A 44,943-nucleotide genomic window follows, 5' to 3' on the forward strand; every position below is an offset into this window, starting at 1 on the left:
TCGTGGTGTCCCACAGGGCCCGTTTTGACGGCGCCGACGACCCGTGCGCCCAGTAGGTGCGCGGGGCGATCTGCACACCGTGCACGGCCAGTGCCCGGCAGATCGGCACGACCCCGAACTCCTCACAGTGTTCGTCGATGAACGCGCAGATCAACGGTGTTGCGGGTCGCACTCCCGCGCAAAGAAAGTTGTTGCGGCTTTCAGTATTTCGATCGTTTGCTCAAGTTCCTTAGTTTTGCGGCGAAGCTCCCGCAGCTCGCATGCGGTCTCAGTCGGCACACCCGCAGCCTCACCTCGTCCACCTCGGCCTGGCGCACCCACTTGCGCAGCGTCTCCGCGCTCATCGCCAACCGCGTCGAGATCGCGCGCATCGCCGCCCACTCGGTCTCGTAGTCATCGCGATGCTCGCGGACCAGCCGCACCGCCTTGGCCTTGGTGTTCTCGTCGTACTTGCTCGGCATCGTGCCATCCTTCCCTCAAAAGAAGGTGTGCACGAAACCCGGGATGCTTCAACCCGGCAGTGATCCGATTATGGGACAGCGCCTGCAACGAGTTCATCCCCTTCCTGGATTATGACGTGGAGATCCGGCGGGTGATCTGCTCGACGAATTCGATCGAGTCCCTCAACGCCCGTTACCGCCGCGTGATCAAGGCCCGCGGGCACTCCCCTCCGAGCAAGCTGCGCTGAAGTGCCTGTACTTGTGGCCCCGATCGCTGGACCCGACCGGTGTCGGCAGGGCACGATGGACGATGCGGTGGAAACCTGCTCTGAACGCGTTCGCAATCACCTTCGGCGACCAATTCCCCGAAACCTACTGATGAAAACCGCCGGAAACACCCTTCACGAGATAGTCCCTCACACCGACGTCCTGGAATCTTGGCCTGTTGAGCGCCAGCATGGTTAGCTGTGTCATCGTTAATTATGTGTTGGCTTCACCCTGGGCGGCCGTGACCCGGACCCGTCGTGCCGGCGAGACGACGGGGCGACGTGTCGTGGCGCTGCTGCGCCTGCTCGACCGCGCCGACGACCTGGTCGACGACGTGCACAAACTGCGGCGGTCCATCCAGTTCATCGCCGAGAACATCGGCGAACTCACCGAGAGTGCGGCCGGTCTTAACCGCAACGCCGGGGAAATCGCTGCCGAGATCGCCACGCTGACCGAGGCGGCGCAGGGCATCGACAACAGCGCGGGCAGCCTGGCGCAGGCGCTGCCCGCCGTTCAGCGACTCACCGAGATCGTCGACCCGCTAGACAACACCGTGGCGCGGCTAGGCCGGTTCGTCGATAGGATCCCTGGCGGGAAACGCACCCCAACGCGCACCGACCGGTGGCCTGCAGCATCAGATGAGACAGGAAATTGAACCCGGCTCACCGATGAAGCTGTTGGTGAGGCTGCTGGCCACGGCTGGTAGGCGCTTGCTGTTGGTGGGTAGGGGGTAGCTGCTGGTCTGCCCAGCTTTTCCTGTCGTGCTCCGTCGGGCCGTTCGGCGGTGGTCAGGTGGGGGTGGCCGCTGGGGGTGGACGTCGGCGTCGGCGCAAGGTTGTGACTGATGGTGTTGTGCCACAGGGTTTTCCATGCTTATGCCCAGGGCCAGTGTGATGGCAGGTGCAAGACGGGTCGGCGTTGGGGTCGGGCCAGCCGGGCGGGAATGTTGACGATCCGCCGACGCAGGGTGGCCCCACGGGCCACGGCGTGGGCGCCTCCAGTGAGCACGCCGATGGCGCGCAGCAGGTTGTGCGCGATTGAAGGGCACAAGATCCAGTCGCCGGTGTCGGGATCACGCACCGCGCCCGGATACGACACCGCAGTCCAGGAGCCTTGCTCGATTGCGGCGATAGCGGCGGCGACGGAGCGGTTCTTGGCCACCGCCAGGGAGAACCTCCCACCGGCGCGGCGGCAGGCTGAGACCACCACACCGGTGCCATACGCGCTGTCACCACCTGCCACGATCTGGCCGGTGACCCCAGCGTCTCGGGCAGTGCCCACAGCTTAAGCGATCATCCGGGCAGCGCCTTTGCTTGAGTTGACCCGCCCGGCGCGTAGCCGGGCCCCGGCGATCACGGGCGCTCCCGCCTCGGTGCTGATCGTGGTCACAGCGGAGACAGGCCCTTGCGCAGGATCTGCTTGCCGGCAATCTTCGAACGCCCGTAGGAGGCGCCCTGCTTGGCATGGCCGTAGACCGGGCGCAGCAGCGAGTCGATGTCGACGAAGGCCCGGGCGTCGGCGCCGGGCAGCAGTTCGACCCGCGCGCAGAGTCCGGACAGGTGGTGGCGCAGCACGGATTCAAGTTGGTTGGCATGCCCGAAGGTGAACTCCCGCAACAGGATCCGATCGTCGAGGGCGCATACACCCCGCCGGAGAGGGTTTCATCCCGCCGGACACGGACGACGGCGACATCATCGATACTGTCTCCGGCACACATGCCAGCGATCAGCGTCGCCAACTTCGGCGCCGGGTTGGCCGACCCGGACTTGATCCTGGGCTCAGGGATGTTGATCTTATCGGCCAGCAGCCTCGGCAAGCCGCTCTGGGCGGCCAGCGTCATGACCGGGACCAGCCCGGCACACAACACGAGATGATCATCATCGAACGCCGCCGACGTAAGCGTGAACCTGTGCGACACTTGCACCGGAAGTGCCTTTCGTGTCGCTGGCCAGATTGCTGTGTGTCGGAACTCCAATCATCCCAGCTCAAGAGGCAGTTCCTCATATCAACACCCCGAACCCCACGCAATTCGATCGGTGGATCGAGGCTAAGCTAAGCGGTCCGGCGGCGTGTAATCTGCAGCGGCGCAAGGACATGAACACGAGCTGTGGAACATGCTTCTCCTCAGAACCGGACGAGCCCGCGAATGTTTTTTCCTGAACGCATATCCTGGTAGCCCTCATTGATTTGGTCGAGGGAGTATTCGCGGGTGACCAACTCGTCGAGCTTCAACAGCCCCGCGGAGTAAAGCTCGACCAGCCGCGGAATATCGTGTGGCGCATTGGATGAGCCATACAAAGCGCCACGAATCTGCTTCTCGTAAAGCGTCATCTCCAGCAGTGACCCTGAGATCGACGAATCGTCGGGATGCCCGATGGCCGTAACCACGACGCGTCCGCGCTTTCCGACCAAGGCCAGCGCTTCGGCGGTATAAGAGCCCTCAGCCACATCAGTGGTGAGGATGCAGACATCGGCCAGCTTGCCCCGCGTCATATCGCTGACCAGCGACCAAGCTTCATCCATCGAGGCGGCGGTGTGCGTCGCACCGAACCCGCTCGCTTGCTCTCGCTTGAACTTCACCGGATCGACCGCCACAATCGCTAGCGCCCCCGCGATTCGCGCGCCCTGAATCGCATTCATTCCGATCCCGCCTGTTCCCACTACCACGACGGTGTCCCCGGCGCGCACCTCCCCAGTCCGCACCGCAGATCCGTAGCCCGTCGTGACGCCGCAACCGATCAAGGCTGCCCGATCCAGCGGGATTCCGCCGTCAATCTTGACCACGGATGCCTGCGGCACCACGGTGTACTCGGAAAACGTTCCGAGCAAACACATCTGCCCGACGTCCTCGCCTCGTGCGTGAAAGCGATAGGTGCCGTCGATCTGCGGGCCCATCATGAGCGCCGCTCCCAACTCACAGAGATTGCCCATGCCGCGCGCGCAGTACGAGCAGCGCCCACACGAGGGAAGGAAGGTCAAGATGACAGAATCACCTTCGGACAGATCCTCAACCCCTGCGCCGCACTCCACGATTGTGCCGGCACCCTCATGGCCCCCTACTACCGGCAATGGGATCGGGAGGTCGCCGGTCACCAGATGTTCGTCGGAATGGCACAAGCCGGTGGCCGTCAGCCGCACGAGGACCTCCCCGGGACCTGGCGGATCCAACTCGACTTCTTCGACCTCCCACTTCTGCTCCAAGCCCCACAAAACAGCGGCACGTGTCTTCATGCTGAAGTCCCTTCTTTTCTATCTAATGACGCTTCTGAAGTAGTTACCCCGACCGCGCACGGCGATACCGCGAACTGTCGTGAATGATCTCCGGGCACGTCGCCCAGGGGCCGCGGCGGCCGCTCGCCCGCGCCCGGTCTCGTACACCGGACTGACATCACACATCGAGCAGGTCGTGACGCTTGTCGGCTTCGAGGATTGCCCGATATTCTGGAAAAAGGTTTTTGGCCTGCGGTATGAGCTTGATCAGTTTCGTGACAGGACCTTTCGCTCGTACAGTTCCTTTGGCCATCGCCATGGTCAAGTTCACCTTTCCCAACCAGAACTTGTTACCGGTATCCGCGGACATGAACAATTCGACATTCGGTGTAACGCCACTGTCCGCGCCGGTCTCTATCACCTTCTTCGGCATATCCACGGTTACTACCGCGTCCGGATCGGTGTAGTGGATCCGTAACACCACCCCGGACCCGGCAAGTCTGTTCGCAAGGTCTTCGTTCTCCAAACCTCGTCGAAAGATGCCGGCGAGGTAGCGGTAAACCTCTTCCGCATCAGCGAAGACAGCCATCGTGAATCTCCATTCTATTGACGCAATCCAAGCACTCACAAAGAAATCCGTTGGGTCGCACCCAGGTTGATTTCCTCCACAGGCAATCAGGACTCATAGGAGTAAATTCCCTGCCTCCCTCAGCGCCTCCGCAAGTCGACGTTCGGCTCGCGGCAACTGCGCAGCGAGGGACGCGGCGCCACTCGCTCGCCGGCGCGGATCTGCACCGCGTTTGTATGCGGTGTGCGCAACAGCGGTCCACAACTCAGATGCGGTCTTCGCAGCCTCCGCTGCTCGGAACGCAGGTTCGAAACTCAACTCTTCAGCGATGCGTCGACATCCACGTGCCTGCAGATCTCGGAACAGACCGCCTCCGGTTCCAGCCTTTTCGATGAAGGCGCTCAGCGCAAACAAGGCACCGTCGAGGGTGTCGTCGTCAAAGATCTCCGGCCACCGCTTGAGGTCCTCCACAAAGGTCGATACCCCTGATAATCCACGCACCTGAATCTCACAATCGGAGCCCTCGGTGATCGGCGCGCTCACACACGAACCCTGCATCGCGTCCGCGGACCTACGGAAGGCCGACCGGGCAGCATTGCCGAGATCTGGTGCGGCGCCGGGCCACTCGACCACGTAGGTGGTGTGCCGCGTGGGGACGGGAAATCCCGTCGATGCCCGCGCCTTCCGTAGATTCTCGTAAGGCACGGCTTGAGGTGTATCGCGATCGTTATCAACCACGAACGCGAGTTCCTCGTCGTCGTCGTACCCTACGATCACGACATCGTGTCGGCTCATACTCAGACGCGTTCTCAGATAGGGTAATTCGGCGATGTCAGTCCACACCATGACCGGCGTACCGGCATCGATATGTTCGGTCACCCATTTCCAACCGAGATCGGGGTCGTCTGTCGAACGACACTCGAAGCGCGCGCCCAACCGGGTCAAGTATTCGTCTTCGAGGTCCGCGCTGCGTCCAACGAGGTAGATCGGTGGACGTAGGTGCGCCGAGCGAACATACGAGAAGTCGAGGGCCCCGCCGAGAGCAAACACGATGCCTTCGTCCGGGGTGTCATCACTCCAACGGATCCCGGCCCATTCGGTCAAATCCCGAAGAGCCCCCGATCCGCAATGGCCGCCCATGTCGTGGCGATACGGCACCACCATCGATGCCATCAATCCTCCTCCAGGTGACTAACGTGCAGGCGGCAACTCATCTGCGTCATAGGGAACGCGAGATGATTTCCTTCATCACCTCGTTCGTGCCGGCATAGATTTTTTGCACGCGCTGATCCACCCACAACCTCGAGATGGGGTACTCGGTCATGTAGCCATATCCGCCGTGAAGCTGCATACAGTCATCGAGTACCTTCATCGCTCGCTCAGTGGTCCACCACTTCGCCATGGCGACGGTCTGCACGTCCAGTTGACCCGCAAGGTGCAGGTCGATGCAGTAGTCGAGGAACACTCGTGCGATGCGCGTTTCGGTCGCGGCTTCAGCCAGCGTGAACTTGGTGTTCTGAAAGCCAAAGACAGGCCGACCGAACGCCTCCCGCTCACGCGTATACTTGAGCGTCTGCTCCAGGGCAAGTTCCATCGCTGCGACAGCCCCCACCGCTACGATGAGTCGCTCTTGTGGCAGCTGCGTCATCAGCTGAATGAAGCCCTGTCCCTCAGCCTGGCCCAGTAGATGCGAGCGCGGAACTCTCACTTCATCGAAGAACAACTCGGAGGTGTCCTGGCCGCGCTGGCCGATTTTGTCGAGAACCTTGCCCCGCCGGAATCCCACCCGGTCAGCCTCAACAACGATCAAAGAGATGCCCGCAGCGCCCTGGCTCGGATCTGTCTTGGCAACAACGATGATGAGGTCGGCCTGTTGGCCGTTGGTGATGAAAGTCTTGGAGCCGGTGATCACGTACTCGTCACCGTCAAGGAGGGCCTTTGTCTTGACGCTCTGCAGATCGGACCCGGTCCCCGGTTCTGTCATGGCGATCGCCCCGATCATTTCACCGGACGCCATCTTGGGAAGCCACTGCGCGCGCAGCTCTTCAGTCGCGTACTGCAGGATGTAGTGGGCCACGATTCCGCTGTGCAGTCCCGCGCCCCATGAGCTGTCACCGATGCGGGCCTGCTCTTCAAGCACGACCGCTTCGTGCGCGAAAGTGCCACCGCCTCCGCCGTATTCCTCAGGTATAGACATGCAGAGCAGGCCCAGCTCGCCCGCTCGGTTCCACAGTTCTCGGTCGACATGGTGCTGGTCTGCAAAGCGGTTCGCATGCGGCGCCAATTCGGCCGAGAAGAACTTCGCAGCGAGGTCACGAAGCTCGAGTAATTCGGCATTCATCCAGGGAGAGATTGGTGAGGACATGATTACCTTCCGACTGTTGGAATTCCAGGGATTCGACGTTATGACGTTTCGATTTCGATGAGGTATTCGCCGGCAGAGTGGCGCGCACGGATGGCCTTTTTGTCGTACTTTCCGACGCTCGTCCTCGGAATATCGGACACGAAGCTCCATCGCTCAGGAATCCACCATTTGGCGACTTTGCCCGAAAGGAACGATCGGAGTTGGTCAATGTCAACGTCGGTTCCGGGGTGGACAACGACAAGCGCCAACGGCCTTTCCTGCCATTTATCGTCCGCGACGCCGACTACCGCCGCTTCGTACACGGCAGGGTGCCCGATCAGCGTGTTTTCCAGCTCTACCGAGGAGATCCACTCGCCACCTGACTTGATGACGTCTTTCGAGCGGTCGGTCAGTGTCAGATAGCCCTGGGGGTCGATCCTGCCCACATCACCGGTACGCAGCCATCCTTCATCGAACTTCTCCGTATCGTTGTCTCCGAAATAGGAACCGGTGATCCAAGGGCCGCGCGCCTGAATTTCCCCAACTGACCGACCGTCCCACGGCACGTCTTTCCCGTCGTCGTCCCGCAACCGGATTTCGACACCGCAGATCGGTCGACCCTGGCTTGCGCGCATCTCCCATCGTCGCGTCTCGTCGGCTCCGCGAGCCGGGCGTGCAACGGTAGCCAGTGGAGAGGTTTCGGTCATACCCCATGCCTGCACGATGGGCACGTTGTACTTCTCTTCGAACGCCCGCATCAGGGAAAGCGGAACAGCAGATCCCCCGCATGCGACCAGCCGCAGTGAAGAAATGTCTCGGTCAGGGTGCGAATCCAAATATCGGTCGACGTCATTCCAGATCGTCGGCACTGCACCGGCCACGGTCGGCCTGGTGTCTTCGATGATCGACACCAACGGTTCGGCTTGGAGATACCGGTCAGGCAGCACCAGATCCGCACCGGACATCAACGCTGCGTAGATAAGCCCCCACGCATTGGCGTGAAACATCGGGACGATGGCCAGCACACGGTCGGCCTCGCTAACTGACAACGCGTTAGCCGTGCAGGCGGTCAGGGAGTGAAGGTACGTCGAACGGTGACTGTAGACGACCCCTTTGGGATCCCCGGTGGTGCCGCTCGTATAACACATGGCCGCGGCGGACAGCTCGTCGAGCCGAGGCCAGTCAAATGACTCTTCCTGGCCGGCAAGCACTTCCTCGTAACGCAGAACGGTCTTCCCGCATCCCTGTAGCGGGGCAAGGTCGCCCTCCCCGGTCGCGATGACGGTGTGCACCGACGCCATCGCCGGGAGCGCGCAAGCCAACAACGGCGCAACCGAAGCATCTACTAGCACAATCTGATCGCTCGCATGGTTGGCGATGTACGCGAGTTGCTCCGGAGCCAAACGAATGTTCAGAGTGTGCAGCACCGCACCCATGGAGGGAACCGCACAGTAGGCCTCCAAATGTTCCTGGTTGCTCCACTGGAAGGTGGCCACGCGTTGTTCTGCAGTGATGCCAAGGCTGCGCAGCGCATTGGCAAGGCGAGCCACTCGCGCCAGCACAATGCGGTAAAGCGTTCTCCGATATCCATTTCCGGTCGGAGTGACAACCTCGCTGTCACCGTGTATGGCTGCCGCATGCTGAACGATCGCCGAAACCGTGAGCGGAACATCTTGCATCGTGCTTTGCATCGCGTAGTGCCCTTTCAGGCGAAGAGGTCGGGACGACAGTTCGGCTGGTCGATGAATGTGCCGTAATACGTTCTCAGTGCTTGCAGGATGTCTGCCAGGGGTAGATCGTCGTAGGCTCCCCGGTCGCGCAGATACTCCATGTGCTGGGTGCCGTCACCGGTGAAACCATGGAGCAGCGCGTCGCTACGGCCGTCGAATTCGATCGGCGAGACACCGAAACGTGCGCACAGCTCGCGATTGAACGCCGGGGTCGCCTTTACCCACGCACCGTTGAGAAACATGAGACTGTAACCGTGGTAGACGAAAACGTCGGTACCACCCATCCGCTCGCGCAATGTCTTGGTCTGGAGGTGGTTTCGGACGTCGGCGAACCCCAGCCGGGCCGGGATGCCCGCCGCTCGGCACGCTGCAGTCAAGAGCACGGCCTTCGGAACGCAGTAGGCGCGTTCTGCGGTTGCGACGGTGCTGGCGCGATAGGCGTGCGGGTTATCGGTCACCGTGTAGGGGTCGTACCAAATGGAGTCGCGGACCGCGGTGAAGATGCCGATGGCCTTCTCGGTGTCGCCGCAGGCACCACGGATCGCCGATGACACGAAGTCACGTACCGAATCTTGTTGCCAGTCAAGGAACTCCGTGGGTTCGAGGTAGGGCCTGTGGTCAATGGTCATCGGCGCTTCATTTCCAACGGAAGTCCGTCCACCGGAATGGGCAGCGAAGTGTTGTCCCATCGGACGTGATAGTTCTCCGGAACCGTCCAGGTGAACGAACGCAGCATCCTGTGCAGGATCGCCTTGACCTCGAGCGTCCCGAATTGCATGCCGATGCACTTGTGCGCTCCACCTCCGAACGGAACCCAGGCGAATCGGTGGTGTTGATCTTCGCGCCGAGGCTCGTCGAAACGTGAGGGATCGAACCGCTCCGGATCACTCCAGATCGTTCGATCGAAGTGATTCACGGCAGGCGTTATGGCGCACAAAATGTTCGCGGGGATGTGATATCCGTCGATGGCGACATCTCGAACCGTCTTGCGCATCACCAGCGGAACAGGTGCAAGCAGTCTGAGCGCTTCCTTGATCACGAGGTCGATGACCGTCATCTTCTCCAGGGCATCGATGTCCGGCAACCCGTCACCGACGGCATCGGCTTCCGCAGCCGCTGCCTCCTGCCACTGCGGATACTTGGCAAGGAAATAGGTGACCGCTGTGGTGGTGATCGTCGATGTGTCGTGGGCCGCCATCATCAAGAAGATCATGTGATTCACCACATCCTCGTCGGAAAACCGCTCCCCGTCTTCGGTGGTGGCTTGACAGAGAGCAGCGAACAGATCCTCCGTTTCACCGGCTCGCGCGGCCGGCAGATGCCGGAAGAAGTAGTCCTCCAAGACGCGCCGCCCTTGCACACCAGCGCGGAATCTGGTTCCCGGAAGCGGAACACGCACAAGGGAACTCGCCGCCCGGACGGTAGCGACGAACGCCTTGTTGACGGCATCGCTCTCGTCCTTGCCACGGCCGCCCATGAAGACGTCGGTAGCTATGTCGAGGGTGAGTTCCTTCAACAGTGGGTAGATACGAACCGACGGGCCCACCGGCCACGCAGGCACTGCCGAGCGAACGCATGGGGTTACCTGTTCGACGTATCCGGTCAGGCGCGGACGCGTAAACGCCTCCTGCATGATGCGCCGGTGCATCAAGTGCTCGTCGAAGCTCATGAGCATCAAACCGCGATGGAAGAAGGCGTCGATCAGGAAAGACCAGCCATCCTGAGAGAATGCCTTCGCTTCGCTCGTGAACGCCTCTCGAGTGGCGTCAGGGCCGGCGATGACCACCATCTTGGTGCCGAACGCGCCCATCCACGACACCGAACCCAGACGGTCGTAGCGCTCTCGACTGAAATCCGAGCCGAATCGGATGTAGTCGAGCGTGTGACCCACGAAGGGCAGTCCGGCATCCCCCCGGACGGCTTTCAATCCACTGCCCGCGGGTGCCGGTGCCAGTTCACGAACCGGCCAGTCCCGGCTCCATCGACGCCATCTGTCGTCGACGGCGTGAGGCGCAGGCACCATGATCACAGAGGACAACCGCTCCTTCACGTGGTGGGCGGGTGCGAGACGGTGATTCGTCATGGTTCCTCCTGGACGCTGAGCCGCTCTGACCGTGTCATCGCTAGTCTTTACATAAGCGCGCTAGATGTCAATATCTGGACAATATTGGGCTAGGAGTTAAGTGCGCGTCTCGCACCCATGGCCGGCCCAGGACCCGGCAGACTCGGTGCAGCGGGGCCTCCGACCTTTAGACGCCCGACCCTTCTCAAGACGTAATCGCCGCCGCGCAGCTTCCGCGTGAGGAGTCGATAAACCAAGGTAGGCCCCGGCCAGTTCGTCGGGATTTCCCCACTCGAGGTTCGATACCAGCTCGCACACAGCGCCCACACCGACCTCCGTAGTCGCCTTCTCAAGCGCGTGTTGTAACGTTGCGCGATCTCTGACTTGACCTCGACCGCATGACCCGGATGAGCAGCCACGACCTTGATGAGCGTTGCGATGTGACGGACTTGTGACTCGATCATGTAGAGGATCGACCCCGAGCCCACATTCGTGTTGGGACCATAAAGCAGGAACAAGTTCGGGAACATGGGGACAGTGATGCCCAGATATGCGTATGCCTGGGTCTTCCACACCTCGGCCAAGGAGACTCCGCGAGAGCCGCGCACGGACATCGGGGCGAGAAAATCGGTGGCGCGAAACCCGGTTCCGTAGATCACGACATCTGCAGGACGAAACTCTCCATCCACGGTCTTCACACCCTTGTCGCAGAGCTCTGCGATAGCCTTCGGCACCAACGACACGCGATCACTCGCGATTGCTGGATAGTAATCATTCGAGAACAGCACTCGCTTGCACCCTGGCGCGTCGGAAGGCATCAATTGCTCGCGCAGAGATGGGCTGGCAACCTGCCGATGTAGGTGGCGGCGCGCGATCGCACCGAGAACGCGTGAGAGGGGCTTCGCGTCGACTAGCGTCACAGCGAGCAACTCGAAAAGTAGCCATACCGCGAAACGCTCGAGGCGCAGCGCCATCGGCAATAATTCGCTCACCCTGTGGTGAAGGACTCCATACCTGCTGTCCCACTTCGGCAAGATCCACGGAGCCGTGCGCTGATACAGCGTGACATGCTCTGCCTCGCGGGCGATGTGTGGCACGAATTGGACCGCACTTGCCCCTGTGCCGATGACGGCTACTTGCTTGCCGCGAAGCGAAACCGATCGGTCCCAACGCGCCGAATGAAAGCGCGGCCCCTGAAAGGTGTCTGCGTCGGCGATATCCGGTATGTGGGGTAAGGAGAGCTGACCCACGGCCGAGACGACGACATCACAGCATATCGTCTCGTTCGAGCTCGTGGCCAGGGTCCAACGCCCGGACTGATCGTCGAAGGTCAGGTCGACAACTTCGGTCTGTGTGCGCAGATGTGCGGCCAGTCCGCCACTCTCCACGAGTCGTTGGAGGTACTCGAGTATCTCGGGTTGCTCGGCATACCGCCGTGACCAACGAGGATTGGGCTTGTACGAGAGTGAGTACAACGCTGACGGCACGTCGCAGGCCGCTCCCGGATAGGTGTTGTCACGCCAAACACCCCCGATGTCTGCAGCCTTTTCCAGGATCGTGAAGTTCGTGAACCCGTCCTTCTTCAGCCGGTGGGCCATCGCAACCCCGGCGAAGCCGGCCCCGATGATCACGATCGACGGATCGTATGCGCGACAGGCCGTCGCGAAGTTGCTGCTCATGAGGCAGAGACGACTGACTTCACGCTGCGGCGGTGGAGGTGGTGTAAGTGTAGGTGTAGGTGCATTGCCTGTTCGGACACTTTCACCTGACTCCCGAGGCTTCAAGGAAGCGTCCCGCTCGATGAATCGCGTCTCGGGCTTCGGGAAGAATCCGGAACATAGCCTGGAATACATGGATCTGTCCCCGGTATACCTGGATCTCGACGTGGGATCCAGCTGATTGAAGTCGCTCGGCGAGACGGCGCGAGTCATCGATCAACATTTCTCTCCCGCCCACCTGAATGAGGATCGGCGGCATCGAGGTGAGGTCCGCGTCAAGCACGCTGAGGCGCGGATCTCCGCGATCTGCACCACCTACGTAGAGGTCAAGAGCGCGCGCCGCTGATTGAGCGGAGGCAAAAGGATCCCGGCGGCGAAGTTCACGCGCTCTGGCGAGTTCGCACCTGAGATCCAGGACGGGAGACATCAGCAGCATCGCATCAGGGAGCGGCAATCCAGCTGCACGTGCGCCCAAGGCCGTGGCCATCGTGAGCTGACCGCCCGCTGAATCTCCGGCAACCGCGACGGTGCGCTGGCAAGAACCTGGGGACCCTCCGCTGGTAAGCCAGCGATACGCGTTCAGTGCATCGTCCGCGGCTGCGGGATAGGGATATCGTGGCGCAAGTCGATACTTGACGGCGAAGATTGGGCGTCCGCTTGCGGAGGCGAGTTCGCCGAGAAGACCGCGGTGCGTCTCCGGCGAGCACATAGAATAGGCACCGCCGTGGATGTACAGCAATGGGTTCGCATGCGGATGTATCACAGGTGTGGTGATCCAGTCCCCACGAACCGGGCCTCCGGCGAATACAGTGTCAACCTTGCGCACTGTGACGCCGCGCCGAGGCCGTGAGGCGACGAGCGCTGTTCGCAGCACGCGATCCATCACCGCAAGTCCGTAGGCGTTTGATGGCATCAGCTGTGTCAGTGGGCGCAGCGTGGTTCGCGAGGACATCGCGACGAGATGGCTGGCAAGGCTGGGCTGCCAGTCGGGGGCATCCATTCTGGTCACCGGGGACACACCTCCTCGGGCCGATTCTCGAATCGGTAGTCCGAGAGGCGAAAGGTGCGGCTTCGCCAATACGTCTCCAGAGTCGTTGATGGACGGAGTGGAACGTCGCCGTGCTTGTCGAAGTAGTAGCTGTTGGCATTGGAACAGCTCGGCTGCCAGAAAACCTGCCTGTGACGACGACTCAGCACTTCGGCGAAGTAACGGTCATTCGCCTCCTTCTTAACCTCGACGAGGCTCGCACCCAGTGCCCGCGCGCGACGAAGACAGCGGACGATGTGCCGACTCTGCGCCTCGATGAGCGTGAAGTACGAGGCGCCGTTGTAGCCGTAGGGACCGAAGATGTTGAAATGATTCGGAAATCCCGGGACGCTCACCCCTTCGAAGGCCTGCAGTCGATGCTCGTCCCACCATGTAGCCTGCTCCAGCCCGCCGCGTCCCTTCAACACGTACGTTGGCATGTTGCCCGACTCCATCACTTTGAAGCCGGTGGCCAGGATCAAGACGTCAATGGGATGAGCTTTGCCGTCTCGAGTATGGACGGATGCATGGTCGATATGGGTTATGCCGCTCGTCTCGAGCGAAACGTTGGACCGGTTGTACGTTGCGAGATAGGAATTGTGGAAGCTGGGTCGTTTACAGCCCAACGAGTAGCGCGGAATGAGTTGTTCTCTCGTCGTCGGGTCATGGACTTCACGCCGCATGTACCGCTTTGCGGCGCTCTCCATGACATCGGCGAACGGTATCACCGTATGAAAGTGAGCGGCGATTGGGAAAGTGATTTCTACGAACGCCTGGCTCGCGGTCCGGGTCGCCAATTGTGCCCCCGGCAGGAAATGTAGAAGCCTTCCAGCCCACGTCGGTATTGGGAAGTCTGGCTTGGGCAGACAATAAATTGGAGTTCGCTGAAAGACCGTCAGACTCTCTGCTTTTCTTGCGATTTCGGGTATCAGTTGCACGGCTGACGCACCGGTACCGATTACTGCGACCCTCTTCCCGCTGAGATCTTTGGTATCGTCCCATCTAGCCGTGTGGAGCGTAACGCCGGCGAAATCTCGCACCCCCTTGATTTCAGGCCATTTCGGCCGACTGAGAACGCCGGAGCAATTGATCACGAAGCGTGCGGTGATCTCCTCACCTTTTGCGGTCGTCAGACGCCAAAATGTTGCATTTTCGTCAAAGCAAGCTGCGGTGATGGTTGTATTGAAACGAATATGGTCTCCAAGCTCGTACTTTTCAACGCATTGCTCCGCATAGGCTTTGAGCTCGTTGCCGTGGGCGTATGTACGCGACCAAGAGGGCCGCATTTCGTATGAGAATTGATAACTGTACGACGGTATGTCGACCGCGATACCGGGATAGGTGTTCCAGTGCCACGTACCACCTACGCCATCGGCGTCGTCAACCATCAAGAAGTCGGTAAATCCCGCCTTCATCAAGCTAATGCCAGACCCGATGCCGGAAAATCCAGCTCCTATGATGATTATCTCGTAATTACGGTCGGACTTGCGATCCATTGCTGTATTTCACCGTTCTGACGGTCAGCCTTGCAAATTTGTATTCAGAGTGATTGCGTCAGCTCGAGGTGTGTATCGTCGCGCCGGGTTATCACGTAATCATGAGGATCCAAGTGGGATAGTTCTCTCATAAACTGGGTCGCGAAACCTGGGTACATGGTCCCGTTGTAGCCGTCCTCGGTCAAATACCAGCTGCTGCAGCCAGAATTCCATGTTGTACGTCGAAGGCGGCGCTGAATTTCGGAGTGATAGCGGTCCTGGCGATCCTCCCTCACATCCAAAGTACCGATGTCATTTTGCTGAAGGAGCTTGATCGCCTTGACTATATAGTCAATTGCGGCCTCCATATATACGAGCGCCGAATTGTGGCCTGGCCCGGAATTCGGTCCGAAAGTGAAGAACAAATTCGGATACCCGGCCACGCTCACGCTCTTGAAGGCGTATCGCCCCAAGAACCATTCATCGCCGAGCTTCCGACCACCGAGGCCGCTGATCGGGAACGGGGTGCCACGTTTGGCCACATCGAAGCCAGTGGCAAACACCATACAGTCCACCTCGTGCTCCACACCGTCAGCGGTCCGAATACCGTTCGGTGACAACGTGGCGATCGGCCAACTGATCAGCTTACAGTTATCCGACTGTAGCGCAGGATAATAATCGCTGGTCATGAGCATACGTTTGCAACCTGCTCTGAAATGGGGCGTCAATTGACGTCTCAACCAGGGATCTTTCACCTGCCGACGCAGATGAGCCTTCGCCATCAGTTGTATCGCCGATGTCGCGGCGGTGTTCCAGACCATACCCACTGCCATCACTTCGTGTGCCCAGAACCAAGCGTCACGGAGCGCCTGTTCGCTCGCCGGCAATTGCTTAAAGGTCGAGCGCGCCCAAGCCGGATGCTTGAAGTTAAACCTGGGCAATACCCAGCCGGGCGTTCTTTGGAAGACTTTGACCGACGCAGCCGACTTCACGAGCTCAGGAATGATCTGCACCGCGCTCGCGCCCGTCCCGATGACTGCAACCCTCTTGTCGCGGAGGTCGTAGCCCTGGTCCCATCGAGCGCTGTGGATTTTCTTTCCCTCGTACGAGTCGATACCTCGAATATCCGGAAAGCTCGCGTCGGCAAGTGGTCCACTGGCCATCACGACCGAACGAGCTTGATAACGCGTTCCGTCGGCCGTGTCGGCCACCCAGATGCCGGCACCCTCATCGAATTCCAAGGCGGTTACATCGGTATCAAACTGGATGAACCGGGCAAGGTCGTACTTAATGACGATCTCGTCGATATATTCGAGGATCTCAGCGCTCCCCGAGTAGGTACGAGTCCAGCCCGGATTCGGCTCGAACGAGTAGGAGTAGAGAAGCGAGGGAATATCGCAGGCCGCACCGGGATAAGTATTGTCTCGCCAGGTGCCTCCAACGCGATCTGACCGTTCCAGGATGACGAAGTCATCCGTGCCCTCCTGAAGCAGTCTGATCGCCGCACCGATACCTGCGAACCCGGCGCCGACGATCAACGTCGTCGTGGTGCCTGTCATTTGGCAACCGGTTCGTAGGTCAGTTCGTCCGTCCAGGATGGCGGCCGACCGAAAATCTGAACAGGGAAAACATCAATCGCATTGCCAAGGCGCTGAGACACGAAGTGCAGAGGCTGGGACCGCTTGATGGAAGACGACATGTGCGCCTTCAAGATGTGATAACCGGGCACCCTCCGCGTATGCTCACTCCGGTCGCCGACATTGGCATACCGCGTCACTGCATTGTATAACTTCTCCTCGGACAGACCCATAGCGTTGAGATTCATCAACATACGCGTCAGGAGCGGGATATACAGCAACGCGCCGGTGAGAATGCGCGGGTCGACCAGAGCACCCGCAGTTTGAATGGCGTGGATTCGCATCGGGCTGGCGCCCAGGTCATTCAAGACCTGGAAGCCAACCGCGAGATGCCGCGATTCGTCGCTGTTGACCTTGTTGAACACCTCCCCGCACACAGGGTCGTCAACCTCATCGAGGAGAAACTTCAGCAGCGCTCCATCGAGCGCAGTCTCCAGTGCCGGAATCGCGGCCCCGATGACGGTCAGGGGCAGGGCTTCGGCATAACGGTCCAACCATTCGATCACCAGCCGAATATTCTTGTTCGGGACCGGTTTCTCGCCTTCCTCCAGCATGCCCCAGCGACGCATCAGGGCAAGTTCGGCATTGGCGTGACGCTGCTCCTCGGCGTGAAAGTAACGGTAAATGTCTCCGAGCGCTTCGAATGGCGCCTTCGGAGCCATCGCGGCGAAGGCACGTGCTCCAACATGCTCAATCCACACCACGTCGGACATGAATTGCTTGAGTGTGGGACGCTGTTCATCGGTGATCAGTTCCGCGCCAGGGGCGTCCCAATCGATATCGGCGAGAGCCCATTGCTTGTTCTTGATTGTCTCGAGCATGTCGCTGTATGCGAAAGCCATTTTCCTGCTCCTCTACTCGGCTGAATCGTTCCTTGAGGCCATGCGCTCCACGAGGCCCAGCGTGCGTGTAAAAGGACCGGGTAGGGCTCTCTTGAGTTGCCACAAGACTTTGGCATCGAGTTGGGGTACTACATAAATTCGTCCGCGATCGTGCGCGTTCAACGTCGTTCGAGCAACGTGCTGTGGCGAAATGCCGGTCCATTTCATCAGGTTGGTCGCGAGTCGTGCAGCCGCCTCGTCGATGTGAGGATTATTGGCGATGTTCGTCTTCACGAAGGTGGGACAAAGCACTGTGACGTTGACGTCAGTACCGCTCAGTTCGGCCGCCAGTGTCTCCGACAGAGCGAGCACTCCGGCCTTGCTGACGTTGTAAGCCGCCATCCGAGGGGCCGAGCCAAAGCTCGCTGCGGACGCCACATTGATGACTCCGCCATGCCCATTGCTCCGGAGCCGAGGCACAAAAGTCTCGCAGCCGTAGATCACGCCCCAGAGGTTGACAGAAATCGCCGCTTTCCAGTCCTCGATTGACGTCGCGCCGATGCGGTTGCCGCCTGCACCGATTCCGGCGTTGTTGATGACGAGGCTCGCGGCCTTCCCGAACCAGTCTTCGCTCACATCAGCGAGGTTGCGGATCTGCTCAAGATCGGTGACGTCGCATGCGATGTCGAAGCCCTCGCCGCCAGCCTGCCTCACCAACTCTGCCGACTCTTTTGCGGTGACGGGATCTCTGTCAGCGCACACCACGCGTCCGCCTCGGCGTGCAAGCTCAACGGCGAATGCGCGGCCGATACCGCTTCCTGCGCCCGTAACGACTGCATCGGCTCGGTGCGTTCTGCCTGGTGCGCCGCCGAATGGCAGCAATCTCATTCGTCTGCCTTTCGGGTCGCGACATTGACGTCTGCTGTGAGGGAACTCTCATCTGGGGGCACCAGCCACCATTGGTGTCGCATGCCACCAGTTTTGTCGTGGACCGAGCACCTTGTCAAGATGGAGAGGTGCGGTCGAGAAATAAGCGCTGGGGTGGTCGGACCGGGGCCGAGCGTCGTGCAGAACGACGGCAGCAATTGATCGAGGCCGCAACCGAGATTTGGAGTGAGAGCGGTTGGGCCGCGGTCACTATGCGCGGAGTATGCGCCCGCACAGGGCTCAACGATCGATACTTCTACGAGGACTTCAAGACGCGCGATGAGCTGCTCGTTGCCGCGTGGGATGGCGTCCGCAACGACATGCTCGGCGAGGTCGCCGCGCTCTTCAACGAGCGTGCGAATCGGCCGCCGATCGAAACAATCACCGCAGCGATCACCATCGTGGTCGACCGGATCGCACGCGATCCCGGCCGAGCACACATCCTCCTCGCTCAGCACGTAGGTAGCTCACCGCTGCAAGACCGCCGCGCCGTGGCGCTACAGGAAGCAACGCAGTTAGTCGTTGAGGCAAGCCGGCCACACCTCCGACAAGATGCCGACGAGATAGCCCTTCGCATGGACACTCTGATCGCTGTCGGGGGGTTCGTCGAAGTCATCACCGCCTGGCACTCGGGTTTGCTCGCGGTGACCGAGAAGGAAGTGGTCGCGCACACTAGCAGACTTGCTGAAACCCTGGCTCAACGCTATGTCGTCAGCGACTGATCGAGGCTCACAACAGGGCCAGCCAGCCCCGTGGCGATCGCTGCGAACCGCATTTGCGGGTCCGACCGCCGTCTCGCCCGGCTACCAAGCACCGAATCCGTGAGTCGCCGGCGCGTCACACCCTGTTCGGAAGGAGCGACGCAGGAACGGTGCTCCTGCGTCGCCGAACTTCCGTACCTTTGCTATCCCGGCTGAGCGATAACTCTCTGTGAACCGTCTTGGTCGAACAGTTCTTTGCTCCAACGCTCCAGGACCGCGGCGCTGTCCCAATCATCAGGATGGAAACCCGGGCGGTTGTAGGAACGGAATCGCCGCAGCGCATCGGCGGTGAACATCGGGGTGCGACTGAAGCGGTACAGACTGCGCACCAACGTGACCGGGTTATACGAGGCTCTATCAGCGGCCATGGACAGGGCAGTCTGCAGAATGAGTTCGCCGAACAGAATTACTGAAGCGATCCGCATGCCCCGTACACGGGTGCGCTCGGTTCCTCCCACGAGCCGATAGACGTCGAAGGCAACCGCTTTGTGCTCCGACTCCTCGAAGGCATGCCACAGCAGAATCGGTCGAACCTCTGTCTGTCCGATGAGCTTCTGGGCGTCTTCGCTGGTAAGAATGATTTCTGCCAGCGTAGCGGTGTAGTGCTCCAACGCGGACGTCATGGACAGCCGCATTTCCGGCGAAAAGCGCCGTTCCAATCGCTTGATCAGGCGTGCGACATGACGGTCGATTCGCGCGGTCGGATACCCCATGACCTGGAGTCGCTCGTTGAGGAGACGATGCTGGTGTCGATGTGTGGCCTCTTGTCCGATGAAACCCTTGACCGCTGTCTCCAATTGGGGATCCTCGATGGAACTCTGGAAGTTCCTGACCGAGCGGATGAAGAAATCCTCGCCTTCCGGGAACGTCGCAGAAAGCACCGAGATGAAATGGCTCATCACCAGGTCGCCATCGACAAAATGTTGCCGCTTCGTGGAGGTCGGCATCGGAAAACGAACACGCCTGGGTTTTGGCAGCACGCGGGTCCTGGTCGGGGCTTGATCTTCCGACATTTGAGGTCCTTCCTCGAAGTTGTATCTGACTTTATACCTTGTCAGATAAGACTGCCAGACTGTAGGACATGAGTCCAGCACGTGTTTATGGCGGGCTGTCCGCAGCTCAACGCGATGCGCAGCGCCGGATGATGTTGATTGATGCCGCAGTCTCAATCATGGGCACCCACGGAGCTGCCGCGTGCACCGTGACCGCCGTGTGTGCGAAGTCAGGAGTGACGAGCCGGTACTTCTACCAGCAGTTTCGCGACCGAGACGCGCTGTTGCACGCGGTATTTGCCAAGATCTCCGCCACCTTCCAAGCGGTGGTAACCAGCGCCATTCCGGACGACACGGTTGCGCCTCAAGAACTCGCTTACGCTCCGATCAAGGCCCTGGTTCAGGTGATCGAGAACGATCCCAGCATGGCCCGCATACTGTTTGTCGAGTCGGGCGCAGAACCCCTTCTTCGGCAACTGCGAAGCGAACTGATGACCGATTTTGCGGAGCTGGTCCTCAGAGAGGCCCGTTTGCACCTCGATATACCCAGCGATGTGCTTCAAGTCGCAGATCTCGCCGCTACCTACGGTGTCGGGGGCCTGTTCGAGATACTCCGTCGCTGGATAGACGGACAACTGAACCTCTCGACTGAAATGCTTATCGAGCACGGTGCGGGTTTTCTCGGCAGTCTCGGGCTGTATACCCTCGGGCAGGCACCTGATCAGGCCGCTCCGCGGCTGGCCGCAGCTGAGGAATAGATTCTGGCCGACCGGCGTTATGCACTACTCAATTGGCTGAAGGGCATGGCGCGACACTGACAATCGCTGCGGGTGTTCACCCGAGATCGTGAACCGTAGACTCCACGCGCGCCGGACGAGGAACTCGATACGACCTCGCACGGGCCCTGTGTGCCGTCCCTCCCCAGTCAATTCCTTCGATCGCTCGATCTGCAGCGAAACGCACCGCTTCGATCCTCGCCATCCGACGGAACCACGGCGCGGAACAAATCCGACGCCCGCCCCGCACCGTTGTCACCTGATGTTAATTGCGGCTAACATCAGCGCCTAGTAGATCGACGTCGATGGTCGCTTGGAGGGAAAACTTTGGTACAGGTCCTGCCCGATCGGGTCGACGACACCGCGCCCGGCTATCTCAAGAACCGCGAAGGACTGAGCGCGCAACTCGACACCATCGCGGAGCAACTGGCGCTGGTCAACGGCGGCGGCGGCGCGAAATACGTTGCGCGCCACCGTAAGCGGGGCAAGCTGCTTGTCCGCGAGCGCATCGAGCTGATGCTCGACCCCGACACGGCGTTCCTCGAACTATGCCCCTTCGCCGCCTGGGGCAGTAAGTTCCCCGTCGGCGGTAGCGTGGTGGTAGGCATCGGCGTGGTCGAGGGCATCGAGTCGATGATCATCGCCCACGACCCCACCGTCCGCGGCGGCGCATCGAACCCCTATACCTTCCGCAAGGTGTTCCGCGGCATGGCCATCGCGCGGGAGAACCGGCTGCCCATCATCAACATCGTCGAGTCTGGCGGCGCCGACCTGCCCACGCAGGCAGAGATCTTCGTGCCCGGCGGACAGCTGTTCCACGACTTGACACAGCACAGCGCAGCGGGGCTGCCGACACTGGCCTTGGTCTTCGGCAACTCGACCGCGGGAGGTGCGTACGTCCCGGGCATGTGCGACTACGTCGTGATGGTGCGCAACCGTTCCAAGGTGTTCCTCGGCGGTCCGCCGCTGGTCAAGATGGCCACGGGCGAGGTCTCCGATGACGAGTCGCTCGGCGGCGCCGACATGCACGCCCGCACCTCGGGGCTGGCCGATTACATGGCCGAGGACGAGCAGGATGCGATCCGCATCGGCCGTCGCATCATGGCGCGGCTCAACTGGCGGAAGAGCGGCCCCGGACCCACCACGCCGCCGCACCCGCCGGTGCACGACCCCGATCAGCTGCTCGGCATCGCGTCGGTCGATCCGAAGGTGCCCTTCGACCCCCGCGACGTCATCGCCCGAGTGGTCGACGGCTCGGCCTTCGACGAGTTCAAACCTCTCTACGGCACGTCACTCGTCACCGGCTGGGCCTCGATCCACGGCTTCCCGGTCGGCATCCTCGCAAACGCACGGGGCATCCTGTTCAGTGAGGAGGCCGAGAAGGGTTCGCAGTTCATCCAACTGGCGAATCAGATCGACACCCCCCTCATCTTCCTGCAGAACACCACTGGTTTCATGGTCGGTGCCGAGTACGAGCAGGGCGGCATCATCAAGGACGGCGCCAAGATGATCAACGCCGTGTCCAACAGCACAGTTCCGCACGTGACCATCACCATGGGTGCGTCCTACGGTGCCGGGAACTACGGCATGTGCGGGCGGTCGTACTCGCCGCGTTTCCTATTCGCTTGGCCTAACTCGAAGTCGGCCGTGATGGGTCCGGCGCAACTGGCCGGAGTGCTGTCCATCGTGGCGCGCGAGTCCGCCGCCGACCGCGGGCTGCCCTTCGACGAGGAGGCCGACGCCCAGATGCGCGCCGCCGTCGAGGAACAGATCGAGCGCGAATCCGTCGCACTGGCCAACAGCGGCCGCCTTTACGACGACGGGATCATCGATCCCCGCGATACGCGGACCGTTCTCGGGTTCTGCCTGTCGGTGATCCACAACGGCGAGGTCCGTGGCCAGCGTGGCTACGGCGTGTTCCGGATGTGATGGCGATGCCCGAGATCCGCAAGGTCCTGGTCGCCAACCGTGGCGAGATCGCGCGGCGGGTGTTCCGCACTTGCCGCGACCTCGGGATCGCCACCGTGGCGGTCTATTCCGACGCCGACGCGGACGCGTGGCACGTCGCTGACGCCGACGAGGCCGTGCACCTTCCCGGCTCGTCTGCCGCCGAGACCTACCTCGATATCCACCGGATCATCGCCGCTGCCTCGCTCACCGGCGCGGACGCAGTACACCCCGGCTACGGCTTCCTTTCGGAGAACGCCGGGTTCGCGCGTGCCTGTGCCGCCGCCGACCTCGTCTTCATCGGTCCGCCGCCCGGGGCGATCGACGCGATGGGCTCGAAGCTGCAGGCCAAGAAGATGATGTCCGACGCGGGGGTGCCTGTGCTGCCCGGTGGCGACACGACGGGGCTGTCGGCCGAGCAGCTGGCGAAGCTGGCCGCCGACGTCGGCTACCCCGTAATGGTCAAGGCCAGCGCCGGCGGGGGTGGCCGAGGCATGCGCGTTGTCGCGTCGCCGGACGAGCTCGACGAAGCGGTCACCTCCGCTTCGCGTGAGGCCGCCGCCGCGTTCGCCGACGGCACCGTCTTCCTCGAGCGTTACGTCCAGCGCCCACGCCATGTCGAGATCCAGGTCATGGCCGACACGCACGGAAACGTCGTGTCTCTGTTCGAGCGCGAGTGCTCCGTGCAGCGTCGACACCAGAAGGTGATCGAGGAGGCGCCGTCACCGGTCGTCGACGACGCGTTGCGTGCTCGGATGAGCGACGCCGCCATCGCCGCCGCGCGCGCCGTCGGCTACGTAGGCGCCGGGACGGTCGAGTTCGTCTACGACGCCGCTCAGGATGGCAAAGCCGACTCCTTCGCCTTCCTAGAGATGAACACCCGGCTGCAGGTCGAGCACCCGGTTACCGAGCTGATCGCCGGCCTCGACCTGGTGCGTGCCCAGCTGCTCGTAGCCATGGGCCGCCCGCTGCCTGAGGAGATGCACAACCCGCGAATTCGCGGTCACGCGGTCGAGGCCCGTCTGTGCGCCGAGGATCCGGCCGATGACTACCGGCCCTGTACCGGCACCCTGCGCACCTTGGATGTCCCGGCGCTTGCCGGCGTGCGGGTTGACTCGGGTTTTCGTGCCGGTTCGGTCATCAGTCATTACTACGATTCGCTGCTGGCCAAGGTCATCGCGTGGGCACCAACGCGCGACGAGGCACTTGCCAGCCTCTCGGCGGCGCTGGCCGGCGCCCGTATTCACGGCGTGACGACCAATCGCAACCTGCTTGTTCGCGTCCTGCGCCATGACGAGTTCGCCGGGCGGGGCACCGACACTGGTTTCCTTGACCGACACGACGTCGCCCAACTCGGCGCTGCCCTCCCAGACACGCAGTCCGAGCGCCTGCACGCTGTCGCGGCGACCGTGGCCGGGGTGGCCGCGCGGCGTGCCGTCGCAACTCTGCAGGCCACGTTGCCCGCCGGCTGGCGCAACAACCCTTCGCAGCCGCAGACCACAACCTGGCAGACCCAGGGTGGGCGCGAAGTGCGCGTCGGGTACACGTTAGGTTCGACAGGGACCTGCCTGCAGGTCGACGACGAGCCGTTGGCCGACGTCGAGGTTGTCGAGGGCAGTAGCGAGCGGGTGGTGCTGCGCGTCGACGGGGTGCGCCGCACTTATGATGTCGTCCTCGACGGCGATGTTGCCCACCTCGACTCGGTCGCCGGCTACTCCGCCCTGCGGCTGGCGCCACGCTTCGTCGACCCGAGCACTCTGAACCCGCCCGGGTCGCTCACCGCGCCGATGCCGGGTTCGGTGGTCCGACTGCCAGTCGCCGAGGGCGAGACGGTCTCGGCGGGCCAAACCCTTGTCGTCCTGGAGGCGATGAAGATGGAGCACACCGTCGCGAGCCCGATCGACGGGGTGCTGAGCGCCCTGCCGGTCCAGGTCGGCCATCAGGTCTCGAGCGGTGATGTACTCGCCGTGGTCGAGGCGGTGGACGGCGGTGAAGTGGCGTCGGACGCCACCGAGCTCTAATGAACCCGGCGCGCTCTGCCGATCGGTGGCGCGTCGATACCGATGTGAGGAGTGTCATGGAATTGCACGAGACAGAGGAACGTCAGGACCTGCGCAAGGCGGTCGCCGAGATCGCCAAGGACTTCGGACACGAGTACTACCTGGAAAAGTCGCTGGCCGGGGGGAAGAGCACCGAGCTGTGGCAGGCCGTGGGCAAACAGGGCTTCCTCGGGGTGAACCTTTCCGAGCAGTACGGCGGCGGCGGCGGCGGCATCTACGACATGCAGATCGTCGGCGAGGAGCTCGCCGCAGCGGGCTGCCCGCTGCTGATGACAGTCGTCTCGCCGACCATCTGCGGCACGATCATCCAGGCATTCGGCAGTGAGGAACTCAAGCAGCAGTGGCTGCCGGGCATCGCCAGCGGCGAGACGATCATGGCCTTCGCGATCACCGAGCCGGACGCGGGCTCGAACTCGCATAACATCTCCACGACCGCCAAACGCGACGGTGACGACTGGGTCATCAACGGCACCAAGTACTACATTTCTGGTGTCGACGAAGCCGAGGCGGTCCTGGTCGTCACCCGAACGTCTACCAATGACCGTGGCCGCGGACTGCTCAGCCTGCTCGTCGTGCCCACCGATGTCCCCGGGCTCACCAAGTCACTCATCCCGGTCCAGGCTGTCACTCCGGAGAAGCAGTTCACTCTATTCTTCGATGACGTCCGCGTGCCGGCCGCCAACCTGATCGGCACGGAGAACGAGGGCCTGCGCCAGGTCTTCATGGGCCTGAACCCGGAGCGAATCATGGGGGCGGCGCTCGGCAACGGCATCGGTCGCTACGCGCTGGATAAAGCCGCCGATTACGCCCGCAAGCGCCACGTGTGGGGAGCTCCGATCGGCTCGCACCAGGGCGTATCGCACCCGCTCGCCCACGCCAAGATCCAGGTTGAGCTGGCCCGGTTGATGACTCAGCGTGCCGCCTCCCTGCACGACGCCGGCGACCCCGGGTCGGGTGAGGCGTCGAACATGGCGAAATATGCCGCAGCCGAGGCGGGCATCCTGGCGCTCGACCAGGCGATTCAGACCCACGGCGGCAACGGCATGGCCACCGAGTACGGCCTCGCCACGTTGTGGGGTCCGGCCCGGCTCATGCGCACCGCGCCGATCAGCCGCGAGATGATCCTCAACTTTGTGGCGCAGCACAGCCTGAAACTGCCCGCGTCCTACTGAGTCGCCGCGGACTGAAAGGGAATCGCATGCAACTCGGCATCGGTCAGTGGGTCACCCGGCGCGCCTTCCTCAATGGCGGGCGCACCGCGTTGATCAGCAACGGCGCGCACATCACCTACGCCGACCTCGATCGGCGCACCAACCAGGTCGCCGCCGCACTCATCGCCCTCGGCGTGCGCAGGGGCGATCGGGTCGCGGTGCTGCTGGTCAATTCGACCGAGTTCATCGAGGTGCTGCTGGGCTGCGCCAAAATCGGCGCACTTGCAGTGCCGCTCAACGTGCGCCTTGCCGGATCCGAGATCGGCTACATCCTGGCCGACTCAGGCGCCGATGTTCTGGTCTTCCACGAGCCGTTGGCCGCGCAGGCCAGGAGCGCCGTCACCGAGCCCGGAGTCCGCGTGCGCCACGTCATGCGCGCCGGTGGGGTGCCGGCGCCGGGTGAGCTCGGCTACGAAGACATCGTCTCGGCGGGAGCGCCCGAACCGCTCGGCGGTGACGTCGACGGCCGCGACCCCGCGTTCATCATGTACACGTCGGGGACGACGGGCCGACCCAAGGGCGCGATCCTCACCCACGACAACCTGCTATGGAACGCGATCAACGTCCTCGGCACCGACATCGGTCTGCGGGGCGAGGACGTCACCGTCGCGGTGGCGCCGATGTTCCACATCGGCGGGCTGGGAGTACACACACTGCCGCTGCTCTACGTCGGCGGCACCAGCGTGATCATGCCGTCCTTCGAGCCGCGAGCGACGTTACAGGCGATGGCCGACCACCACGTCACGGTCCAGTTCATGGTGCCGGCCATGTGGACCGCACTCACACAGGTGCCCGACTTCGACTCCTTCAACCTGTCTGCGCTGCGTTTCGCCATGGGCGGCGGGTCGCCCGTCCCCCTCACCGTCATCGACTTCATGCGCGAGCGAGGCGTGCCCTTCACCGAGGGCTTCGGCATGACCGAGACCGCTCCCCTGGTGACCGTCCTCGACGCCGAGAACGTCAGCACGCGGGCCGGGTCGATCGGCCGCGTCGCAATGCATGTCGACGCCCGCATCGTCGACGACGACGACCGCGACGTCGCGACCGACACCGTGGGCGAACTGATCGTGCGCGGCCCGAATGTGTTCACCGGCTACTGGATGAAGGCCGAGGCGAGCGCCGAGGCGTTACGCGGGGGCTGGTTCCACACGGGCGACCTCGGGCGCATGGACGCCGAGGGCTTCATCACCCTCGTCGACCGCAAGAAGGACATGATCATCTCCGGCGGCGAGAACGTCTACCCGATCGAGGTCGAGCAGGTTCTCTTCCGCCACCCGGCGGTGCTCGACGCCGCCGTGATCGGCGGCAAGGACGCGAAGTGGGGCGAACGCGTCGTCGCGGTCGTCGTCGCCGACCCGGCAACACAGGCACCTAGCGCCGAGGAGATCGTGGCGTGGTGCCGGGAGCGGCTGGCACACTTCAAGTGTCCGCGTGACGTGCACTTCGTCGCCGAACTGCCGCGCAACGCCACCGGCAAGCTGCTCAAGACCGAGCTGCGTGCGCAGTTCACGGGCATCGAGGGCGGAGTCGTTTTGCGCTGAGTCGTGCCGCTGCACATCGCGGGTTCGAAGCAGGGCCCCTAAATCATGAACTGGGAAGAGGATGCGACAGCATCGGCGGGGGCTAGCGGTTTCGTTCACCTCCCTTGATTTGGTGCGGCGGGTGCCGACGCAGGCAACCCCAGCGCCGGTAGGATCCCAGCCCGGCCCAGCGGATCGGACGGCGAACAACGTAACCACAAATCGACAGGAGGCCTGAAAGTGGCCGGTTTGCGCCGCAAACTGCTCCTCGAGGCCGCCGCCGACCTGTTCGCGCGGCAAGGCTTTCACGCCGTGGGCATCGACGACATCGGTGCCGCAGCAGGGGTGAGCGGGCCAGCCGTCTACCGGCACTTTCAGAACAAGGACGCGATCCTGCGCGAGTTATGCGACGCCGCCATGACTGAGCTGCTGGCCGGCGCCCGGCGCGCCACCAATGCCGGCACACCGACGGAGGTCCTGCACGCCCTTGTCGACCTACACGCGGCCTTCGGCGCGCGACGACGCGGCCTGTTGGCCGTCTACGCCCGCGAGCACCGTTCGCTATCACCGCTGGCGACCCGCGCCCTGCGACGCCGACAGCACAGCTACGAGTCCATCTGGGTCGACGCGCTCGTACGAGCACGCGGCGATCTGGACCGTGAGCGCGCACAGGGCCTGGTCGCCGCCGTGCTGTCATTGCTCAACGCGTCCGCGCACATGCCGGCGTCGCTGGACGACGCGACGATCGAGGCGATGCTGGCCGCCGCGGCCGTTGCGGCGCTGTTCAGCGGCGCGCCGTGACCGGATTTCGGCGTGGCGGTCGGCTGAGTCCCCTCAGGGGTTGAAGCCGCCCCAGCATTGCACGACCTGTCCGCTGACGTAGTCGGACTCGGGGATACACAGCGGCTAGGTGTCGTGACCTGGGAGGTTGTTGACGGCGTGGCTGCTTGAAATTGGGAGGACCTCCTGACGGAGTGGATGTGTCTGGCATTCACCCGTAGGAGGTCCTCGTGTCTCACGCTAACGCCCGTACCAACGTGTTCGCTCGTCGCCTGATCGTTGAGCGTGTCGCTGCTGGTTGGCCGCCTGCGCATGTGGCTGAGCAACTGGGGATTTCGCGCGCGACGGTGTACAAGTGGCTGCGCCGATATGCCGAGGGAGGCGGGGACGCGGCGTTGGCCGACCGGTCGTCGCGGCCGATCCGGATGCCGCAGCGCACCAGTAATCGGGTCGAGCAGAAAGTGCTTGCCGCTCGGCGCCGCCGCAAGCGTGGCGCGGTGGTGCTGGCCGCCGAACTGGATCTGAATCCGTCCACGGTCGGACGGATCCTGGCACGCCATGAGGTGCCGCATCTGTCTGACATCGACCCGATCACCGGTGAGTCGGTGCGCTTCTCGCGGCGCAGCGCCCACCGCTACGAACACCGCACACCCGGATCACTGGTCCATGTCGACGTCAAAAAGCTCGGCCGCATCCCGGCAGGTGGCGGATGGCGCCTGCACGGCCGCCATGCCCCGGTCTCCGTTGCCCACAGGAACAAGACGGTCAGGATCGGCTACGACTACGTGCACACGGCCATCGATGACCACTCCCGGTTGGCTTACAGCGAAGTACTGCCCAACGAGAAGGACCTGACCTGCGCTGGATTCCTGCACCGGGCGCTGACCTGGTTCGCCGGCCACGGCGTGCGCGTACGGCGTCTGCTCACCGACAACGCGTGGGTCTACCGGCGCGGCACGAACTGGGGCTGGGTGTGCTCGGCTTGGCAGCTCAAACGTCGATTCATCCGACCAGGATGTCCCTGGACCAACGGCAAAGCCGAGCGCTTCAACCGGACCCTGCTCACCGAATGGGCCTACGCCCGCCCCTGGACCAGCAACAGCTTCCGTAAAAGCGGTCTTGACCGATTCCTTCGCCGCTACAACACTCAACGAGGCCACTCCGCCCTCGGCGGGAAACCACCCATCAGCCGGCTCGCCGCCTGACAACAACGTGTCGGGTCACGACAGCTAGACGGTGCGGCGCGCGCACCGGATTGTTCAGCGTGTGTCGAGCAGCGATTCGGGAATGTCCACCACACGGGACCGCACGTACTCCCCCAGCCCCTTGGCCTGCGCGTCCGGCCGGGTCGAGGAGGCCACCCCGTCACCGAGCAAACCGTGCACGACCACGTTGAGGGCGCGCAGGTTCGGCAGTTCGAAGCGCTCGATGCGCAGGTCCGCCGTCTCCGGCCCGAGCAGTGTGCGCAGCCGCTCGACGCTGAGGTAGTCGCGCGCCCACGCGTAGCCAGGGTCGTCGCGTGCCCACAGGCCGAGGTTGGCGTTGCCGCCCTTGTCTCCGGACCGCGCGCCGAGTACCGACCCGAGCGGTGCGCGCCGCGTCGGCCCGGACGGCACCGGCAGGTTCGCGGGCGGCGCGATCTCGGCGGGCGGAACGGCACCGGTCGGCGGGTCGGAGATTTCGTGCCGTGTGCCGTTGGCGTCGACGAGTACGTGCGTGAGGGCCGAGCGCGGCACGTGGGCCGGCCGGTAGACGCCGAAGGCGGTCTCCGAGGACGGTGGCGTGGTGGTGTGGAAGCCGGCGAAACCGGCCAGAGCGATCTCCATGACCCCGCCGGAGAAGGCCCGGCCCACCTTGCACGGGTCGGCGTCCTTGACCGTCACACGCAGGTGCGCGCAGGCTTGCTCGTTCGTCGGGGCATCGGAGACGTCGAAGCGCAGCAGTTTCACGTCGACCTCGTCGAAGGCTTCCCGCCCGCCGAGAACGTCGAAAAGCTGCTGCTCGGCGAAGGCGGCCTTCGCCTCGATGTCCAGGCCGGTGAGCACCATGGTCATCGTGTTACGGAAGCCGCCCACCTCATTCAACGCCACCTTCAACGTGTCCGGCGGCGGACTGCCTTTAGTGTTGCTGATCGCGACGCGGTGCTCACCCTGTTGAGCCAGGCGGATGGTGTCGAAGTGGGCGACGACGTCGGGGCCGAGGTAGGCAGGTTCAGCGATCTCGTAGAGCAGCTGGGCGGTGACCGTGCCGACTGAGACCAATCCCCCCGTGCCGGGATGCTTCGTGATCACCGAAGAGCCGTCCTCGGCGACCTCGGCGATCGGAAACCCCGGGTAGCGGCGGTCGGTGATCTCGTCGAGGAACGCGTAGTTGCCGCCTGTCGCCTGAGGGCCGCACTCGATCACGTGCCCGGCGACGACCGCGCCCGCGAGCCGATCCCAGTCCTCGGGCGCCCAGCTGTGCCACCAGGCAGCTGGACCGACCACCAGGGATGCGTCGGTGACCCGGCCGGTCACGACGACGTCGGCGCCCGAACGCAGCGCCTCGGTGATGCCCCAGGCGCCGAGGTAGGCGTTGGCCGATACCGGTTTGATGTCGCCGACGGGCGGCGTGATTGCGTGGAGGTCGCCACGTAGGTCGTCGCCCTCGACGTGCGCGACGCGCGCGGTGAGGCCGAGACGTGCGGACAGCTCGCGCAACGCGGCGGCCAAGCCGGCGGGATTCAGCCCGCCCGCGTTCGCGACGACCTTGATGCCACGATCGAGACAGGTGCCCAGCACCTGTTCCATTTGGGTGAGGAAAGTCCGCGCGTACCCGCCGGACGGGTCTTTGGCCTGGGCCTTGGCCAGGATGAGCATGGTCAGCTCGGCCAGATAGTCACCGCACAGGACGTCGATCGGTCCGCCCTCGACCATCTCGCGGGCTGCGGCGATGCGGTCGCCGTAAAAGCCGGAGCAGTTGCCGATGCGAACCGGGACGCTCACCGCTGACCCCCTGCGAACTGGCCCGCCACGCGCCCGCCGCCAGGGGGCCCCGCGAAGGCCTGGGCGATCGCGAGCCACTGGTCGGCCAGCGGTCCGTCGGCGACCAAAGCGGTGTCGTCGCGGTGGCGGCGTTGGGTCACCAACAGGCAAAAGTCCAGCGCCGGCCCGCTCACGCGGTTGGCGGCGTCGGCTGGCCCCCACGTCCAGACGCTGCCGTCCGGGGCGGCTAGCTCGACGCGTACCGGGTCCGCGGGGAGGTCCCGACCGTTGGCCAGGTAGCTGAAAGCGCGCGCACCCACCCCGATGTGGGCCACGTGCCGCAGCCGTGCCGTGGCCTCGCGGGTCGCGCCGAGCGCGTCGACGATGTCCTGGCCGTGCGCCCAGGTCTCCATGAGTCGCGCTGTCAGCGACGAGACCGCGCTCATCGGCGGCCCGAACCACGGCAGGCGGGTCGCCGGGGCCATGTCCGCGAACGCCGCAACGAGGGCTGCACGCGACGTGTCGAACCACGCGAGCAGGTCGGCAGCCGGCATTTGACGGTAGCGCTCAGCGATGACGTCGGGTGAGATGCTTCCGTCGGCCATCATCGGCAGGTAGTCGCTGCTGAAACCGTCGGGGTCGGTGGCCGAGCGCACCGCCACGTCGTCGAAGAACGCCAGATGGCTGATCTGGTCGCGGATCGCCCAGCCCACGGCCGGAGTCGGTGCGTCCCAGCCGCGCGGACCTTCGGGCAGCGGTGCGATGAGTTCGCGCAACGCGGCCGTTTCGGCTTCGATGTCGGCGATTACCGACTGCATGGTCACCGCCATGTCAGCGTCCCTTCCACTGTGGTGCGCGCTTCTCGCGGAACGCCGTCGGGCCTTCCTGCGCGTCGTCGCTCAGATAGACCGGCTCCCAGATCTCGTCGGCCAGGTCGTAGGCGGCGGCGAGGTGGTGCTGTGCCGAGAGGTACACGGTGCGCTTGGACGCAAGCACCGATAGCGGTGCGTTCGCGGCGATGCTGAGCGCCAACTGCTGGGTACGCTCGCGCAACTGATCGGCCGGCACCACCTCATTGACTAAGCCGACCTGGTGGGCGCGCTCGGCGGTGATCGGGTCGCCGGTCAGCAGGATCTGCATGGCAACGCGTGGGGGCACCAGCCACGATAGCGGTGCCGCCCACGGCGACCCGCGGCCGACTTTGACCTCGCTGACGGCGAAGGTCGCGTGTTCGGCAGCCACGACCAGGTCGCACTGCTGCGCGAGCAGGAAGCCCCCGGCGAACGCGACACCGTTGACGGCCGCGATCGTCGGCTTCGCGACATCGATGTTGCGGCCGAACTGCGGAGCGAAGTCCTTCGGGGGCACCTTGAGCGCGTTCTGCGCCATCTCCTTCAAGTCCCCGCCGGCGCAGAACGCCTTATCGCCCACGCCGGTGAGGACGAGCACCTTCGCCGCGTCATCGTCGTTGAAGCGGCGTACCGCGTCGAAAAGCCCCGTGCGCACAGCGTTGTTCAGCGCGTTGCGCGCCTCGGGCCGGTTGATCGTCAGCCACGCGACGCTGTCGACGACCTCGTAGCGAATCGGTTGCTCGCCCACTGGTCCTCCGTTTCTTAACGTCGCTGCGGACGTACTCGGTGGTTCACGCAGGCGCCGCAGCGGATTCGTCGGTCAGTTCAACGGTGGCTTCACTCGGCACGCACGGACCATCTTCGCTCGAGACGAGCAACTCGAGGTCGACGAGGCGCCGTCCGCCATCGTCGCGTTTGGCCACGACCTTGCCGCTCAGGGTCGCGGTCTGGCCCGGGTAGATCGACCGGATCATTGAGATTCTGCGGCGCCGGATGAGCGCGTCGGGTCCGGCCCATTCGTTGAGGCCGCGGTCGATGAAGCCATGGAAGAAGAGGGTTGACAGGTAGATCGTGCGCTGGCCCTGGCTGCGCGCGTAGTCGGGGTCGTGGTGACCGGGGAACCAGTCCCATGTCGAAGCCGCGTTCATGCAGATGCGCTTGTAGCTGATCTCGATCGAGACGGGCGTCAGGGTGTCGCCGACGGCGATGTCCTCGAACCGCACGGGGACGCGGACCATGCTGTGCTCGGTGGAGTCGTTCATGATGCGCCTTCACTATCGGCGGTGTCGTATCGGAAGAGCACGTTGGTGTTGCGCCCGATGATCTCGCCGTGCTGATCGGAGAAGGTGCTCACCGTGGTGATGAACACGCCGGTGCCCACCCGCGTCGTCTTCGGTTCGGAGATCGAGGCCACCTCCTCCACGATCGACACGTGATCGCCCACCCGGGGCCGGCGTTCGAACTCCGTCGTCGTCGAGGCGTTGATGATGTGGTGGCCCGGCAGCGGCACGCTGAGGGCCAGCAGCATGTCCGTGCGTGTGAGGTGCTCCGGCGCCCACTGCGGCGCGAAGCCAAGGGTCATCAACAGCCCGGGCGGGCAGTCCTCACCCTCCCAGTAGCTGGGGTTCGCGTCCTCGACGAGCGAACAGTAGTACAACACCATCGAGCGGTCGATCGGGAACCACGCACGCCGCGGTTCCGTGCGATGGCCGACCCACGCCCGGCCCTCGTCGAAGGTCCCGAATGTCATCCCGAGGCCGGTGACGTCGCTCGTTGGCGCGCTCACCGGGCCACCTGCACGACGGCGCTCCCCTTTATCGCGGGTTCGCCGGACTGGCGCGTGACCACGAGTTCGAGGTCTGCCACCTGCTGCCCTCCGGCCTCGCGCACGCCGGTGACCCTGCCGCCGAAGCTGAGCAGGTCACCGGGCCATACCTGACCGGTGAACCGGATGCGGAACGAGCGGATGTTGGCCAGCCCCACCCAGGCGGTCAGCCGCTGGGCGAGCACACCGCCGTGCAGCAGTCCCATACCGAACACACCGGGCATGCCGGCCGCGCGGGCGAACTCCTCGTCATGGTGGATCGGGTTGAAGTCGCCGCCGGAGCCGGCGTAGCGGACGATGTGCGAGCGCGTCAGCGGGCCGAACTGTGAGCTCGGCATCTCGTCGCCGGCGGCCAACGCCACCGGCGCGGGGGATGTCGTCATTGGGTGGAGCCTCCGGTTTCGATCAAGACGTCGGTCTGGCGCACGACGAGTTCGTCGCGCTGGTTGGTGAAGTCGGTCTCGATCGTCACGATTGTCATGGTGCCGCCGCGCTTGCCCTCGCGGCTGGTCACGTTCGACACCCGGCGCGTCTCCGTGAGCTCGTCGCCGACGAACACCGGCGCGAAATACTCCCAGCCGCACTCACCGTGCAGTACGCGTCGCAGGTCGAGGCCGAGGGCGCCGAACATGTCGTCGTCGGCGCGCCAGTGAGCCGAGGAGACGACGAAGGTCGGAGGAGCGGGGATCGCGCCGAAGCCGGCGGCGCGGGCGGCCGCGACGTCCTGGTAGATCGGGTCGTCGTCGTCGAGGGAAAGTGCGAACTCGCGCACTTTGGACCGGTCGACGGGGAACGTGGTCGTGCCCAAGTGCGTCCCGATGAGCGAGGGATCAGCCACTCTGGTCACCTTTCCCGCCGGCGAGCGCCGGCGCACAATCGCGGATGAGGTTGCCGAGGTTCTCGGCGATGCGTTCGGGCGCGACCCCTATCGAGGGTGAGTAGAGAACGATGTGGTCCAGCACGCCCTCGTAGCGGCGCAGCCCGTCGCGGACCTCGGCGGCGGTGCCGGCCACGGCCATCGCGTCGATCATGTCGTCGGTGACCGCGGCGAACATGGCCGGCAGGTCACGCCGTGCGAACGCGTCGCGGATGGCCGCTCCCTGCCTGGCGAAGCCGCTGACGTCGAGCACGTGCTCGTAGGTCTTCACCGAGGAGTAGAACGCGATCTGCTGCGCGGCCTCACGACGTGCGATCTGTGGGTCGTCGTGCACCGCGCAGATAACCATCGAGACGATCTCAATGTCGGCGGGATCGCGTCCGGCCCGCTCCGCACCGCGCACGACGGCTGGGCGGGCGACCTCCTCGACGTAAGCCGTGGTGAACAGCGGATGACCAGCCAACCCGTCGGCCACGCGCCCGGCCACCTCGCACATCCGCGGACGCACGCCCGCGGTGATGATCGGGATCGCTCGCTTCGGCGGCGCGACGTCGCCGGTTGGGACGAGATTCATGCGGTAGAAGCGCCCCTCGTGGCGCACGGGGCCCTCGTGCAGGTTCCAGATCCGACGCACGAGCGGGACCAGCTCCTCCATGCGCAGAGCGGGAGCGGAGGTGTCCTCCACGCCGTGCCAGTCGCTCATCATGCGGCGTGTGCCGTTGCCGAGCCCGAGCACGACGCGCCCGCCGGAGAGCTCGTCGAGGTCACGCGCCTCGGTGGCGAGCACGAGCGGGCTGCGCCCGACGCCGTACAGGATCGACGACCCGATGCGGCAGCGCTTTGTGCGCGCGGCCATCGCGGCCATCGAGATCGAGCCGGAGCGCGAGTAGAACTCCGAGGCCCAGGCGGCGTCGAAGCCGGCGAGGTCGGTAGCCTCGGCGGTCTCGACAAGGGTGGCCAAGTCCGCGCCGAGCACCGAGACCCCGTACGTGCTCACGACGCCGCCGGCCTGAATCGGACCAGCCCAAGGTTCTCGTTCACCCGCTCGAACACTGCGCGCACTCTTGCGCCGATCGCAACTTCATCGGGGGCCACGCCCTCGAGGGTGGCCAGCAACTGCGGCCCCTCGTCCAGACGAACGAGCACGACGACGTACGGCTCGCTGCGCGGGAACGAGTCCCACGGGGGGCGGTACACCGGCGCGAAACTGACGATCTCGCCAGTGCCCGCCGCGGTCTCCCAGGCCAACTCACCGTCATGGCAGACGGGACACACCAGCCGCGGGTAGAGGAACGGGTGGCCGTTCGCGCACCGTTGGAAAACGAGTTCGCCGCGGGCCGCTGCTGCGAAGTAGGGACGGTTGACATCGGTCAGCGGCGGCAGCGCCTCAGGATCGTGCAGACCGTCGAGGGAACTCGAAGCTGCGGTCATGACGCTCCCTCCATCACCATGCTGACGTGACTGCACAGCATCGAGCCGTAGCTGTGCACGAACGCGGTGTCCGCCCCGGGCACCTGACGGCCCTCGGCGCGACCGGACAGCTGCCAGTAACCCTCGAGGATCTGCGAAATGCCAGAGGAGGTCCCGGTGTGCCCGAACCGGATCAGGCCGCCGTCGGTGTTCACCGGAAGGTCGCCGCCCGGATCGGCGCGGCCGTCACGGTAGAAATCGCCTGCCCCGCCGGGCTTCACGAAGCCCGCCTCCTCCAGGATCATCGCCGGGTTGGAGGCGAAGGCGTCGTAGAGCAAGGCGATGTCGATGTCGGCCGGCGCCCGTCCGGAGCGCTCGAAGGCCATCGGACCCGAACGGGCGGCCCCGGTACGACCCGGGCGGGCCAGCGAGGTCAGAAAACCGTGGGTGTGACCCTCTCCAAACCCGAGCAGGTGTACCGGCCGGTGTTTGCCCGCGCGGGCCCGGCGGGCCGAGCCCAGCACGAGCGCGCCACCGCCCTCGCAGGGAATCGAGCAGTGGTAGAAGTGGAACGGCCCGGCGATCGGGCGGGACGCCAGCACGTCCTCCACAGTCAGGCGTTGTGAGCGGTGCGCGATCGCCGCGGGGTTCAACGCCGCCCACCGGTCCTGCGACGCGGTGACCTCGGCGATGTCCGCCTTGCCCTGTCCCGTCTCGTGCATCCAGGCCTGCGCGATCAAACCGTACAGCGCCGGCACGGACGGTCCGTAGGGCATCTCGAACGCGTGGTCACAGACCAACGCCATCAGTTCGCGCCCGCCATCGCGTATCGGCGGAAACTTGCCCGCCGACACGACCAGCACCGTCTCGGCCTCGCCCCGGGCGACGACGTTACTCGCCATGCGCGTCATGGCCAGATGAGTCCCGCCGCCAAGCTGACAGGTCATCTGAAGTTTCAGGTTGTGCAGACCGAGATAGTCCATGAGGTCCTCGGACAGGAAGATCGAACCCTCGTTCGTCATCGGCCCGGCGCACACCAGGCCGTCGACCTCGTCTGGGACCACCCCTGCGTCGGCGAGAGCCGCGACCGCGGCGCGCACATGCAATTCAGTGGAGGTGTACGGAACGTTTCTTCCTGGAGCGAGTTCGGCGGCACCGATGATGGCCGGCTGGTCATGTGGCATCCGCGCTCCTCTCGACCACGCGTTCAACGCCGGTCCCGACGTGAACGACGGTTAGCATAGCGTGACTAGGGGGTCCGCGTCACCCCCGGCCCGCACCCGCCGCCAGCGCGGTATGGATTCTCTGGATGTCGTTGCGCCTCTTCCCAAGAGGGTGCTGCGATGACCGAAACCCGCGCCGATCGTGTCGTTTCTCGACGATGTCCAGGTGACAGATGAGGCCGATCGCGAAGCCCGCTGGTTCCGGTGGACGCCCGGCGCACGCGGGCGGATCAATGCGCGCTCAGTCGCGCGTTTTTCTGAAGTGGCGCGGTGACCGACCGGTCCACCGTTTGAAGGCATGTGTGAAGTTCGTGAGGTCCGCGTACCCGAGTTCTGCCGCGATCTCGCTTACAGACACCGATCTGTCGAGAAGTCGCAGAATTGCTCGCTCCTGCAAGAACGACTGACGTAATTCTCGAAAGGTGGTCCCCTCTTCGCTGAGGCGCCGCTTCAACGTGCTCGGGGATATCGAGAGCTCGCCCGCCGTCCGGCTGATGTTCGTTTTTCCGGGATCTTTCTCGAGCAGGTCCCTTACTTTTTCGGAGACCGACGTGTCACGTCGTTGATCGAGAGTTCGCTGCAAATCGGTGACGGCAATCCGGTACGCCACAGGATCGGAGAATCGACAGACCTCCTCCAGCGTAGCCGCGGGAACGTGGACGAACGAGCTAGGGGCGTCGAAGAAGATCCGACCCGCCAACACTTCTTCACGAAGAACCCACGACTCAGGCGCTGAATGACTCAGATGCAGTTCAATATTCGGTACGGCACCCGCGAGCATGTCGAGCAGACGCAACAGCGCCAGCCCACCGTAGGTGACGGCCAGGCAGTTCAGGCCCGCGTCACCTGTGCGACCGGTGAGCCCGATCGTGAGGCCGCGTTCAGTCGAATGGAACGACGGGCTGAGGGCCGTTGTGATCACCGGCAGATAAGCAAGTAACTCGACAACCTCGGCTACCGAGCCCGCGCTGACCAACGGAACACTGAGTGCCCCAAAGGACGTCAGTTTGGCGTGTTCAGCGAACGCGAAACCCAGACGGGTTCCCTGATCACAATCGAAATCGGGATATATCTCCCTGAACCACCGCAAGGGGACCTGCGCGTCGCGCCCCACCAACATCGACTCGGTGACGTGCTCGCGAACCATGAGGCTGCGCAGCGCAATGCTGGCGTCATGCCCCAGCGCCTCACTGTCCAGCATCTGCAGGAAAGCAAGCGCTGGCATACCCGAGTCGTCGAGTTTCACGTGCCTCCCTGCGCGTGAGCTAAAAACACAACTCTTTGACTCCTGCGAGCCTAGCGACGCTGGTCACGCGCGACAACACTAATTACAAGGAGTTCCAGATTGAGGAGAGTTAGTCATGGCAGTCGTCACCTTCGTCTCTCATGACGGCGAGAAGTACGAAGCCCCCTTGGCCGAAGGGCAGTCCTTGATGCAGATTGCGGTCAACAACGCGGTGCCCGGCATCGACGGCGATTGTGGAGGGGAAGCCGCATGCGGAACGTGCCACGTGATCGTCGCTCCCGAGTGGTCGGACACGGTGGGACTCTGCGGCGCCAACGAAGAGGAGATGCTCGCGATGAACCCCGAGCGTCAGCGGACGTCGAGGCTGTCCTGCCAGATGGCCGCCTCCGAGGCATGGGATGGCTTGACGGTCGAGCTACCTGAGTTCCAGCTCTGAAACAACGCCATGGATTTGGAGGAAACAATAATGAGTATTCCCGCGGCAGTGGCCGCCAAAGCCCAGTCTGCCGTGCCTTTGGAGCTGCAAATCCGCGGCGCACACCTCTACGACAAGACACGCCGGTGGGTAACCGGAACCAATGGTAAGAAGATCTTCACCGAGACGCCCATTCCTCCGGTCGAGGACATCGATATCGCCGACATCGATCTCAGCAACCCGTTCCTCTACCGCCAAGGCCGCTGGAAGTCCTACTTCGAACGCGTGCGCACCGAGGCGCCGGTGCATTACCAGGCTCACAGTCCGTTCGGCCCGTTCTGGTCGGTGACCCGCCACGCGGACATCATCGCCGTCGACAAGAACCACGAGGCTTTCTCCGCAGAGCCGTTCATCATCATCGGCAGACCCCCCCGCTTTTTGGACATCGCCATGTTCATCGCGATGGATCCGCCACAACACGACTTGCAGCGCGCTTCCGTCCAAGGGGTTGTCGCGCCGAAGAACCTGCGCGAGATGGAGGGGCTGATCCGCTCGCGTGTCCAGGAAGTGCTGGACGATCTACCGGTGGATCAGCCGTTCAATTGGGTGCACCACGTCTCCATCGAACTGACAGCGCGCATGCTCGCGACCCTGCTGGACTTCCCGTACGAGCAGCGGCACAAGCTCGTGGAATGGTCGGACCTCGCCACCTCCATGGAGCAAGCCAATGGTGGTCCTTCCGACAACGACAGAGTGTTTCGTGGCATGGTCGACATGGCGAAGGGGCTCAGCGCTCTCTGGCATGACAAGGCGGCCCGTACCGCCAACGGGGAGCGACCGGGCTTCGATCTGATCACGATGCTGCAGGCCAACGAGGACACTAAGGATCTCATCGACCGCCCGATGGAATTCCTCGGCAATTTGGTACTGCTGATCGTCGGGGGAAACGACACGACTCGCAACTCGATGAGCGGAGGGGTTCTCGCCTTGAACCAGTTCCCCGACCAGTTCGAGAAGTTGAAGGCGAACCCTGACCTGATTCCCAACATGGTATCCGAGATCATTCGCTGGCAGACCCCCCTCGCGTACATGCGCCGAGTCGCGAAAAAAGACATCATGTTGAACGGGCAATTCATCCGCAAGGGCGACAAGGTCGTGATGTGGTACGCCTCGGGTAACCGCGATGAGCGTGTCTTCGAGCGGGCCGATGAGTTGATCATCGATAGGAGCAACGCCCGCAATCACATCTCGTTCGGGTTCGGCGTGCACAGGTGCATGGGAAACCGACTTGCTGAGTTGCAGCTTCGAATCCTGTGGGAGGAATTGCTCCCTCGCTTTGAGAACATCGAGGTGGTCGGCGAACCCGAGTATGTGCAATCGAATTTCGTCAGGGGTATCAGCAAGCTGATGGTTCGCCTCACTCCCAGGCCAAGTGCGTGACTCCCGAACGAGCGGTGATCGTCGGCGCGAGCCACGCCGGCGCGCAGTTGGCAGCTAATCTTCGAAGGGAGGGGTGGTCTGGGGAGGTCGTGCTCATCGGCGACGAGGGGGGACTGCCCTACCACCGGCCTCCGTTGTCGAAGGGATACCTGGCCGGCAAGAACGGCCTCGACGATCTCCTGATTCGCGGCGCGGATTTCTACACCAAGCAGAATATTCAGCTCACGAACGCGACCGTGGAGGCCATCCACCGGACTGCCAAGCACGTCTCTCTGAACACCGGCGACACGCTGGCCTACACCAAGCTCGCGTTGTGCACCGGTGCGAGGGCCAGACGACTCCCCACACCAGGGGTGGATCTTCCCGGAATTCACTACCTGCGTACCGCTGCAGACGTCGAGTTGATCCGTGCCGCCACCGCATCAGGTCGGAGGGTCGTGATCGTGGGCGGCGGTTACATCGGCCTGGAAACGGCGGCCTCGCTGCGTTCGCTCGGCATGAACGTCACCGTCCTCGAGGCAACCGAGCGTGTACTCCAAAGGGTCACCGCGCCGGAGGTTTCCGCGTTTTACACCCGAATCCACAACGGCGAGGGAGTGGACATCCGGACACACGCTCTCGTCGAAGCCTTCTCCGGTGACGGCAGAGTGCAGCAGGTCGTGCTGGCTGACGGCGAACCGATCCCCGCCGACTTGGTCATCGTCGGCGTCGGTGTGGTGCCGAACACCGAGCTCGCCTCGGCCGCAGGATTATCCGTCGACAACGGCATCGTGATCGACGACCAGGCCCGCACCAGCGACCCCGACATCGTGGCCGCCGGCGACTGCACCAGCCACACCATGGCTCGATACGGCTCGCGTATTCGCTTGGAGTCCGTACCTAGCGCCGGCGAGCAGGCCAAGATCGCCGCAGCGACCATCTGCGGTAAACACAGCGCAATCGCTGCGCTTCCCTGGTTCTGGTCCGACCAGTACGACCTCAAACTCCAGATTGCCGGTCTCAACACCGGGTACGACGAAGTAGTCTTCAGCGGCGACCCGTCGCGTGACCGTGACTTCAGCTGCTTCTACTTCCGCGAGAGCGAACTCATCGCCGCCGACTGCATCAACCGTCCTCGCGATTTCATGTCCAGTAAGCGGGCCATCAGCCAGCAACTTCGGGTTGACCGCTCAGACCTGCTCACCGGCTCGATCTGACATCCTGCGACGGCGGCAAAACCATGCGCTCGGAACTCCGCAGATTGTGGCGTCGGCTCAGATCCAAAAAGTAGCGAAAGCTTGCTGGTCTTTACAAACTGTGGACAACTCCCAGGTACCTGAGTGCTACGCGGGAGATCCGCTCACCAGTGGTGGCGATGTCCGCGGCTGGGAGTACAACATGACTCACGGTCAGTCGCACCAGAACATCTGCGACGTCTCCGACGTCGTCAGGGTCGAGATCGGCGAAGTGGTCGTTAAACCACGTGATCAGAGCCCCGGAGCAGAGCTGAAGCAGGGAAGCCGAGGTCGGCAGAAGAGGAAGGACCCCAGTAGACGACGAGCCACCGCCATCATTCCCCGAGGGGCTGGACGTCAGAACTGCCTTGAGGAGCGGACTGTCTTCTGCTTCACAGAGGGTGAACTGCACCGCTGCGGTGATGCCGCCCTGCACATCGCCCACATGTTCGGCAAGGACGGCACGAATGCCTTCCACAAAGCGCTGACCCTCTGACACCACAAGCGCGTCACCGAGCCCCTGCTTGTCGCCGAACTCTTTGTACAACGTCGGGCGGGACACGCCGACCGATTCGGCAACCTCGCTCATCCGGACCTGATCCCAGCCCTTCTCGATGGTGAGTTCTCGTGTCGCCCTCAAAACCTGTTCGCGCACATGCCGGCGGAAAGACATCCGCACCGGTTCAGTTGGCATAGGAGCAGGATAGGCGCCAGCCCTACAAGGGCAGTCGACCGACAGCAGGGTTCATATGGTCCTGTCGAGGAATTCAACGACCGCCGTCGAGAATGCGTCGTTGTTGTCGCCGGCAATCATGTGGCCCGCGCCCGACACGTCAACGGTTTGCGCGTGCGGAACGACGGTGAGGAAATGCTTTACTGTCTCTTCGGAGACCATGTCAGATAGCAGGCCCCGGACCAGCAGCGTTGACGCGGACATCTGCCGCGCACCATCGAGAAGGGAAGCGCTCATCATGTCGAAGTCTTCAGCGCCTTCGTCTGGATCACCCTGCAGGAACTGGAAATTCGACGTCACGAAGGCTGGATCCCATCGCCAGACCCAGCGACCGTCTTCGCGACGTTGGAGAACTTTTCGGAGGCCGTTGAGGTTTTCGGGGCGAGGGCGGTGCGGGTTGTAGGCGGCGATCACGTCAGCGGCCGACTCTAGGCTGTCGAAACCTTCGGGGTGTGCCGACATGAACGCTACGACTCGTCGGGCGCCGTCCATCTCCATCCGCGGAGTGACGTCAACCAGAACGACGGCCTGCCATAGCTCCGGCGGGGCGAGTAAGTGTGTGCCGAGAATGGTCAAACCGCCCAGAGAGGCGCCGATCGCGGCAACTGGGCGGGCGGTGCCGGCGTACGTGCGCACGGCCAACAGGTCGGACCCCAGCCGGTCCATGTCATAGCGTCCGTCCGGGTCCCAGTCGCTGTCACCGTGCCCCCTCGCGTCGTACGCGACAACCGTGTAACCCCGCTGGTACAGGCGGTGGGCGGTCAGATCCCAGGCGTGTCGGCTTTGACCTCCGCCGTGAAGGAGCAACACGACCGCCCGCGGCGCATCACAGCGGTAGAGGTCGACCGCCAGCGACAGCCCATCCGCCGTGGGCACGCGTTCGACGGAAGGGGCCGACGAATCACCTGCTCTGTGTGCAGGCATCAGGAGTCCGTCTTCGGTGCGACGACGGTGACGGTGCCCTGGGCCGCACACACCGCTCTGCCGTCGTTGCAGATGTCGATCCGCGCCACACCGCTGGTTCTGCCCAGCGAGATAATCTCAGCCATGGCTACACAGGTGCCGCTGGAGACCGGACGAAGCAGATTCAGTTTGAACTCCGTCGTCGCGACCCAAGATCCCGTTGGAATCACGGGATAAAATACCACTCCGAGGCAGTGGTCGACCATGGCCGACAAGCAGCCCCCATGCAAGTTGCCGAAAGGCGTCTTCAAGTCGTCGCGGGCGTCCATCTCCGCAACGAGCCGTCCCGCAGTGAAGTCCGTGTGACGTAAGCCGAGATAACCGGCCAGCCCGCCCGTGGTGTGTGCTGCGCTCTGCAGTTGCTCAGCGACCTCTTCGTTGAACGTGGTGAATTGCACAGACACTTCCGGCCTCCTACCGCAGCTCCTGTTGAGACGTTACGCCATACATGTCACACCGGGCGACCGTGGTCACCCGCCAGGATCGCGGGAAGGAGAAACCTCGAAAGAAACGCTCGGAGTCCGTCACGACTGCGCTCCCGCGGCTCTCGAACAGTCAGCAGGCTCAGTATCGTGCGGACAGCCCACTCGGCGGCGTCGTCGACGGAGACGCCCGGTTCCACGCAACGCCAGTGTCTGGTGAAGACGGGACGCAGAAATTCGGTGACGATTTCGAACAGGCACGTCGAGGTCCCCGCCGCGAGACCCACGCCGGCGAGTTCCTCGTCGCTGCCGAACAACAATCCGATGATCTCTTCGCGGCGCGCAGCCTCAACTGTGTATTCCACGAAATCGGCGAGCGCCAAACCCAGGTCGGCGTGCGCCGCAATCCGCGGGCTGATGCGGTCGAGAAGTATCGCTACTTCCCTAGTCGGGAGTGCGACCCGCAACACCGTTGATCTGCGCGTTCATCGACGAACACTGTGAGGAGCCGGGCACTGGCCGTGCACGGTGTGCAGATCGCCCCGCGCACCTACTGGGCGCACGGGTCGTCGGCGCCGTCAAAACGGGCCCTGTGGGACACCACGATNGATGCGGACCCGCGGGTGGCGGCGCATCGGCACCGTGATCGTGCGCGTTCATCGACGAACACTGTGAGGAGCCGGGCACTGGCCGTGCACGGTGTGCAGATCGCCCCGCGCACCTACTGGGCGCACGGGTCGTCGGCGCCGTCAAAACGGGCCCTGTGGGACACCACGATCACCGAGATCCTCGCCGGCATCTATGAGCCCGACGAGCACGGCAAACGCCCACCGGAGTGCCTGTACGGCAGCCTGAGGATGCGGGCGCACCTGCAGCGCCAGGGCATCCCGGTGGCGCGCTGCACGGTCGAACGGATCATGCGCACCCACGGCTGGCGGGGGGCCACGCGCGCCCGGACGATACGCACCACCGAGCGCGATCCGGCCGCCGCGAGGGCGCCGGACCTGGTGCGGCGGCGCTTCTATGCATCGCGGCCCAACGCGCTGGAGGTGGCCGACTTCACCTACGTGCCGCTCGATGGCGGCGGG

Annotated in this window: 41 protein-coding genes, 4 pseudogenes and 1 other annotated feature; of the genes and pseudogenes, 14 read left to right on the top strand and 31 right to left on the bottom strand. The window is 63.6% G+C overall.

Annotated elements, in window-relative coordinates; all coding sequences use genetic code 11:
• Nucleotides 1-461: pseudogene (locus MCHLDSM_RS07310) on the bottom strand (transposase); the annotation flags it as partial.
• Nucleotides 62-190: a sequence feature (AL1L pseudoknot), on the bottom strand. It overlaps the preceding pseudogene by 129 nt.
• Before the next feature lie 53 nt (nucleotides 462-514).
• Here MCHLDSM_RS07310 and MCHLDSM_RS35855 point away from each other — a divergent pair.
• Nucleotides 515-819 (top strand): annotated as a pseudogene (locus MCHLDSM_RS35855) (transposase); the annotation flags it as partial.
• A 174-nt stretch (nucleotides 820-993) separates the two neighbouring features.
• Entirely contained in the window at nucleotides 994-1,362 is a 369-nt protein-coding gene (locus MCHLDSM_RS07320) for a hypothetical protein (protein ID WP_234713912.1), read from the top strand.
• A 221-nt stretch (nucleotides 1,363-1,583) separates the two neighbouring features.
• Here MCHLDSM_RS07320 and MCHLDSM_RS35860 read toward each other — a convergent pair.
• From MCHLDSM_RS35860 to MCHLDSM_RS07390, 14 genes and pseudogenes are all read right to left on the bottom strand, one after another.
• Nucleotides 1,584-2,631: pseudogene (locus tag MCHLDSM_RS35860) on the bottom strand (transposase); the annotation flags it as partial.
• Between the two features lie 200 nt (nucleotides 2,632-2,831).
• Entirely contained in the window at nucleotides 2,832-3,938 is a 1,107-nt protein-coding gene (locus tag MCHLDSM_RS07330; protein WP_048469523.1) for an NDMA-dependent alcohol dehydrogenase, read from the bottom strand.
• 157 nt (nucleotides 3,939-4,095) lie between these two features.
• Nucleotides 4,096-4,506: an SCP2 sterol-binding domain-containing protein gene (locus MCHLDSM_RS07335; RefSeq protein ID WP_014805686.1), complete on the bottom strand. Its 411-nt coding sequence runs from the start codon at nucleotides 4,504-4,506 to the stop codon at nucleotides 4,096-4,098.
• Between the two features lie 93 nt (nucleotides 4,507-4,599).
• Entirely contained in the window at nucleotides 4,600-5,658 is a 1,059-nt protein-coding gene (locus tag MCHLDSM_RS07340) for a BtrH N-terminal domain-containing protein (RefSeq protein WP_048469524.1), read from the bottom strand.
• Nucleotides 5,659-5,704: 46 nt separating this feature from the next.
• The gene (locus MCHLDSM_RS07345; RefSeq protein ID WP_048469525.1) at nucleotides 5,705-6,850 is read right to left on the bottom strand and encodes an acyl-CoA dehydrogenase family protein; all 1,146 of its coding nucleotides are present in this window, start codon (nucleotides 6,848-6,850) and stop codon (nucleotides 5,705-5,707) included.
• Between the two features lie 38 nt (nucleotides 6,851-6,888).
• The gene (locus tag MCHLDSM_RS07350) at nucleotides 6,889-8,508 is read right to left on the bottom strand and encodes a fatty acid--CoA ligase (RefSeq protein WP_085980922.1); all 1,620 of its coding nucleotides are present in this window, start codon (nucleotides 8,506-8,508) and stop codon (nucleotides 6,889-6,891) included.
• Between the two features lie 26 nt (nucleotides 8,509-8,534).
• Nucleotides 8,535-9,188, bottom strand: a complete 654-nt coding sequence (locus tag MCHLDSM_RS07355) for a transglutaminase-like domain-containing protein (RefSeq protein WP_014805690.1) — start codon at nucleotides 9,186-9,188, stop codon at nucleotides 8,535-8,537.
• Entirely contained in the window at nucleotides 9,185-10,642 is a 1,458-nt protein-coding gene (locus tag MCHLDSM_RS07360; protein WP_014805691.1) for a cytochrome P450, read from the bottom strand. Before MCHLDSM_RS07360 ends, MCHLDSM_RS07355 begins: the two co-directional genes overlap by 4 nt.
• A gap of 89 nt (nucleotides 10,643-10,731) precedes the next feature.
• Entirely contained in the window at nucleotides 10,732-12,300 is a 1,569-nt protein-coding gene (locus MCHLDSM_RS07365; RefSeq protein WP_048469526.1) for a flavin-containing monooxygenase, read from the bottom strand.
• An 82-nt stretch (nucleotides 12,301-12,382) separates the two neighbouring features.
• A complete protein-coding gene (locus MCHLDSM_RS07370; RefSeq protein WP_081495204.1) occupies nucleotides 12,383-13,339 on the bottom strand; it encodes an alpha/beta hydrolase in 957 nt (318 codons plus the stop codon).
• Nucleotides 13,340-13,344: 5 nt separating this feature from the next.
• A complete protein-coding gene (locus tag MCHLDSM_RS07375; RefSeq protein ID WP_014805694.1) occupies nucleotides 13,345-14,862 on the bottom strand; it encodes a flavin-containing monooxygenase in 1,518 nt (505 codons plus the stop codon).
• A gap of 44 nt (nucleotides 14,863-14,906) precedes the next feature.
• Nucleotides 14,907-16,400: a flavin-containing monooxygenase gene (locus MCHLDSM_RS07380; protein ID WP_048469527.1), complete on the bottom strand. Its 1,494-nt coding sequence runs from the start codon at nucleotides 16,398-16,400 to the stop codon at nucleotides 14,907-14,909.
• Nucleotides 16,397-17,320 (bottom strand): hypothetical protein, encoded by a 924-nt coding sequence (locus tag MCHLDSM_RS07385; protein WP_014805696.1) that lies wholly within the window; start codon nucleotides 17,318-17,320, stop codon nucleotides 16,397-16,399. The genes MCHLDSM_RS07380 and MCHLDSM_RS07385 overlap by 4 nt, the downstream gene beginning before the upstream one ends.
• A 12-nt stretch (nucleotides 17,321-17,332) precedes the next feature.
• Nucleotides 17,333-18,187 carry an SDR family NAD(P)-dependent oxidoreductase gene (locus MCHLDSM_RS07390; RefSeq protein WP_014805697.1) on the bottom strand — a complete coding sequence of 285 codons (855 nt, stop codon included), beginning with the start codon at nucleotides 18,185-18,187 and terminating at the stop codon, nucleotides 17,333-17,335.
• Nucleotides 18,188-18,315: 128 nt separating this feature from the next.
• Between MCHLDSM_RS07390 and MCHLDSM_RS07395 the strand changes: the two genes are divergently transcribed.
• Nucleotides 18,316-18,948, top strand: coding sequence for a TetR/AcrR family transcriptional regulator (locus tag MCHLDSM_RS07395; RefSeq protein WP_109788765.1), 633 nt, complete (start codon nucleotides 18,316-18,318; stop codon nucleotides 18,946-18,948).
• 182 nt (nucleotides 18,949-19,130) lie between these two features.
• On the opposite strand, the gene MCHLDSM_RS07400 is transcribed toward MCHLDSM_RS07395, so the two are convergent.
• Complete coding sequence (locus MCHLDSM_RS07400) at nucleotides 19,131-20,000, bottom strand: metal-dependent hydrolase (RefSeq protein WP_014805699.1); 870 nt, start codon at nucleotides 19,998-20,000, stop codon at nucleotides 19,131-19,133.
• 68 nt (nucleotides 20,001-20,068) lie between these two features.
• On the opposite strand from MCHLDSM_RS07400, the gene MCHLDSM_RS07405 reads away from it, so the two are divergent.
• The 7 genes from MCHLDSM_RS07405 to MCHLDSM_RS07435 all read left to right on the top strand — a co-directional run bounded on the left by MCHLDSM_RS07405 (nucleotide 20,069) and on the right by MCHLDSM_RS07435 (nucleotide 29,478).
• Entirely contained in the window at nucleotides 20,069-20,737 is a 669-nt protein-coding gene (locus tag MCHLDSM_RS07405; protein WP_048469529.1) for a TetR/AcrR family transcriptional regulator, read from the top strand.
• 345 nt (nucleotides 20,738-21,082) lie between these two features.
• The gene (locus MCHLDSM_RS07410) at nucleotides 21,083-22,684 is read left to right on the top strand and encodes an acyl-CoA carboxylase subunit beta (protein ID WP_048469530.1); all 1,602 of its coding nucleotides are present in this window, start codon (nucleotides 21,083-21,085) and stop codon (nucleotides 22,682-22,684) included.
• Between the two features lie 5 nt (nucleotides 22,685-22,689).
• Nucleotides 22,690-24,723: an ATP-binding protein gene (locus tag MCHLDSM_RS07415; RefSeq protein ID WP_174545962.1), complete on the top strand. Its 2,034-nt coding sequence runs from the start codon at nucleotides 22,690-22,692 to the stop codon at nucleotides 24,721-24,723.
• Between the two features lie 56 nt (nucleotides 24,724-24,779).
• Nucleotides 24,780-25,934: an acyl-CoA dehydrogenase family protein gene (locus tag MCHLDSM_RS07420; RefSeq protein WP_014805702.1), complete on the top strand. Its 1,155-nt coding sequence runs from the start codon at nucleotides 24,780-24,782 to the stop codon at nucleotides 25,932-25,934.
• A gap of 26 nt (nucleotides 25,935-25,960) precedes the next feature.
• Nucleotides 25,961-27,514 carry an acyl-CoA synthetase gene (locus MCHLDSM_RS07425; RefSeq protein ID WP_048469532.1) on the top strand — a complete coding sequence of 518 codons (1,554 nt, stop codon included), beginning with the start codon at nucleotides 25,961-25,963 and terminating at the stop codon, nucleotides 27,512-27,514.
• A 219-nt stretch (nucleotides 27,515-27,733) separates the two neighbouring features.
• Nucleotides 27,734-28,294, top strand: coding sequence for a TetR/AcrR family transcriptional regulator (locus MCHLDSM_RS07430; RefSeq protein ID WP_048469533.1), 561 nt, complete (start codon nucleotides 27,734-27,736; stop codon nucleotides 28,292-28,294).
• A gap of 209 nt (nucleotides 28,295-28,503) precedes the next feature.
• Nucleotides 28,504-29,478 (top strand): IS481 family transposase, encoded by a 975-nt coding sequence (locus MCHLDSM_RS07435; RefSeq protein WP_014805705.1) that lies wholly within the window; start codon nucleotides 28,504-28,506, stop codon nucleotides 29,476-29,478.
• A gap of 54 nt (nucleotides 29,479-29,532) precedes the next feature.
• Here the strand turns inward: MCHLDSM_RS07435 and MCHLDSM_RS07440 are convergent, their stop codons facing one another.
• The 11 genes from MCHLDSM_RS07440 to MCHLDSM_RS07490 form a co-directional block, all read right to left on the bottom strand.
• On the bottom strand, nucleotides 29,533-31,257 hold the full coding sequence (locus MCHLDSM_RS07440; protein ID WP_048469534.1) for an acyclic terpene utilization AtuA family protein: 1,725 nt from the start codon (nucleotides 31,255-31,257) through the stop codon (nucleotides 29,533-29,535).
• Complete coding sequence (locus tag MCHLDSM_RS07445) at nucleotides 31,254-32,066, bottom strand: TIGR03084 family metal-binding protein (RefSeq protein WP_048469535.1); 813 nt, start codon at nucleotides 32,064-32,066, stop codon at nucleotides 31,254-31,256. Before MCHLDSM_RS07445 ends, MCHLDSM_RS07440 begins: the two co-directional genes overlap by 4 nt.
• A gap of 1 nt (nucleotide 32,067) precedes the next feature.
• On the bottom strand, nucleotides 32,068-32,835 hold the full coding sequence (locus tag MCHLDSM_RS07450; RefSeq protein WP_048469536.1) for an enoyl-CoA hydratase/isomerase family protein: 768 nt from the start codon (nucleotides 32,833-32,835) through the stop codon (nucleotides 32,068-32,070).
• A gap of 43 nt (nucleotides 32,836-32,878) precedes the next feature.
• Nucleotides 32,879-33,349, bottom strand: a complete 471-nt coding sequence (locus MCHLDSM_RS07455) for a hotdog family protein (RefSeq protein ID WP_048469537.1) — start codon at nucleotides 33,347-33,349, stop codon at nucleotides 32,879-32,881.
• Nucleotides 33,346-33,837 (bottom strand): FAS1-like dehydratase domain-containing protein, encoded by a 492-nt coding sequence (locus MCHLDSM_RS07460; protein WP_174545966.1) that lies wholly within the window; start codon nucleotides 33,835-33,837, stop codon nucleotides 33,346-33,348. The genes MCHLDSM_RS07455 and MCHLDSM_RS07460 overlap by 4 nt, the downstream gene beginning before the upstream one ends.
• A gap of 32 nt (nucleotides 33,838-33,869) precedes the next feature.
• Complete coding sequence (locus MCHLDSM_RS07465; protein WP_005086611.1) at nucleotides 33,870-34,295, bottom strand: dihydroxy-acid dehydratase; 426 nt, start codon at nucleotides 34,293-34,295, stop codon at nucleotides 33,870-33,872.
• Nucleotides 34,292-34,750 carry an FAS1-like dehydratase domain-containing protein gene (locus tag MCHLDSM_RS07470; protein WP_048469539.1) on the bottom strand — a complete coding sequence of 153 codons (459 nt, stop codon included), beginning with the start codon at nucleotides 34,748-34,750 and terminating at the stop codon, nucleotides 34,292-34,294. Before MCHLDSM_RS07470 ends, MCHLDSM_RS07465 begins: the two co-directional genes overlap by 4 nt.
• Nucleotides 34,743-35,786: an LLM class flavin-dependent oxidoreductase gene (locus tag MCHLDSM_RS07475; protein ID WP_048469540.1), complete on the bottom strand. Its 1,044-nt coding sequence runs from the start codon at nucleotides 35,784-35,786 to the stop codon at nucleotides 34,743-34,745. The genes MCHLDSM_RS07470 and MCHLDSM_RS07475 overlap by 8 nt, the downstream gene beginning before the upstream one ends.
• Entirely contained in the window at nucleotides 35,783-36,220 is a 438-nt protein-coding gene (locus MCHLDSM_RS07480) for a Zn-ribbon domain-containing OB-fold protein (protein ID WP_048469541.1), read from the bottom strand. Before MCHLDSM_RS07480 ends, MCHLDSM_RS07475 begins: the two co-directional genes overlap by 4 nt.
• Complete coding sequence (locus tag MCHLDSM_RS07485; RefSeq protein WP_048469542.1) at nucleotides 36,217-37,383, bottom strand: thiolase family protein; 1,167 nt, start codon at nucleotides 37,381-37,383, stop codon at nucleotides 36,217-36,219. Before MCHLDSM_RS07485 ends, MCHLDSM_RS07480 begins: the two co-directional genes overlap by 4 nt.
• 280 nt (nucleotides 37,384-37,663) lie before the next feature.
• Nucleotides 37,664-38,668, bottom strand: a complete 1,005-nt coding sequence (locus MCHLDSM_RS07490; protein ID WP_048469543.1) for a helix-turn-helix domain-containing protein — start codon at nucleotides 38,666-38,668, stop codon at nucleotides 37,664-37,666.
• A 115-nt stretch (nucleotides 38,669-38,783) separates the two neighbouring features.
• On the opposite strand from MCHLDSM_RS07490, the gene MCHLDSM_RS07495 reads away from it, so the two are divergent.
• From MCHLDSM_RS07495 to MCHLDSM_RS07505, 3 genes are read left to right on the top strand one after another with little or no spacing between them, the layout of a single operon-like run.
• Nucleotides 38,784-39,104 (top strand): 2Fe-2S iron-sulfur cluster-binding protein, encoded by a 321-nt coding sequence (locus MCHLDSM_RS07495; protein WP_005086615.1) that lies wholly within the window; start codon nucleotides 38,784-38,786, stop codon nucleotides 39,102-39,104.
• A gap of 30 nt (nucleotides 39,105-39,134) precedes the next feature.
• On the top strand, nucleotides 39,135-40,523 hold the full coding sequence (locus MCHLDSM_RS07500; RefSeq protein ID WP_048469546.1) for a cytochrome P450: 1,389 nt from the start codon (nucleotides 39,135-39,137) through the stop codon (nucleotides 40,521-40,523).
• Entirely contained in the window at nucleotides 40,520-41,719 is a 1,200-nt protein-coding gene (locus tag MCHLDSM_RS07505; protein ID WP_048469544.1) for an NAD(P)/FAD-dependent oxidoreductase, read from the top strand. The genes MCHLDSM_RS07500 and MCHLDSM_RS07505 overlap by 4 nt, the downstream gene beginning before the upstream one ends.
• 91 nt (nucleotides 41,720-41,810) lie before the next feature.
• Here the strand turns inward: MCHLDSM_RS07505 and MCHLDSM_RS07510 are convergent, their stop codons facing one another.
• The 4 genes from MCHLDSM_RS07510 to MCHLDSM_RS07525 form a co-directional block, all read right to left on the bottom strand.
• Nucleotides 41,811-42,392 (bottom strand): TetR/AcrR family transcriptional regulator, encoded by a 582-nt coding sequence (locus MCHLDSM_RS07510; RefSeq protein ID WP_174545964.1) that lies wholly within the window; start codon nucleotides 42,390-42,392, stop codon nucleotides 41,811-41,813.
• A gap of 90 nt (nucleotides 42,393-42,482) precedes the next feature.
• Nucleotides 42,483-43,394 (bottom strand): alpha/beta fold hydrolase, encoded by a 912-nt coding sequence (locus MCHLDSM_RS07515; RefSeq protein ID WP_014805721.1) that lies wholly within the window; start codon nucleotides 43,392-43,394, stop codon nucleotides 42,483-42,485.
• Nucleotides 43,394-43,831: a PaaI family thioesterase gene (locus MCHLDSM_RS07520; RefSeq protein ID WP_041783922.1), complete on the bottom strand. Its 438-nt coding sequence runs from the start codon at nucleotides 43,829-43,831 to the stop codon at nucleotides 43,394-43,396. Before MCHLDSM_RS07520 ends, MCHLDSM_RS07515 begins: the two co-directional genes overlap by 1 nt.
• Before the next feature lie 53 nt (nucleotides 43,832-43,884).
• Nucleotides 43,885-44,325: a hypothetical protein gene (locus MCHLDSM_RS07525; RefSeq protein WP_014805723.1), complete on the bottom strand. Its 441-nt coding sequence runs from the start codon at nucleotides 44,323-44,325 to the stop codon at nucleotides 43,885-43,887.
• A 179-nt stretch (nucleotides 44,326-44,504) separates the two neighbouring features.
• On the opposite strand from MCHLDSM_RS07525, the pseudogene MCHLDSM_RS07530 reads away from it, so the two are divergent.
• A pseudogene (locus tag MCHLDSM_RS07530) lies at nucleotides 44,505-44,943 on the top strand (IS3 family transposase); the annotation flags it as partial.

The sequence above is a fragment of the Mycolicibacterium chlorophenolicum genome, assembly GCF_001044235.1.
GTDB lineage: Bacteria > Actinomycetota > Actinomycetes > Mycobacteriales > Mycobacteriaceae > Mycobacterium > Mycobacterium chlorophenolicum.

Excerpts from the sequence above, each read along its gene's own strand:
- MCHLDSM_RS07375 (WP_014805694.1), bottom strand. The coding sequence starts at position 14,862 with ATGGATCGCAAGTCCGACCGTAATTACGAGATAATCATCATAGGAGCT.
- MCHLDSM_RS07425 (WP_048469532.1), top strand. The coding sequence starts at position 25,961 with ATGCAACTCGGCATCGGTCAGTGGGTCACCCGGCGCGCCTTCCTCAAT.
- MCHLDSM_RS07350 (WP_085980922.1), bottom strand. The coding sequence starts at position 8,508 with ATGCAAGATGTTCCGCTCACGGTTTCGGCGATCGTTCAGCATGCGGCA.
- MCHLDSM_RS07330 (WP_048469523.1), bottom strand. The coding sequence starts at position 3,938 with ATGAAGACACGTGCCGCTGTTTTGTGGGGCTTGGAGCAGAAGTGGGAG.
- MCHLDSM_RS07385 (WP_014805696.1), bottom strand. The coding sequence starts at position 17,320 with ATGGCTTTCGCATACAGCGACATGCTCGAGACAATCAAGAACAAGCAA.
- MCHLDSM_RS07515 (WP_014805721.1), bottom strand. The coding sequence starts at position 43,394 with ATGCCTGCACACAGAGCAGGTGATTCGTCGGCCCCTTCCGTCGAACGC.
- MCHLDSM_RS07365 (WP_048469526.1), bottom strand. The coding sequence starts at position 12,300 with ATGAGCAGCAACTTCGCGACGGCCTGTCGCGCATACGATCCGTCGATC.
- MCHLDSM_RS07455 (WP_048469537.1), bottom strand. The coding sequence starts at position 33,349 with ATGAACGACTCCACCGAGCACAGCATGGTCCGCGTCCCCGTGCGGTTC.
- MCHLDSM_RS07335 (WP_014805686.1), bottom strand. The coding sequence starts at position 4,506 with ATGGCTGTCTTCGCTGATGCGGAAGAGGTTTACCGCTACCTCGCCGGC.
- MCHLDSM_RS07355 (WP_014805690.1), bottom strand. The coding sequence starts at position 9,188 with ATGACCATTGACCACAGGCCCTACCTCGAACCCACGGAGTTCCTTGAC.
- MCHLDSM_RS07345 (WP_048469525.1), bottom strand. The coding sequence starts at position 6,850 with ATGTCCTCACCAATCTCTCCCTGGATGAATGCCGAATTACTCGAGCTT.
- MCHLDSM_RS07445 (WP_048469535.1), bottom strand. The coding sequence starts at position 32,066 with ATGGCGGTGACCATGCAGTCGGTAATCGCCGACATCGAAGCCGAAACG.
- MCHLDSM_RS07390 (WP_014805697.1), bottom strand. The coding sequence starts at position 18,187 with ATGAGATTGCTGCCATTCGGCGGCGCACCAGGCAGAACGCACCGAGCC.
- MCHLDSM_RS07370 (WP_081495204.1), bottom strand. The coding sequence starts at position 13,339 with ATGGATGCCCCCGACTGGCAGCCCAGCCTTGCCAGCCATCTCGTCGCG.
- MCHLDSM_RS07380 (WP_048469527.1), bottom strand. The coding sequence starts at position 16,400 with ATGACAGGCACCACGACGACGTTGATCGTCGGCGCCGGGTTCGCAGGT.
- MCHLDSM_RS07465 (WP_005086611.1), bottom strand. The coding sequence starts at position 34,295 with ATGACGACATCCCCCGCGCCGGTGGCGTTGGCCGCCGGCGACGAGATG.
- MCHLDSM_RS07400 (WP_014805699.1), bottom strand. The coding sequence starts at position 20,000 with ATGTCGGAAGATCAAGCCCCGACCAGGACCCGCGTGCTGCCAAAACCC.
- MCHLDSM_RS07500 (WP_048469546.1), top strand. The coding sequence starts at position 39,135 with ATGAGTATTCCCGCGGCAGTGGCCGCCAAAGCCCAGTCTGCCGTGCCT.
- MCHLDSM_RS07360 (WP_014805691.1), bottom strand. The coding sequence starts at position 10,642 with ATGACGAATCACCGTCTCGCACCCGCCCACCACGTGAAGGAGCGGTTG.
- MCHLDSM_RS07460 (WP_174545966.1), bottom strand. The coding sequence starts at position 33,837 with ATGACATTCGGGACCTTCGACGAGGGCCGGGCGTGGGTCGGCCATCGC.
- MCHLDSM_RS07415 (WP_174545962.1), top strand. The coding sequence starts at position 22,690 with ATGCCCGAGATCCGCAAGGTCCTGGTCGCCAACCGTGGCGAGATCGCG.
- MCHLDSM_RS07495 (WP_005086615.1), top strand. The coding sequence starts at position 38,784 with ATGGCAGTCGTCACCTTCGTCTCTCATGACGGCGAGAAGTACGAAGCC.
- MCHLDSM_RS07480 (WP_048469541.1), bottom strand. The coding sequence starts at position 36,220 with ATGACCGCAGCTTCGAGTTCCCTCGACGGTCTGCACGATCCTGAGGCG.
- MCHLDSM_RS07340 (WP_048469524.1), bottom strand. The coding sequence starts at position 5,658 with ATGGCATCGATGGTGGTGCCGTATCGCCACGACATGGGCGGCCATTGC.
- MCHLDSM_RS07405 (WP_048469529.1), top strand. The coding sequence starts at position 20,069 with ATGAGTCCAGCACGTGTTTATGGCGGGCTGTCCGCAGCTCAACGCGAT.
- MCHLDSM_RS07485 (WP_048469542.1), bottom strand. The coding sequence starts at position 37,383 with ATGCCACATGACCAGCCGGCCATCATCGGTGCCGCCGAACTCGCTCCA.
- MCHLDSM_RS07420 (WP_014805702.1), top strand. The coding sequence starts at position 24,780 with ATGGAATTGCACGAGACAGAGGAACGTCAGGACCTGCGCAAGGCGGTC.